Raw genomic sequence first — 57671 nt, forward strand, 5'->3', positions numbered from 1 at the left:
GCCCATAACTGAATCGGGGCGAAGCTGGCGCTACTTCAAAATCTGGATTTCCGATGGGCAAATGTGCAGTCATGTACAAGGTTCGCGGCGCATCCTCCAAGCCAGCCCATTGCTGCCGATAACCTATTTTGGCATCGGCATAGCTTTCAATGCCCGCCAAGGCTGGATTGAGCAAAAAATTATTTTGGAGGTATTGAGAATACTGCGGCAGTTGTTGCCCCCAAATAATGGTTGAACAACAAACCACGGAGAAACAGAGGTACACGGAGAGCATTTTTGTGTACCTCATCTCTCTTATTTTTTTGTGTAAAAAATCTTTTAAATGGTAACCTTGCCGCATTTATTTTAGTATCAAAACACCCCTCTGTGTCACTCCGTTTCTCTGTGGTTCATAGAAAATCACCCTTGCTTTCACTAACAAAAATCGCACCTAAAATAGATTAACTCTAAGAATCAACCAAATCAGTCGCAATCTTCGCCGATAGGATAGCCAGTGGAATGCCGCCACCGGGATGCACGCTGCCTCCGACAAAGTAAAGGTTTTTAAATTCCCGAGAAAAATTGGCATGACGCAAAAACGCCGCAAAGCGGTTGTTGGAACTGTTGCCATACAACGCTCCCTGCGAACTTGACGTTTTGGATTCAATGCTGCGCGGGTCTAGGATTTCTTCACATTCGATAAAATCTGCGATGTTTACACCTAAATTATGCGATACTTTCCGGAGTACATCTTGGCGACTTTGTGCAATCAGCGCTTCCCAGTCTTGTCCTTCATTGTTGGGCGCATTGACCAGAATAAACCAGTTTTCGCCGCCTTTAGGGGCATCATCGGGTTTGTGTTTTGATGTAATATTTATATAAACGGTCGGGTCAGAATACAGCGTTTTTTGTTGGAACAAATGCTCAAATTCGGCGCGGTAATCATTCGAAAAAAAGATATTATGCAAGCCCAATTCAGCAAAGCTTTTCTTAACGCCCCAATAAAAAATCAGCGCCGAACTTGACTTGGGTTGCCGCAAAATACGTTCGGGCTGTTTGGCTTCGGGGAGCAATTTTCGGAAGGTATTTACCACGTCCATGTTGGAAACAACAATATCGTAAGTGTCAGGTGCGGAAGTATTTGCGTCAAAAATCAGTTTCGTAACCCGATTTCCCGATGTTTCTATTTTTTCAACTTTGGTATTATAATAAAATTTTACGCCCAACTCTTCCGCCAACTTTACCAAGCTTTCTGTGATACTGACCATTCCCTTTTTTGGAAAAAACGCACCGATGTTGTATTCCAAATGCGGAATAATATTCATCGTGGCGGGTGTTTGGTAGGGATCTGAGCCGTTGTAAGTAGCATATCGGTTGAAAAGCTGCACCACGCGCGGATTTTGGAAACGCCGTTCGTTGGCGCTGTTCATGGTCGTAAAGGCATCCAAGCGGTGCATATTGGCGTAGCCTTTGAAAGCATCGCGGTTGAAATAGGTGCTAATTTTGTGTAACGAACGGTGCAAAAACAGTTTTTCGGTGACGTTGTATTTGACGGCACTATCTTTTAAATGGGCCAAAACATGCACCGACGGTTCGCTCAATTTTTCTTCTATCTCTTGCGCAAACGCCCGTTGATTGGCGTGGGCGGTAAGGCGCACACCATCGTCCCAGAAATAGCGACAGGCTTCGTCTAAGCGAATATAGTCAAAATACGCTTTTGGATTTTTGCCCGAAATCTCAAACAACTCTTCCACCAAATGAGGTAATGTAAACAATGATGGCCCTGCGTCGAATCGGTAGCCTTTTACGTCAAAACTCGACAATTTTCCACCAGGATAGCTGTTGGCTTCAAAAACATGAACGTCGTAGCCTTTGTTGGCCAAACGAATGGCGGAGGCGATGCCTGCAATGCCCGCCCCTATGATGGCTGCTGTTTTTTTCATACTTTTCGTTACATGGGGTTTTGAGAAACCCCTCAGTCGGTTTTGAGAAACCGACTACACTTTTGCTGCAAAACCTTCAACCTTTTTTTATTCACTCATCGTTTGCCGTGATTTGCGGCTCACTACTTGTATCTCGTCGCCAATCTTTAAAACTCCACTCTGATTGGTCATTACATTTTGTCCAAAGAAAATCTTGTTGTTACGTTTGCGGTACATCGACAGCGTTTTGAGCGGTTCTTTCCCCACAATTTCACCTTTTTCAGGGTCAACGGTGGTCAGAATACAACGTGCGCAGGGTTTTACCCCATAAAATGCCAATTTACCAATCGTAAATTCGTACCATTGGTCTTCGTCATAAGGTATTCCACCTTCAAAAACCAGATTGGGGCGAAACCGTATCATAGAAACTGATTCGGGCAGGCGAGTGTTTAAATCATCTAAGGAAGATTGGCCAATTATCAAAAACGGAAACCCATCCGCAAAGCTCACATTGGCATCGAAAGGGGCATAATTGGAATCAGCAAGACGAGGCGAAGTATCGGGTAGATACACCAACCGCGCCGAAAAGCCGAGCGTTTCGCTCAACCAACGGTTTGAGGCATCATTGACGATGAAGGCCTCTATTTGGTCGTCCCACACGGTCACCGTTAACAAATCAAAAGTTTCAGGCTGAAAAGGAACAATGAGCGCGCTCAAATCCCGCGTGCGATGGCTCAGCTGCAAACCAATGTCCGTCAGGGTCACCTCAATCAGCGCCATGTTTGGGTAGCTGCGCTGGGTTACAAAACGGTTGTTATCGTCAATAATCAACCAGCGGCGGTCGTAGCGCAGGCCGCGCTCTTCCACCTGAGCGTGCGTGAGGCGAATCGCCCCCAACGATTTTACGGGATAAATGAAGATTTCGGAGAGGATGAGAGCAGACGTCATTCTTGTTTGTAGATTTGCACAAAACTCGTTATTCAATGCCAAAATACAAACACCTATTTTTTGATCTTGACCACACGCTGTGGGATTTTGAGCGTAATTCGTCCGAATCATTGACCGATATTTACCACGGCTTTGAACTCATCAATCACGGGGTTATGTCGCTGGGTGATTTTGTGCGGGCATTCCTCGAAATCAACACAAAACTGTGGGACGATTTTGATCATGGTCGTATTGCCCATAGTTATATTCGTGAGCACCGTTTCCGACTGGTTTTTGAAGCCCTGAACGTTAAAAATGTGGCTTTTGGCAGCGCTTTGGGCGAGGAATATTTAAAATTACTTCCACAAAAATCGCACTTGCTCGACGGAGCCGTTGAGCTGTTGGAGTATTGTGCAAGCAAAGATTACCAACTCCACATCGTTACCAATGGTTTTGATTCCATTCAGGCGTCTAAAATGCAAAGTTCTGGGATTCATCATTATTTTCAACAGGTGGTGACCAATGAAAAAGCGGGAGCAAAAAAACCCGACGCACAGATTTTTGCGTATGCCTTACAAGCCGCCGACGCACAACCCCATGAAAGTCTGATGATTGGTGACAATTGGCAGGCAGACATTCTTGGTGCATTACGTTTTGGGATGGATGCCGCCTTTTATAACCCCAAGAAATTGGTTTTTGACCAACAACCTACCTACGACGTACAGCACCTAGACGAGTTGAAATCAGTTTTGTGAAACGACGGTCGAAGGAGCGCAAAAATCACCAACGCATTTTTTGCCGCTCCCAATCAACACATTTTTCTCGGCCTCTGATAGCTTTCGCACTTTAGCCCCAATGTTCTGAAAATCAATCGAAATGGTCCGTTTTAAATCTTCGGGGCGGAAATTGTAGCGGTTGGCCGCCTCAGACACCAAAGTATAAAAAGCGCCCATGTACGTTTTGAAACTGCGAATGGGATAAGACGCCAACTCAAAACCTTGGGTATCCGCTTTGATTTGCTCGGCACTTTCAAGCCTCAACCCCAAGGTTTCGGCGTTGAAAACGGGCGTTTCGGGCGGCAGATTAGGCTGCGGGGTGCTTAAATAACGATTTTGGTCAAAAAGCCCAATGGGATAATTCATCAACAAGCCGCCATCGACCAACACATCTGCAGGAATCGTGCGCGGCGGCCGCTGGTGAAATCGACCCGTACTATCCATAAACACGGCACAATAATACAACGGAATCGACATCGAAGCCCGCACGGCGTCGGCAATGACCAAGTCGGGAAACTTCTCATACGAAAGCACCATCGACTTTTGTTTGGTCAGGTTCGTAACCGTCACATACAAGTCTTTGTAGCAACTATCTCGTTGGGTAAGCGCGTGCAATTGACCAAAAGTCAAATGGGTAACACCCGTTTTTTGTTCTATCTTCTGGGCTATCCACTTACGAAAAGCGTCTCCCTTATACCAACCAAAACGCTCAATCAAACGCTGTGTGCCACCCACAAAAATGTATTGCCCATCGTTGAAGGATTGAATTTTCATTTCCGAAACCAACTCGGTCAGCTCTGCCGCTGAATAGCCCACCGCCAGCAACGACGCCTGAATGGCTCCTGCCGACGTGCCCCCCACACGCCAAATATCTTTCAAAAAGCCGCGTTGCTCCAATTCTTGAATCGCTCCGCAGTAGGCAATTCCGCGAATACCGCCGCCTTCCAAGACCAGATTATGGTATTTTTGTTGCGCAACAGAAGAATATGAAAGGAGAAAAAATACGCAAACAAGCCCAGTTTTGGCCCACAGGACGAACACTTTTTGGAACATAAAAACGTTTTTTGTTTAGAACGGTTTATTATAGAAAAAATTGAATGAGAATGAGGCAGATTATACATTCTAAGATGATTTTACGTGGTTTTCTGCGCTGGTCTGTGCCGCTGAGCCTTTGCTTCATTTGCGTGGTTATGGGGTTTAAATCGTTTGGTCAAACGTTTTCATTTCGTTGGGATAACTCCGCAAAAGTTCTCAAAAACAACGCCCCCATCCTCAACCCTTGGGCGGGCGGCCTCAACAGCGCCCAATTCTCAAAAATGCACCTCAACGACGACGGCACGGAAGATTTGGTCATCTTCGACCGTAGCAGTCAGCAGGTGTCTACTTTTTTGGCCGTTCACCAAGCCAACGTAATCACTTGGCAACATGCTCCCCAATACGAAGTAAAATTCCCGTCCAACCTGCTGTATTGGATGTTGCTGGTCGATTATGACCGCGATGGCCGCAAAGATTTGTTTACCAGTACCGTAGCAGGCATTCGTGTTTTCCGCAACATTCCCGCCACTGATGGTTTTTCTTGGTCGCTTGTGGCCGACCCTCTTCTGACGCAGGGTTTTTCTGGAAACATAAATCTGTACGTTCCGTCCACCGATTTACCTGCTATTACCGACGTCGACGATGATGGCGATATCGACATTCTTACCTTCGATTTTACGGGTGCTTCTTTGGAACTACACCAAAATTTAAGCAAAGAGCAAAACAGCACACAGCCGTTTGTCTTCCGAAAAGTAACCACCAATTGGGGCCGTTTTACGGCCACCTCTTCGTGCGACAAATATGAACTCAATCTGGAGCCCGCCGGCACAGAAGTGCAAGCTCCTGAACAAGTACGCACAAACGCTGCAACCCTCAGCGAAGCATTGGGCGGGCCCCTGTCAAACGCTAAAATTCAGCACGCTGGCAATACGCTTTGGGTCGGCGATATAGACGGCGATGGCCGCAAAGACATTTTACACGGCCACGTGGCCTGCAACAACGTGACGTTGCTCAAAAACGTAGGCGGCAACGGCATGGCGGCGCTGATCGGCAGTGTACAATCAAATTTCCCCGCCCAAGCCCCCATTAACTACCCCTTTTTTCCTTCGGCATATATCGAAGATTTGGACGGCGACGGGATTCAGGATTTGGTAGCCTCGCCGAGTAGCACGGATATTGCGAGCAACTCACTGATTAATTTACGGCAATCCAATTGGTTTTACCGAAACGAAGGCACGGCGCTCAAGCCCAACTTTGTGTATCGTCAGCCTGATTTTTTGCAGGACGGGATGATTGATTTAGGAGAAAACGCCACACCCGCCCTTGCCGATATTGACGGCGACGGCGACTTGGATTTAGTGGTAGGCTACGGAGGGCTTCGCACGCAAACTGGCTATCGGTCAAGTCTTCAATTGTATCGAAATACGGGAACGGCCACGCAAGCTCAGTTTGAGTTGGTCAGCACCGATTTTCAGAACTTGGGCAATCAACTCTTCAGCAAAGAAAACCTCATGCCAGTCAATACCAAACCGTTTTTTGCCGACCTCAACGGCGACGGAACGCTTGATTTGGGTTTTTGGGCCAATACGTTTAAAGGCATGGACATTCGATTTGTGCCTAACACCTCCCCCCGAGGAGCGGCAATGCAGCTGGACACCACCCGTTTGACCAAACTCCCCAATCCAGTCAACTTCTCCAACGGCGAAAATTTGCTTTACTACGACATTGACCAAGACGGAAAATTGGATGTGCTGGTCAGTAAAAACTCGGGGAATGTAGAGTTTCATCGAAACACGGGCAGTACCCTTGCGCCAGTGTATGAACTCAAAACGAATGTGTTTGGTGGTTTGGATGTCGATTTCAACAAACGTTCGCAAGGGATGGCCGTAGCCGACCTCAACGGCGACCGAAAGCCCGAACTTATTCTGGGAGATTTGTTGGGACGATTGCGAGTATACCAAAATTTCACCACGCCCGACGCAACTTTAAAGAGTGATACCAATTTGATTTTTAACGAATTTGCAGGAAAAACAGCATTTTTGAGAATAGGAGCAGGACTCTTTCCTGCCGTCGGAGATTTGGATGGCGACCAACTTCCCGAATTACTCATCGGTAGCAACACAGGCGGCATCAAGTACTTAAAAAACACTTCGCCCAAAGTCAACCCTCCTGTTGAAACACTGGAATTAATCGTTTATCCCAATCCGACCTCAAATTTCCTCTACGCACTAGTTCCTGTAACGGGGCAATTAGAAATAATCACCATCAACGGTCAAGTCATTAAAAGTCAATCAGTTACTCAAGTTATAGCAGAAGCTTCTTTCGATGTAAGTAGGTTAGCGCAAGGCATTTACTTCGTTCGACTCATCGGAACCGATGGCTCCCAAACGACGCGAAAGGTAGTAATAGCCCGCTAAAACAGCGACGGCATACACCCAATATCCCCAACTTTCGCGTAACGTCCAGCATTCAACACACCATTGCGGCATCTCGTTTGGGTAGCGCCCCAAATCGGGTTCTAATTGGGATAGTCTCATCAATGGCAACGACGTAAGTAGTACATACCCACCCATCCAGATAGGGAGTTGGTTCAGTCTCAGCACCAAAAAAGTTAAGACAAAAGGCATTCCGTTATACAAAATTCGCGTCGTATCGCCTCCACCAAAAACGCTGAGAAACAACCAAAGGAAGAAGTGAGGAATGAGGAGCGAGAAACGAGAAGTAGAGTCGTCTGCTGCTTTTAAAAATCTGAAAGGAAGTAACGCCAACCAAAATGTTCCGTACGCCAAAAACCAACTGACGGGTACGCTTAAAAATAAATCGGGATGCTCTGCATAACGCTTCATCCCTCGTAAAACACTGACAATGGAGTTGTTACGCCAATCGGTAGAGGCCGCAGGAAAGTAGAAAGCAACAAGGCAGTAAACAGCAATGGACAGGCAAAAAGATAAAAGCAGCGGCTTTATGATGCCAGCGGTATCTGAATTCTTCCCAGTAAGCAAGACCGTCATTCCCAAAACGGCGATAAAAGCCTCCTTTTGAAGTGTACCCAAAACAGCGATTAAAACAAACAAGCAATTGAGCCAAGCCTTCGAAAACTTCTTTTCTTCAATAAGTAAAAGGGCTAAAAAAGAAGTTAGCAAAAAATACCCACCCACATCCGCCGTCACGGGGTCGGGCAAATACATTCGCACCAAGCCTTTCCAATGAAATAAAATCCAGAAAAGGGCAATTGCAATCCAAAAAAGCCTAATGTTGAGTTTTAACCAAATCCAAGTCAACAGCCCAATGGTCGCCAAGATAAAGACCCCATTGAGCCAAACAAAATCCGTAACGAGCTCATTAAAAGGCAAATATGCAGCCAGCCATGGCATCAAAATACGCGTATTGAACGGAAAGGCTACTTCATAATTTGCGGTAAAGCCTTTGAAATAATTATAGGCCTTGGCGTATTGATGCGCATCATAGCGCCCGTCGAGCAAGGCGTAAGTATAAGTAGGTTGGAAGAACGCATACAATAAATACACCGCCAAAGCAGACAACACGGCTGCCATTCCAATCCAACCTTTTTCTTTCACAATTTTAGACGGTTTTCATTTCTGAAACATTCAGGAGACACCCTTTTAGGCCATCCTCCAGCGTCTTCCACGGCAATGGATTAGCCGAAATACACTCTACACGGCTGTCGCGGCGGTAAGCTAAATATTCGATTGAAAATTCTCCGCGTACGGCATTGATCAACACCCAATCTACGCCAGTCCTGAAAGCGCCTTTTACGCGCTCTACGTTTTGTAGGGAAGCAATCCATGCTTTCAGTTTGGGCAATTCAAAAACTTCATCGGGCGAGAATACCCATCCGCAACTATACCGTCCCAACCCGTGACTTTCACGCATAAGCGGCTTGCCCACTTCAGGAATTGGCAATTCTTCCGAATGATGGTGGTGGTGATGCTCGTGTTCGTGCGCATGAGGATGCAGGGCTTTTCGATTTGGGAAAGGCTCAATGTTGAGCCAATCGGGGTCGATGTCACCGTGCTCTACGGCCCCGATTAAAATTTTAGGCGGAAAAAGCGCCTTGGCCCATTCTAGAAAATCCTGCGTTAGCGCCTCGCCAGCCAAATCAACCTTGTTGGCAATGAGCACATCTGCCAAGGTAATTTGGTCAATAAACGTTTCGTGTTCCCGATAATCTTCGTTATCCCACTGACGCGGGTCTACCAAGCAGACCGTAGCTCGAATGTCAAGCACATCTTTCAAAAATTTTCCACGCAACATATCCAAAATTGCCTCAGGATGCCCCATGCCCGTCGGTTCAATCAAAATACGGTGGGGTTTCACCTGACGCAGTACCAACGTCAGCGTCATCTGCATCGGCAAATTGGCCGTGCAACAAATACATCCACCCGCTACCTCTTTGACCACCAAACCATTTTCATCTGCTCCCGCAAATGTCGTATGGTCGATTGAAACCGCCCCAAATTCATTGATAATGACGGCCCAACGCTCGTCGGTAGGTTTGCGTTTAAGAATATTTTGCAGCGCCGTTGTTTTGCCTACGCCCAAAAAACCAGTGATAAGATTAACGGGAATTTTATTGAGAGCCATTGCTTAGTTATGATTGTCGATTTAAGACATGATATCCAGTAAACCAATGTTTACCCTCACAGATTCATTTCTCCTCCAAATTGGGTGAAAATACGCCTGATTTTGTTGATTGTGGTTCTGTTTTTACTTTTTACAACAATTCTGCCTTACCTTCGTTTTTCAGCAAATTCATTCTGTAGAAGTTTCGATGACTCATTTTCTATCGGGTATTTTCAGGATAGAAAAAACAACCCATCGGCCAATGCACATCATAAATTCATTTATAATGTTTCGTCAAATTAGTTTTTTATTTCTGGTAAGTCTTGCGGCGTTGGCACAAGTTCAAAATCCAACGACCAAATACGACGCGCACGTATTATTCAACCCCTTGTTTAATTACCAACCTGCCAACGAGTCCCGTACGGGTAGCGGCGCCCCAGGCCCTCGCTATTGGCAAAACCGCGCCGATTATAAAATCGCCGTTACCCTCGACGAAGCCGCCAACACCATTGCGGGTGAAGTAGAAATCACTTATACCAACAACAGCCCCGAAGCGCTGCCTTTTGTATGGCTACAACTTGACCAAAATGCTTTCAACGACAATTCTCGCAGCGGTAAAACCACCCCCCTCAACGGCGGTCGCTACGGCAATATGGGCTTTGAAGGTGGCTATACCATCAGTTCGGTGAGCATTCAGCAAGGAAAGGGCAAATATGCCCCTGCCGATTTTATCATTGAAGATACCCGTATGCAAATCCGCCTCTCTGACGCGGTAAAGCCCACGGGCGATGTGCTGAAAATAAAAGTGGGTTATTCCTTCAAAATACCCACGTATGCCTCCGACCGCATGGGAAAACTGGACACCAAAAACGGCACGATTTACGAAATCGCCCAGTGGTACCCCCGCATGTGCGTATTTGACGACATCGAAGGCTGGAATGTACTTCCGTACATTGGCGCGGGTGAGTTTTATCTCAATTACGGCGACTATGAATACAGCGTCACGGTGCCTTGGGACCACATTGTGGGCGGCTCAGGAGAACTGCTCAACCCGTCGGACGTAATGACCTCCGAGCAAATCAAACGCATGGAAGAAGCCCGCAAAAGCGACAAAACCGTGATGATTCGCAGCGCGAAAGAAATAAAAGAGAAAAAATCACGCCCCAAAGATTCGGGCATGATTACGTGGAAATTCCGTTGCCAAAACGCCCGCGACGTAGCCTGGGCCACTTCCCGCGCCTTTGTGTGGGATGCCGCCAAAATGAACTTACCAAGCGGTAAACCCGCTATCGCACAATCATTGTACACCGCCGAAAATGACGGTAACGATGGTTGGGGCCGCTCGACAGAATACGTGAAAGGTTGTCTGGAATTTTATTCCAAATACCTCATGGAATTTCCGTATCCCGTAGCCACCAACGTGGCGGGCATCGTGGGCGGGATGGAATACCCCGGCATCGTTTTTTGCGCACACAACGACAAAAAAGAATCACTTTGGGGCGTAACAGACCATGAATTCGGACATACTTGGTTTCCAATGATTGTGGGCAACAACGAGCGCAAATTTGCGTGGATGGATGAGGGTTTTAACACATTCATCAATATGCTTTCGACCGAGGCTTTCAACGATGGTGAATACAACCGCGACCGTCTGGACGATATGCAAAACCTCGCTCCTACGCTGTTCCGCGACGGTGCCGACCCTATCCTGACCGTGCCAGATGTCATCAAAGCCACCAATTTGGGTTGGGACGCCTATTACAAACCCGCCATCGGACTTAAGCTCCTGCGTGAAGTAGTACTGGGTCGCGACCGATTTGATTATGCTTTCAAACAATACGTAAAACGCTGGGCTTTCAAACACCCAACACCTTATGACTTCTTCCGAACCATCGAAGATGCCGCTGGCGAAGACCTAGGCTGGTACTGGAAAGGCTGGTTTTACGAAAATTATAAACTGGACCAAGGCGTAAAAGAAGTTCAATACGTGGAACAAACGCCCTCCAAAGGCTCGGTCATCACCATCGAAAACCTTGAGCAATGGGCCATGCCCACCATCGTAGAACTAGAAGAAGCCGGTGGCAAAAAGACCCGCATTACGCTTCCCGTAGAAGTTTGGCAACGCGGCAGCACTTGGACCTTCAAAGCAGCTACCAAAAACCCCTTGAAATCCGTCACCATCGACCCCGACGCCCAACTACCCGACATCAACCCCCGCAACAATACCTGGCATCCAGTACGGTATATGTCGCCAGACGAGAATTAATACTCGTCAGAACACACATACATAGCCGAGGCACTGCGCAGTGTCTCGGCTATTTTTTGGCGTAACTCTTTTGGTTCAAGCACTTCTATATCCATCCCAAATTCTAAGATTTTAGACATCAGTTCGCGGTTGGTGTAAACCCGAATGGAAATCATCCGCTCTCCCACAAGTTGCTGACTATGATGGAGTTTCTTAGTCATTACATACGGAAAACGATTATCGCTGAATCGCAATGTGAGTGTTTCCAATGTACCTTCGAGCGTAGTTCCAATCATGTTGTTGAATCGTTCGCGCCAATCGAAAAACTTATCATAGCTAAAATTTTCTTGGGTTTCGTGGAAATTCTCAATACGGTCGAGCGGCAAATTTTGGATGTCGTTTTTTCCATTTTCCCACCCAATCAAAAACCACCGATTGTTGTATTCTTTGAGCAGCAACGGAAAAATATGCCTTTGGTAATTCGTTTTGCCAAAAGGCTCATAATTTACACGTACAAAGCACCGATTCTGAATCGCCTGATATAATTTGGGCAAATGCTCTTTCCCTTTCAACGCCACTTCTTCAAACGCAATGGCCGTATTTTTCTCCGCCTCGGTGAGCGAAAGGCGTTGTTCTAAACGCAACAAAATATCTTCCAATCCCAAAAATTCTTTGGTCTTAGAAACTTGTCGCAGCAATGCCACTGCTTCATTGAGCGAACCGTAGTAGCTGTCATCCAATTTTTCCAGAAACGAAAAAGGATGGACATATCGGTAGCTTTTTTTCCCTTTGGGTATTTCGGCCCCCATATCGCGCAAATCCTGAATGTCATCGCGAAGCGTTCGGTCCGAAATATGTTGTTCTACTTTTTCGGCAATGGCCCCAATCAGCGTTTGGGCGTTATATGCCTGCATGGTTCGCAGTTTTTGATGAATGGCAAACAGCCGCTCTAAGCGTTTTTTATCCATGAGATATTTTTAGCAACTTTTGATGACGGAACTAACTCTGCCGCCAAAGGTAAGACTTTTGTAGCGGCTTCTAAAACCAAAAGCCGTTCATACTTATGGCTACTACATCTCTTCTTTCATTTTTGGGTTTTTCCGCAACCACGGAGCAAGCAAACACTTTGGCGACCATTGAGCGTTTCTTGGCAGGCAATGACCATTTTTTGATTGTGAGAGGTGCAGCGGGTACGGGAAAAACCAGCATTATGAGCGCCGTCACGCGGTATCTGACTGCAAACTCCATCATTCCAGTGCCGCTTGGCCCCACGGGACGTGCCGCCAAAAACATCGGTCGCAAAACAGGGACGCCCGCCAAAACCATGCACAGCTGTTTTTATACTCCCAAAACCGACGTGGAGGAGGCCGTTGTCCGCTTGGAACGCCGCACCAACGATTGCCCCACGCAGCAGGTGTTTATTGCCGACGAAAGTTCCATGGTCAGCGACCGATTGGACAACAGCGGGGATTTTGTGGCTTCTCGTTCGTTATTGGCCGATTTTGTGGATTTTGTCCGACAGGGTCACGTCCTAAACAAAATCATTTTTGTGGGCGATGCCTGTCAGCTGCCGCCCGTAGGCTATGAATCCAGAGAAGCTTCGCCAGCACTCATGGCCGAGCACCTGCGCCAACATTATGGCCTGCGCGGCGATACCATCGAACTCACGCAGGTGATGCGCCAAGGCGAAGGCTCGCCTATTTTGGCCGTGGCTGACGTGCTCCGCCAAAACATGGCTACAAAGCGTTTGTCGGTTCCTTATTCGATGGGGCAGGCATATTACAAACCCGCTCATGCCATCCAGCTGTATCTGGAACGCTTTACGCAAGGCCAACACGACCGCGTAGCGATTTTGTCGTTGTCCAACAAATACCGCACCGAGTGTAACACCCAAATCAGAACGGCATTGGGGCTAACGGGGAGTTTGGCCGTAAATGACACCGTGACGCTTACGCAAACGCATATTGGGCAAAAGTACGTAGCCAATGGCGAAGTGGGCATTGTCAAAGCCCTCGATTCGCGCATTCATCGCGTGGCAGATTTGGAGTTTGCGGAAGCCGAAATCTCCTTCAAAGATGAGCATGACACCGAGTTCAGTATTGTATCTTTAGTGCTGTTGGACGCACTCAAAGGTGCTTTAGACCGTGAGCAGCGCAAAGCTCTTTTTGCCGCCGAAATGCGCAACAATCGTGCTTTCCAAAAAAGCCAAGACCTTCGAGACAGCCTGTATCTGAGCGCCTTACAACTCAACTACGGCCACGCGCTTACCGTACACAAAGCCCAAGGCAGCGAATGGGATACCGTGATCATGAATACGTGGATGCACAAAATGGACTTACGTTTCCTGTACACGGGCATCACACGGGCGCGCTCCGAACTCTTCACCAACGGCGCGCACCGCTACGTGGCATAGACAAAATCTGTATATTTGAGTAAAAATAAAAAGCGATGACTACTGTAACATTCAAAATAAAGGTAGACGATCAAGTCGGCGCTGATTTACGTCGTGATAAACAAAAACGTAAAAAGCTCAACTTTCTGATTACGAATCTGTTAAAAACATCTTCCGAGTCTAATCCCAAAAAACGACTGCTGACAGCCATGGATAAACTGTCAGACGAAGCCGAAAAAAGTGGCTTAACTGAGGAAAAATTGGCTTCGCTTTTGGCTGAAATAGACAAAGAGCGTGATTAGGATTGTTCTTGACACCAATACCTTGGTTAGTGCAGCACTAATCAAAAAATCAATTAGCCGAGACGCTTTTGACAAAGCACTTCAAATTGGACAATTGCTGGCTTCCGAAAAAACACTCAATGAGTTGGCAGACGTTCTTGCCCGTGAGAAATTTGACAAATATGTCAGTCTAAAGGAGCGACAGGAGTTTTATGTCAGCTACTTAGAAATAGTGAACATGAAGGATATTGTGGAAGTCATTACTGATTGCCGCGATTCCAAAGACAATAAATTTTTAGAAATAGCCGTATCGGGGAAAGCCAACATCATTGTATCGGGCGATGCCGATTTACTTGTATTGCACCCTTATCGGAACATTGAAATCCTAACACCTCGCCAGTTTTTAGAATGGCAGCCCAAACCATAACACCCATGAACACCCACCTTAAAGGATTTGGATTAGAAAACTTCCGCGTATTTAAAGATTATACGTGGTTTGACTTTGCACCGATAACGGTGCTGACGGGCACGAATAGCTCGGGAAAAAGCTCATTAATCAAGGCATTATTACTGCTTGAAAACAGCATTTCAAAACCCGGGCAACTCAAACTTGAATTTTCTAATGACAATGTATATCAGTTAGGTAATTTTGAGCGCATTATAAACAATAAATCTTCCGATAACACAGTATCATTTCACTTCCCTTATCAATTACAGCATTTTCCTACGTTGGGAGATTCCTACGAATGCCAAGTTTCAGTAACGTTTAGAAAAGAGGATGATTCAGATGCTGCTACTGTAGCCAATTTTTCTATTTTAGTTAAAAATACCCCCCTTTTAATATACGGAGATAATAAATTATGGTTTTATTTTGATATTTTTTTAAGCGAGGTATTTCTTAAACTAAATGAGTTCAAGATAAATGAATACAAAAAAATGAGAGTTCCTCTTCTCGACCCTTTCAAGGACAGTAACGAGCTTAAAAAGAAGGACATTGTCGATTCAATTACCTTTCTGTTATTAAAAAAATTAGACAATTTTTCAGCAAAGACAAAAGAGCAATCGTTTAAAGATTTTGCTGCGTCGCTTCGAGGTGTTGATAAAGGATATTCTGAGATTATTGAAAAAAAAACAAAACAAGAATTGGAAGAAATTTTAGACCTCTATCAGAAAAAAATACAACTAAAAAAAGGAAGTCCAGACACAGAATTGACGACTAAAATTTACTCAACCACCTATAATCCAGAATTAGAAGAAGAAGTAGTTGAATTTATGGATGTCCATGAAGATGACAACCCACTTCGTACTATTCTTAGAACGTATGGACTCAGCGATAGCTTGATTGAGTTCATAGATTTAGAAGTATTAGGATTTAGTAATCGGTTTTTAAAGGGAGAGTGGCTAAATGAGTTGCAAAAAATTCAGTACCAACCGGCTGTGAGAGGAAAGGTGAACAGAATATATAGAAAAGAAGAAAAAGACGTTTTGAATGAGTTAATAACTGCTTTTTTTGAAAAGAAAGTGCCTGAGAAAAACATTGATTTTCTGCAAAAATGGTCTGCAAGATTTAATTTATTGGGGGAAATAAAACCGTTTTTAGATTCCAAATACAACGTACAAAGTATTGAAATCGGAGATTCTCCACTCGTAGAGCAGGGTTTAGGAATTTCGCAGTTAGTTGCACTTCTTCTTACCATAATCACCAAAGAAGACAATAAAAAAGTATTTATTTTTGAGGAACCTGAAGCTAACTTACATCCTAAGTTTCAAAGCCAGTTAGCAGATATGTTTATAGATGCGGCAAAAACATTCAATATCCAATTTATCATCGAAACACATAGTGAATATTTGATTCGAAAGTTGCAATATCTTATCGCTAAATCAGCAGCATTACCTGAGCCTCAGGTAAAAGATGACGATAGAGATAAAATAACGCCAGACGATATATTTATGGGTAAAAAGGAATTGAAACGATTTAAACGAGCGGAACCAAAGATGAAAAAAGAAGACCTCAACATCTACTACTTCCATGACCCTAACAACGTCCCCGCAGGCGAACCACAGGTGAAGAAAATCGAAATCTTAGAAGACGGCAGTTTGTCAAGTGATTTTGGCACGGGCTTTTTTGACGAGGCTACTAATTGGAAATTTGAGTTAATGCGTCTAAAAAATGCCCAAAAGAACTAAGCCTGTATGGAAATCTACATAGACAGTGCTTTTATGGAACGTTTTGCCGAGCAAACCTCCCACCCGCTACATGATGAACTCCGTCTTTTTCTGAAAAAACCCCAAACTGGACAGAAAATCCTAAATTTTAAGTCGCAGGAAGCATTTGAAAAAGCAGCTCTTGAAAACCCGTTATTGGAAATGTTGTTGGAATCAAGTGTCCCTATACTTAATCCCAACTTTCAGCAAGAAATGCAGGAGGAGACATTTTATGAGAATGGGGATTCTAAACTTTTTTTCAATGAAGATGGCCAAAACGACCAATGGGAGGCTGATTTTGGGTGCATTTTTATCAATAGCCAACAGTTGCACAAAGTCCATTTTTTATTCAATTGGCATTTGATACCTTTTACAAAATCACGCCCGCGCTTCAATAGTTGGAGCTTTATGGTACAGCTAAAGCACCCCTGCAATTCTCTTGTGATTACGGACAATTATCTTTTTGCCAAAGAAGATTTATTACAAAACCACAGGCAGTTAGATGAAAATTTATTGTCGTTGTTGGCAGAACTGCTACCTTCTGCTCTTAAGATCCCTTTCCATTTGACTATCATTGGTTCTCCTATTGACAAAAGAGGTACTTATCAGAATTATCTCAAAAGCAACATTACGAAATTGCACAATTACATTTTAGAGAAATTGGCACATCGCTTCACTTACCCTATACACCTAAATATCCTCATTGCCCCGTTTCATGACCGAAACATTCTAACAAACTACGCGTGGATAAGTTCAGGGAATAGTTTTACCTATTTTGAAAATCGCAGATTGCACTCCAATACAAACCTAACATTTCAGCCTGTCACGCAACTTAACAGTACCTATAATCCATTCTATCATACATCGGAGCAAACAGAAAAATCGGTTTCGGTCAAAGAGGTGTGGAAAAGTCTTAAAAGCAACTGCAGCTATTATCAAAAGTTAAATCCCGACGAAAGTAAGCCTTATAAATATCGCTCAAGCAACTATTTAAATCGCCTATTATCTTAGCCCCCATGACCTCCTACCTCTCCCACACCAACCGCCAAGGCGATACCGCTTACATCAGGGCCGTGCCTACGGCCAAGGGCGGTACGCGCTACTACATCACCAAAGACCCAAAAGCGGCTGATTTGTTGGAAGAAATGCCAAGCGGGTTTGAGTTTTATGAATATCCGTCGGATGCACGTATTGTATTTCGTAAAAGAGTGACTTGCAAAATTACTGCCTCCGAGCGGCAAGTGGTTGAAGATGCGATGCACAACCTGTCGGATGTCAAGGATTTTATCGTAGCCGCTGAGGGAAATACCCTTACCATTTATATTTCTCAGTTTAGTTCCATATCGGGCGAACACGAAAACCCCACCACCGAAGAAACCCGATTGAATTGGGGCGGCGAACACGTAGATAGATTTAAGCAATACGACGATTATGTAAGGTTTGTGCTTGTCAGTGAAGCCAACCGTACTTTCCGACTCGAACGAATTGTCTTCTTAGGTTTTTTCAACCGTGACTATGCCGAGTTAGAAACCTCCGATGATTTGGAGTCGTTGGCCGAAATGGTTTGTCAGCACATCGGTTATCCTACGTATTTTGATTTGGCTCCCAAAGGTTGGGAAGAGTAACCTTTCTACATGGTTTCCCTCAATTACTCCAACCTCAGCAACATAGAAGCTGACGAAGCAACCCTCGAAATGTTCTAAATTTGGGGCTTTTGGACGAATGAATACTGATTTTAAGCCCTCTCTACAACTACCTCCGGCACTGTATTTGTAACTTTGATTCAGCAGTCAAGTACAATTTTTGGAATATTGACGTTACTTTTGTGCGTGTATTTCATTACGTTGTTTTACAACTCCGCTTTGTATTGGGGGTTGATTGATTTTCAATTGTGGATAAAGGAACAATGCCCTTGAAAAATCTTCTATTTCTTCTTTTGGTTAGCTTTTCTCTTTTCGCACAGCCCAAGCGTGAATTTAGGGGGGTGTGGATTGCCAATGTCGGGAATGTGGACTGGCCTTCTACCAAAGGACTTTCTGCCGCCCGGCAGCAACAAGAATTGATTGATTTGCTGGATATGATTCAACGACGCGGACTCAACGCCGTGTTTTTTCAGATACGCAATGCCTGTGATGCGGTTTATGAAAGCAAGCTAGAACCTTGGTCCGAATGGCTTACGGGACAGCAGGGGCAATCGCCCGGCTACGATCCACTGGCGTTTATGATACAAGAATGCCGCAAACGTAATCTCGAAATCCACGCGTGGATGAACCCCTACCGTGCCGTGACGGATATTCGTACGGCTTCGCTCGCTTCCAATCACGTTGCCAAAGTCCGCCCTGATGTACTGCTATCTTACGGCCCGTTACGGATTCTGGATCCAGGCCGCCCCGAAGTACGCTCGTTTGTGACCCGCGTGGTCATGGATGTGGTACGCCGCTACGATGTAGACGGCATTCATTTCGATGATTATTTTTACCCTTATCCCCAAACGGGCGTCACGCTCAACGACAACGCTACTTTTGCGGAGCACAATCGCGGGTTTACCAACCGCGCCGACTGGCGTCGCGACAATGTTAACTTACTCATTGAATCCGTCGCCGACAGCCTGAGAAGAGTAAAACCTTGGGTCAAATTTGGGGTATCTCCTTTTGGTATTTGGAAAAACCGCAGCAGCTCGGCAGAAGGCTCAAACTCTCGCGGTTTTGAAGCTTATTCTGGAAATTTTGCCGATGCCCGCAAATGGATACAAGAAGGCTGGGTAGACTATATTGCTCCGCAGGTGTATTGGAGCATGGGCAACGGGTCTGCCAATTATACGCATTTGGTACCTTGGTGGAGCGAAAACGTATCGGAGCAACACCTTTACATTGGCCACGGAGTGTACAAAGTCAACAGCGATGCCAACTGGCGTAGACCCATGGAGGTTTCCAATCAAATACGCTATAACCGAACCTTTGCCAATGTGCACGGAAGTATTCTTTTCAGCGCCAAAACGCTTCGCAACAACCCAAATCAGTTGTGCGATATTCTCTGTCAAGAAGTGTATCAATCTCCTGCGCTCGTTCCAGCCATGCCTTGGAAAAGCACAACTCCTCCACCTGTACCTACTGACCTCGAAACAGAACTTAACGATAACAACACCATTACCTTAACGTGGTCTTATCCTTATACGCCCACTTCTGAGCGCGACAAAGCCCGGTATTTCGTTGTCTATAGAAGCATCAACAAAGCCTCCATCGACCTTCGCACGGGGTTATCCATTCGTGCCATTGTCGTAAACGAAGCAGGAAAAAACACGTTTACCTTTACAGATTTGCAAGTCACCCCCGGCACCAAATACAACTACACCATCAGTGCGTTCAACCGACTTCATAATGAAAGTAAACCAACCGATGTGGTTAGTATCTCCACCACGCAACGGGCGGTAGAAGTGGTGGAAGAAGCCCCCAAGCCGATTTTACCTTTGGCTTCACAATTACAGGCACCGATTACTCCCCACGAAGAACCTACGGAAGCCATTGCGGCTGCCGAAGAAGAAAAAGAAGAGGCCGAGCCTGAAACTACGGAAACACCCGCCACTGAATCAGAGGAGCTGTTAGAAGTTTTCCCCAATCCATTCAACCAGCAGATAGACATTCGGTACCGACTTACCGAAGCCACCGAGGTGTCGCTTTATGTGTACGATTCGCACGGCACACGCGTGGGGGCGTTGGTGGTGAACAAACCTCAGGAAGTAGGCACGTATTCTGTTAAATTTAATGGGCAATTCCTGAGCGAAGGCGCGTATTACGCCCGTTTGATGGCGGGTCCCGTACAAAAAACCGTTAAGATGGTTTTGAAACGTTAGGAAGTATTAACAAAAATCAGGGCACGAATCTAACTCCATTCTTCGTTGATAGCCCACAAACAAATTATAATTACACCCATGAAACGATTCGTATTAAGTGCCTTGTTGCTTGCTACAAGTGCCGTTACTTTTGCCCAAACTACAACAGCCGTGGAAAAAGACCCCATCAAAAAAATCGAAGTTACGGGCACCGCCGAATTGGAGGTCGTTCCCGACGAACTGTATTTTACCATTTCGTTGAAAGAATATTTCAAAGACGAAAAAAATCAAAAAGACAAAATTGGTCTTGAAACCCTTGAAAAACAACTCATTGAGGCCGTAAAAAGTGCTGGTTTGCCCAAAGAAAACCTTAGCATCAGCGGCGTAACGGGCTACCGTGAATGGACTGGCAAGAAAAAACCTCAACATTTTCTGGCAGGGAAGCAGTTTCAACTCAAACTTTCAAATGCCAATAACATCAATGAACTAATGTCAAAAGTGGACGACAGGGGCGTAGAGTACGTCAACATGAGCCGCGTGGAGCATTCCAAAAAAGAGGAATTTCGTCGGCAAGTCAAAGTCAATGCGCTCAAAGCAGCCAAAGAAAAAGCGGGTTATTTGCTAGAATCCATCGGTGAGAAATTGGGCGAAGTGCTCGAAATTCACGAAGTGGAAGAAGGCAGCGTATATCCAATGTACAAACAGGCGCAATACAACGTGCGCATGATGGCCGCCGATGCTGCGCCCGAAGGAGGCGAAGCCATTGAATACCAAAAGATTAAATACAGCTACCGCATGAACGCCACGTTCAGAATCAAATAGTCATTTTCAATTCACCCAAAGACACAAAGAAAGTCTGTCTTTGGGTGACTATTTTATTTTTTTCTTCTCACATCCAGTCCATACCCTTTCAAAATACTCCGCGCTAGGGCCGATTTATGTACTTCGTCGGCACCGTCGTAAATACGGGCGGCCCGCTCGTGGGCGTACCAATACGAGAGTAAAATATCGCTGGTCATGCCCAGCCCGCCGTGGGTTTGAATGGAGCGGTCTATGACGCGCAACATCATATTGGCCGTAAAAAACTTAATCATCGAAATCTCATCCCGCACCGATGCTGCGCCAAATTGGTCGATATTGTGCGCTGTGCGCAAAACCAGCAATCGAGCCGCATCTATTTCGGCCCGACTTTCGGCAATGAATCCCTGAATAAACTGGGTATCGCCCAGCACTTTCCCTTCTTCCAACTCCCGACTCACGGCGTAACGGCACATCAGGTCAAAGCTACGCTCGGCAATACCAATAAACCGCATACAGTGGTGAATTCGCCCCGGGCCGAGGCGTTCTTGCGCCAATAAAAATCCTGCTCCTTCAGCACCAATCAAGTTGGCCTGTGGTACGCGCACGTTTTCGTACAGCATCTCCGCATGACTCGCCCAACTATCGCCCGCGTGGCCCATAATGGGAATATTCCGTACCAATTTTACGCCTGGGGTTTCCATCGGCACCAAAATCTGGCTGGCGCGTTTGTGCGGGGCTGCTTCTGGATTGGTCACGGCCATGACCACGGCAAACGCCGCGCCGTCGGCCGAACTGGTAAACCATTTATGGCCGTTGATGACATAATCGTCACCGTCTTTCACCGCCGTTGTTCCCATCCGAGTAGGGTTAGAACCCGCAAATTCTGGCTCGGTCATGCTGAAACAGCTCCGAATTTCGCCGTTCATTAGTGGCTTTAAATAACGCTCTTTGAGGTGTTGGGGCGCGTACTTGTGCATGAGTTCGGTATTTCCGATGTCGGGAGCTTGCGTGTTAAATACAAAATGCCCAAACGGCGAACTTGCCAACACTTCGCTAATTTGTCCAAATTCGCACAATGTCAGGTTCAGGCCACCGTCTTCTTCGGGCAAATGTAGTCCCCAAAGCCCTGCTTGTTTGACAAGTTGACGTTTCTGCTGCAAAATAGGCTCTACGTGCGAAAAATCATGGGCGAGGTATTCCGGGGTTTCGAGCGGATACAGCTCTTTTTCAATAAATACTTTGATTTTTGGCAATAACTCCCGAGTACGGTCGGTGGCAAAGATTGGTTCCATTGAGTTGGTTAAGGTTTGTTATGCACGCAGAATGACTCCCCAAATATAAAAAATAAAGCTTTACGGAAGTGGGGTTATTTGTCAGCCCAATAATTCAATTCCTGCAAAATTATTGGCAACAAAATCAACTATTTGCCCTAATTTTGACCACGAATTATTGTTTCTCCTCATGCTTATTTCTCTTCAAAACGCCTTTGTACGTCGTTACGACACCGTGATACTTTCTGAGCTAGATTTTCAAATTCTCCCCGGCGAGCAATGGGCGATTGTGGGCGAAAACGGCAGTGGAAAAACTACTTTATTGGAAGTTTTGGCGGGGAAATGGCCCGTTTGGCGGGGAAAACTTGCTCATTCGTACGGCGAAGTACTGCTTTCAAAAGTTGCCGAGCTGGTCCCTTCTGATTATTCATTCAATCGAATTGTAGCTTCGGCCGCCCAATATTATCAACAGCGTTTCCACAGCTTTGAAGCTGAAATAGCACCTACGGTGCGGGAAGTATTGACCAATCAACTCAAACCCGTCGGCACAGTAGATGCGCATTCGGTACAATTACCAGAATCCACTATTTCAGAAGAAGATTTACTAAAAACCGCCCAGCTGCTTTCCATTGAGCATCTGCTCGACCGCCCTTTTGTCACGCTTTCCAACGGCGAAACCCGTCGGATGATGCTGACACGATCGTTGCTCAAAAAACCCAAACTGCTATTGTTAGATAATCCCTTTGCGGGCTTGGACGTCCACTCACGTGATGTCTTGCGCGAAGCATTAAAGCAATTAAAAGGCGAAGGGATATTGGTAATTCTCGTAACCTCTTCGGTCGAAATTCCCGAAAGCGTGACGAATGTATTGAAATTGAAAGAAGGAAAAATCGTGGGTGTGACTTCGGGCGGTGCGTCTACTGATGAAGCATCCAGTAAGATGTTAGGTACGGATTTACAGGCAAAATATAGACCCTTGCAGGGTGACAAAAATCCAGAATCGGTCCGTCAGGATTTTAAATTGGCCGTTAATCTGCGAAATATCAACGTGACTTATGGTAGTAAGAAAGTTTTGATAAACGTAGATTGGAAAATCAAAAACGGAGAAAAATGGGCTTTGGTCGGGCCAAACGGTTCAGGAAAATCAACGCTCCTGAGCCTCCTTACCGCCGACAATCCTCAGCGTTTTGCCAATGACTATGATCTTTTTGACGTCAAACGTGGTGGCGCTTCGATGTGGGACGTAAAAAGTAAAATAGGCCATGTTTCGCCCGAATTACATTTGTATTTTCCGCAAGAAACCACCGTTTTTAAGGCCATTGCCTCTGGATTTTTTGATGCTACGGGGGTTTATTTCAGGAAGTTGACCGAGGAGCAGATTCAGCGCACGCACGTGGTGGCCGAATGGCTCAATGTAACCGCATTTATTGAAAAACCCTTTAAAAATATTTCGAAAGGACAACAACGATTGGTGCTTTTGGCCCGTGCCTTGGTCAAAAACCCGCCGCTTTTAATTTTGGACGAACCTTGTCAGGGATTGGATTTTGCGGCAGTCGAACATTTCAAAGAAGTCGTTGACGTCATTTGTGATACGCCCGAGCGCACGCTCATTTACGTATCGCATTACGCCCACGAAATCCCGAGTTGCGTTACCCAAACGTTGCGTTTGGAAGAGGGAAAAGTTATCTAACCAGAACATTATTGACCGCTTTCTACCAAGCGATTGGTCCAAAATACCCGTGGCGTTTGTCCTCTTCGTGCATTTACCAAAAAGAGTTGGTAAGTTCCAGGTTCAAGAAAACAGGCGGCAATCTCCCCCGCAAAACCCGGTCGAAAATACTCCTGTTTGGTCAAGAACTGAATCGGATTGGTTTTGGTGGCCGTGGCCGAAATAAAGTAGAAGCGTCGGTCATTTTTCAACATCCACAACCAAGCCTCTCCTTGGTTCAGTTGAAACCTGAGCGTGTCGGTTTTTACGGTAGCTACGCGTCTACACCGGGCGGTATCTTCCGAAACAGTTTCCCATTCTAGCGTGGTTGGAATAAAAGGCTGCAACGAATCTGTTTTCAGCATCGCAACATCCACCAAAGGAGAATCCGTTTGGCAAACTATATTTTGGGACTGAGAAGTTTGATAGATTTCGGGCAAACCGTTTTGTGCTTTCCAGTTCAAGTACAGCAGGTTATTGTGTTGCATGTTGTAAGTATCTGCCCAAAATTTCTGATACTCCATGTAGCGGTAGCCCCAATCACGGTAATACGATAATCCCCAAATACCCATGCTGACTCCTAAAAACATAAGAAAGAGTCGGTGAAGAATGACTTTATTATTTTGTAATTGAATAAGTAAAATAAGGTACCCAATCCCTACCAGCAAGGCAGAATAATGCCGATAACGCCCCAGCAACGCAGCATCAGCGCCCACTGGCTCAGTACGCAAAAGGGCCACTGCCGCCGCCGTCAGCAAGGCAAACAACGCATAAGCCGTTAACTTAAAGGTCGGTGAAGTCCAATAACGTGTTTGTTGAATAGCTTTGAAATTGGTTAAAAACAAAACCATCACCATCGCAGCCCCCAAGCTCGCCGCTACCCATTTAAAACTTCCCGAAATAAAATCTCCGTAGCCACCGATAAATAGACAAACCCCCAACAGCCACTGCACAGGATTGGTTTGAATGCCGTATGCATCATCGGGCACCCCAAACGATTTTGCCCACCAGTAGCCTCCTAAAAAAATACCCCCCAAAAGTGACCACAGCGCCATTCGCGCCAGAGATGCCCGTTGCACAATTAAAATTACTAGGCCAATAAATATACTTAACAGCCCATTTCCATTGGAAAATGTCGCCCCTGCGGCGCAAAGAAAGGCCAAGGTAAAGCGCCAACGACTTAGCTTTTGCTCATTATTTATCAACAGATGAATAGATTCAAAGGCGAGCCAAATCACTACCATGTTTGACCAGACGGCCATTGGCCACAATGCCGTTTCGGTAAATTGAAGCTGAAACAGGATAAAAAGAACTGGCAAAAAATACAGTGTAGGCATTTTGGCCTCTTTCAAACTACTATGAAGCAACCACGCCACCCGAACCCAACAAAGATTGCCGACCACAACCATGGTTTTCAGATTAACACAACCACTGATTATAACCTGTAAATAGGCAATTATTTTAGCCGGCAATATGACATGCTCACGAAAAGGCGTAAAAAAGAGCCTCAAGGATTGTTCATCAAAGGGGAAGGCATGATTGATAAACGCAACAATCACGGGAAGGTCATCCTCGTTGGGAAATGGAATACTGAAGCGAATTAAATATAGAAAATAGGCAAAAATGGGGATTGCAGCGGCAAGTGCTAAAATAATTCGTTTGGGCATACGCTTACGCTATAATGTGAAAAACCTGACAGATTTGCAGGAAAGAAATAGTCATGCAAATCCATCAGGTTTTTGTAAGTCACCGCCCACCACAAGTTTGGGATGGTTTTGCACGGAACAAATATACAAAACCAACGAAATTCATCGCGTAATTTTATCCATTCTTAGGCTTGGCCTTTTTGGCATCAATCACTGTTTGAAAAGTACTGACCCCCGATGCTCCAAAAAAGCCCAGCGCCTTGCGTCCATTCGGGTTGACATTGGTAACGTTAGTAAAAATATTGGAAGGTGGCGTGGCAAAAAGCCCGCCATTGGTAGACTCGATACGTACTTGGTTGAGAAAGTAATACGCTTCTAGCGACACACTTAGCAGCTCTACTTTCATCGTATCTTTCTCAAGCGCAAACTCTATCTGAGGCACCACCGATTGCCGAATCGGAAGAATAAAAATCAAGCCGTCGCTGTTGGCACCAGGACTAAACGCCGCATCAAAAGCCGTTGAGATGTTGCTTGCGCTATTGTAGTACTTGCCGTTTCGGTATGATTTTATCCAATAACAATCCCCCGCGCCAGCAGGGTCACGCGCAAAAAATTCGGGCTTATAGCCTTCTTGGGGCGAGCCATCGGTGGGTGCAACGGGAAGTTTATCAAAAAAATACGTCATTGAATCAATCTTGGGTACGCGATTGAGTTTGGTTGTAGCCCGATATTCTTCCGTACCAAATTTAACATTAAGCGTATACGTGCCCCCAATGCGCCCTAGCGAATCGCTTGCCGAAGCGGGTTTCCAGACATAGTACCCGTTGTTTTTGAGGTCTTTAAATGTAAAAACTTTGCCTTTGTCGTCGGTAACAATAACGGTAGCATTCAGCAAGGGCTTGGCGGGCCTATTGTCAAAATAAGGGGCCGATTCTGTCAGGCGAATGGTATGCTCGGTGGCTTGATTAGTTACCCAGCCGTCTACAACCAACTGAGGGTCTCCTGAAGGAATGTCTAAATCTACTACATCTTCACAACTTGTTAGAGCGCTAAGAGTCAGCGTCAAAATGAATAATTGAGCGAATATTTTTTTCATGGCATGTATCTATTGTCAAAATTCAATGATCAGAATTTAAAATTATAAGTAACCGCAGGAATCACACTGCCAATGATAGAATAACGTACGGCCTCGGTTTGGAGGTTATTATCTTCATTTTGCTGTACATAAGTTGAAAACGGATTCCGGCGATTGTACGCGTTATACACGCTGAAAACCCATTCCCCCTGCCCTTTGCCAAACAGCTTTTTCTTGGATTTAAGCGTAGCACCAAAATCCAAACGGTGATAGGAAGGAATCCGCGAAGCATTGCGCGAATCATTTACATTTTGCGGCAATGCCCATCCTCCCCATTCAAAGCGGTTGGTAGGAAAGGAGGCTGGCGTACCCGTGTTGAAGGCAAAATTGGTCGAGAAACTCCAACGCTCATTCAGTTGGTATAAACCTACCACCGAAAGATTGTGGGTTTTATCAAAACGGGCGGGAAACCAGCCGTTGTTATTGATTCCTTCTATTTTTCGTTCTGTACGCGCCAAGGTGTAGCTCAGCCACCCCGTTAGTTTGCCACGATTTTTCTTTACGTAAAATTCTGCTCCATAGGCCCGACCATTGCCAAAGAGCAAATCACCTTCGAGGTATTTATTGAGCAACAAATCAGAATTACGAACATAATCAATTTGGTTTTGGAGGTCTTTATAATACACCTCTACGGAAGCTTCGTAGGTATTGTCCTGAAAATTTTGGAACCATCCCAACGCTACTTGGTCGGCAATTTGAGGCTTAATGATTTTTGAGCTCAACGTCCACACATCCAACGGCGAGCTTGCGGCGGTGTTGGACAATAAATGCAAATATTGCACAGTGCGGTTATAACTGGCTTTGATAGAAGTCGAGGGCGAAAGTTCAATTTTTGTCGAAAACCGCGGCTCCCAATTTCCGTATTCATTGATTACGCCTGTTTCATATTTGGTTTCTGAAACGGGAATTTTACGTTCTCCTTTGACGATTTCCTGAAATTCAAAGTTAGTGCCCGGGCCCAGATTTCTAAAATGCGAATAGCGAATTCCGTACTGAAACGACAACCAATCGTTTACTTTTTGTTCATTGCCAATGTACAACGCCGATTCATCTGCGTAGCGCGCGTCGATGCTGATATTGCGTGACTCCCCGCTCGAAATCGCTAATGCCGTTCCGGGTTTTGAAGTATAGTTGATGTATTGTCCCCCAAACGTAACCGTATTGTTTGGCGTCAGATAATACGTAAAATCAGGCTTGAGGCTCCACGTCTGAATGTTTGAATTCCACTTGAATTTATCGCCAGTTTTGCTCGTATTGTTGCGGTCTGATTCCAATCCGTAGTCATAATTGGAATAAAACGTGGTAAAATTCATGAAAAGTTTGTTGTTGAAAACGTGGTTCCAACGCGCCGTGGCGGTTTGGTTTCCCCAATCAAATCCAAAATCAGCACCAAACACATCGCGGCCAAAATAACCAGAAGCATAAACAGTATTTTTGTCGTCAATCCGATAATTGGCTTTGGCCGTAAAGTCATAGAAATAAAAGCGCGAACCTTTCAAATCTCCGCTCAAAAATGGCTTGGCCAGCACATCAATGTACGACCGCCGCCCCGCCACAATAAACGAGCCTTTTCCTTTGGCAAGGGGCCGTTCATAACTCAACCGAGAGAAGATTGTGCCCACGCCTCCGTTAATTTCCGTCTTTTTTGAATTCCCTTCTTTGAGCCTCACGTCCAGAATGGAGGAAATACGTCCACCGTATTGCGCCGGAATCCCTCCTTTGACCAACTTAACGTCTTTGATGGCATCTGGATTAAAAACCGAGAAAAAGCCAAACAAATGCGAAGAATTAAAGACGGGAGCTTCGTCCAAAAGAACCAAATTCTGGTCAATATTGCCCCCGCGAACGTTAAAACCGCTTGCCCCCTCTCCTACACTCGTCACCCCTGGCAACAACTGAATACTGCGCACTAAATCTACCTCACCCAACAAAGCCGGCATTTGGCGGATGGTCTTCATTTCCACCTTATTGACCGACATTTCAATGTTTTTGACGTTCTCGTCTTCTTTTGTGGCCTTGACAACTACTTCCTGAAGTTTAAGACTTTCATCTTTGAGTTCAAGATTCAGTTTTAAGTCGGCGGTAAGCTCAATTTTCTTTTCGATTTTTTCGTAACCGATGTAATTGAAAACCAAGGTGTAAGTTCCAGTTGGCAGATTGAGCGCATAGTAGCCGTAATCGTTGGTGACTGTTCCGTTGCCAATTTCGCGCACGTATACCGATACGCCAATCAGGGTTTCACCGTCAGAAGCATCTTTGATGTACCCGCTTACAGTCTTTCGCTCTTGGCCGTATGCGTAGGTAAGCGTTAAAAGAAAGACCAGACTCGTTAAGATTTGTTTCATAGCTGATGATGGGTTATTGATTGTTTTTAAAATGACAATCTGCGGGGAAGGTTCCCCTATCTATATGTTTGTACTTTTCTGATATAGAAACGTTGCAAACCTACTTCATTGTTCAAAAAAATAAGATAAAATTGGGATGAACTGCCTGAAAAACGGCGTAAACGGGAAGAATGGAGGTATTAAAAATGCAAAAGCACCGCCAAGGCAGTGCTTTTGAGGTATCTTTAAAAAATTGTTAATCTACCACAACTTCATCCATTGCAATCGTTGTAGGTCGCCCTGCTGCGGGATGTCCTGCGGGAGCTGGACCAGCGTTTTTAGCACGAATTCGAATATAACGGGCACGGGCCGTTTTGAAATCTGCCACTACTGGCATAATCTGCCACGGCCCTTCCAGTTCGTACTTTACAGGCTGAGCCAATGCATCTTTAAAACTTTCACCATCGCGCGAAAGGCCGATTTCAACCGATGTCGGCGGAAATATGTTGTTCATGATTACTTTGAGAAAGTTAGCTGAGACTTTGGTAACGGGTTTTACTTCTCCTAAATCAATCGTAATTTCAAAATCTTTACCCGACATACGCACCCATTCAGCGTTGTTTCGGGGGCTTTGCGCTACTTGGCCGTCCGTGAGTTTCTTTTTGTCTGTATCTACGCCTTCAGCTGGTCCGTTGGCATAAGTGTAGGGTTTTCCTTTGGCGCGGTGAATAAAAAATTTCTCTTCAAACGTGGCTCCTGCCGTAGTGATAGCTTTAATTGTTGTAATTTTATCCAATGTAATGGGCATTAAATATTCGGTCGAGCTTGTCGACGGTTCTTTGCCGTCCGTGGTATAATATATTTTACTATCGGAGTCCAATTTTTCCAACCGAACCTGCAATTGCCCTTGATTATTAAATTGCGTCACCGCCCGTACGTCCAGAATTCGTTTTGAATAATTGACTTTCAGATAATCTAACCGTTTTAGATGCTCTTTCAGGCGCGTTGCAAAATCTTCAAAATTCTTACCGCCCGAAGGTACCCAAGCCACTTCGGCAATGGCCGTGGCGCGTGGGAACGTCATGTATTCTACCTGTGCAGGGCTTGGCATGTATTCGGTCCAAACATTGCCTTGCACCCCCAAAATATATTTTTGTTCTTGGGGAGAAAATCCTGCTCCGGGATCATATTCGTATACTTTTTCAATGGGTAAATACCCTCCGATAGCCAAGGGTTCTTTGGCAGGATTGGCCTGATAATAGTCCAGATAGTAATAAGTATTGGGCGTCATGATGACATTATGCTTTTGCTTGGCGGCTTCAATGCCTCCTTTGGTGCCACGCCAGCTCATCACCGTTGCATTGGGTGCTACGCCGCCTTCCAAAATCTCGTCCCAACCGATAATGGCTCGCCCTTTCGAATTAACAAACTTTTCGATGCGCTTAATGAAATAGCTTTGGAGTTCATGTTCATCCTTGAGTTTCAGTTTTTTTATTAGCTCCTGACAAAAAACACTCTGCTTCCAAGCATCTTTGGGGGCTTCATCCCCACCGATATGAACGTATTTCCCAGGAAACAAGGTGAATACTTCTGTCAACACATCCTGCAAAAACGTAAAAGTTTTCTCATTTGGGCAATAAATATCGTTCATCACGCCCCATTTGGTGGCCACCTCGTATTTTTTAGAGGGCTCACAACCCAACTCAGGATACGCCGCCAACGCCGCCGATGAGTGCCCTGGCAGTTCGATTTCGGGAATAATGGTCACGTATTTTGATTGGGCATACTTCACCACCTCTTTGATTTCGGCTTGGGTATAAAAACCATCGATTTCTTTTCCATCAAACTTTTGCGGATAGTTTTCTGAATACTGGCCAACAAGCGTTTCTTTGCGTTTTGCCCCTATTTGAGTCAGTTTTGGATATTTCTTTATCTCAATGCGCCATCCCTGATCGTCTGTTAAGTGCCAATGAAAAATGTTCATTTTGTGCAATGCCAACAAATCAATGTATTTTTTAACAAACGAAATGGGCATAAAATGCCGACTGACATCCAGCATAAGGCCACGATGAACAAAACGGGGCTTGTCCTGAATCTGACACACGGGCATCGACCATGCCACATTTTCAACGGATACGGGACTAAAAACAGCCGTCGGCAATAGTTGCAGAATGGTTTGCAACCCGTAGAAAGCACCTTGCGGTGTTGCCGCTTCCAACGTAACTCGGTCAGTGCTTACGCTAAGCTTATAGCCTTCTGTACCAAGTCCTAATGCTTTATTTAGGCGAATATAAATTATGTTTTTGGCCGTTGGGGCTGCTGTTGCGGCAATGGCCAAAGGTAGTTTTGAAGCCGTTTTCAACGTCGTTGCCAAACTTTGCGCAACTACTTTCAACGGTGCATCTTTGGCCGTGACAATAATTTTAGTTTGCGCATTTAATACAAACGTCCCCTCACCGCCATTGAACTGCGCAGGAAAAGGAATCAGATTGTAGTTATTTTCTTGGGCTTGAAGAAGTGTAAAGCGTAAGATGCAAAGTGTAAAGAAGAAAATTAGTTTTTTCATGCTCATTATAAATCGTTTAAAAAAACAAAGGAACTAAAAAACGGCTGGAATTGGAAAAAAGTATTCTGTCATCAAAAGCAAAAAAAACGCCCCAACCTATGTCGGGGCGTTTTACGATATAAACTAATTGGAAACCTATTAATTCGCCAATTCGCGTTTGCCACGGCGTGAACCACTGCGCTCGCGTGACTCTGTCACCGTTTCGAGGTCTTCTTTCGACCCAATGATAAGTTTTTGGTAACGACGAGCACCTGTACCAGCAGGAATTAAGTGACCTACGATCACGTTTTCTTTCAAGCCTTCGAGGGTATCGCGTTTTCCGCGTACGGCCGCTTCGCTCAATACTTTGGTCGTTTCCTGGAACGACGCCGCAGAGATAAAGCTTTCAGTACCCAAAGACGCTTGCGTAATACCCATCAGGGTTGGCTGAGCAACCGCAGGTTTGGCATCACGGGCAGTCACCAAACGTTGGTCACGGCGCTTGAGCGTTGAGTTTTCGTCACGCAAACGGCGTGCAGAAATCAACATACCCGGTTTGAGAGATTCTGAATCACCAGCATCTTCTACCACTTTCATGTCGAGTACACGGTCGTTTTCTTCGCGGAATGTCCACTTATCAACGGCCTGCATTTCGAGGAAGTTAGTATCACCTGGATCCATAATTTCAACTTTCTGCATCATTTGGCGTACGATACACTCGATATGCTTATCGTTGATTTTTACCCCTTGTAAGCGGTAAACCTCTTGGATTTCGTTTACGAGGTACTCCTGTACAGCGGTTGGCCCTTTGATGGAAAGAATATCACTCGGCGTGATGGCTCCGTCAGAAAGCGGCTCACCAGCTTTTACGTAGTCACCGTCCTGTACCAGAATGTGTTTCGACAATGGCACAAGGTATTTTTTACGGGTACCGTCTTTTGACTCGATATTGATTTCACGGTTACCACGTTTGATAATACCGTAAATAACCACACCGTCGATTTCCGATACTACCGCAGGGTTAGACGGGTTACGAGCTTCGAACAATTCTGTTACCCGTGGCAAACCTCCCGTAATATCGCGGGTTTTACCCAACGTACGAGGAATTTTCGCCAACGCCTGACCTGTTCTCACCACAGCACCATCTTTGATTACTAGACGTGCGCCTACAGGTAGGTTATAGATTTTCTCTTCAATGTCAGTCAAAAGCGGGCTTTTCCCTTTCGCCAAAATACCTGGGTTCTTGGTACGGTCACGACTTTCGATGATTACCATTTCCTGGAAGCCCGACTGCTCGTCGATTTCTTCACGGAAAGTAATACCTTCTTCAATCGCTTCGTATTCGATTACCCCGTTAAATTCTGATAAGATAACGGCGTTGTACGGATCCCAGTTACAAAGTTCTTGTCCTTTGGTTACCTTCTGTCCTTCTTTTACCAACAATGTAGCCCCGTAAGGTACGTTGTTTGCAATCAGTACTTGTCCGTTGGCTTCGCTGATGATACGAATTTCACCCGAGCGTCCCATTACGATGGTAGCAGGGTTTCCTTCATTATCAGTAGAATCTACCGTACGCATGTCTTCAAATTCCACTTTACCATCAAACTTGGTTTTGATGGAGGCTTCCTGCGCAATGTTTTGCGCAACCCCACCCACGTGGAATGTACGAAGGGTCAGCTGGGTACCTGGCTCACCGATTGACTGTGAGGCAATTACCCCAACAGCTTCGCCGTTTTCTGCCATGCGTCCCGAAGCCAAGTTACGTCCGTAGCATTTCGAGCAAACCCCGTTACGGGTTTCGCAAGTTAATACCGAACGGATTTCAACGGCTTCAATGCTGGTTTCGTCGATGCGAGATGCAATTTCTTCTGTGATTTCGCTTCCAGAAGCAATGATTAGCTCACCAGTAAGCGGATCTAAAATATCGTGAACCGATACACGACCCAAGATACGTTCTGCCAATGGCTCAACGATGTCTTCGTTGTCTTTCAAAGCTGATATTTCAATACCGCGCAGGGTACCGCAATCTTCTTCGTTTACGACTACATCTTGCGCCACATCGTGCAAACGACGAGTCAGGTAACCTGCATCGGCCGTTTTCAAAGCGGTATCCGCCAAACCTTTACGTGCACCGTGGGTAGAAATGAAGTACTCCAATACGTCAAGACCTTCTTTAAAGTTTGACAAAATTGGGTTTTCAATGATTTCACCTACGCCACCTGCCAAGTTTTTCTGAGGCTTAGCCATCAGACCGCGCATACCACCCAACTGACGTACCTGCTCCCGAGAACCACGCGCTCCCGAGTGCATCATCATATATACTGAGTTGAATCCTTGCTGATCGTTTTCCAATTGCGTCAGGAGCGTGTTGGCCAACTTGGTGTTGGTACGCGTCCAAACGTCGATGATTTGGTTATAACGCTCGTTTTCAGTGATTAGACCCATCATGAAGTTATCCATCACACCTTGAACTTCACCCTTGGCTCCGTCGATAAGCTGCCATTTTTCGTCAGGGATTTTGATATCACCCAAACCGATTGATAACCCACCTTTGAATGCCGTCTGGAAGCCTAAGTGTTTGATTTCATCCAAGAACTGAGCACAACGTGCGTTACCCGCAATTTTGAATACGTGACCGATGATTTGTTGCAATTTTTTCTTTGTCAACAATTCATTGATGTATCCTACTGATTCAGGAACAAACTGGTTGAAAAGGATTCGACCGGCTACGGTATCAATCAATTTCTTCTCCAGCGTACCATCCTCGTTACGAACCGTCACGCGGCATTTGATATGCGCATGTTTCGACAACTTGCCTTCGTTGATGGCAATGATGACCTCATCTGCTCCATAAAATATACCACCCTCTCCAATGATTGGAATCTCAGGCGTTGATTTACGTCCTTTTGTTACGTAATACAAGCCCAAAACCATGTCTTGTGAAGGTACCGTGATTGGCGCACCGTTGGCTGGGTTCAAGATGTTATGTGACGAAAGCATCAACATGGATGCCTCCAAAACTGCTTCTTGTCCTAGTGGTACGTGAACCGCCATCTGGTCACCGTCAAAGTCAGCGTTGAACGCCGTACAAACGAGTGGGTGCAGCTGAATGGCTTTTCCTTCAATCAACTTAGGTTGGAACGCCTGAATACCCAAACGGTGAAGCGTTGGAGCACGGTTGAGCAACACTGGGTGTCCTTTCAACACGTTTTCCAAAATATCCCAAACTACAGGGTCTTTGCGGTCAACGATTTTCTTCGCAGATTTTACCGTTTTTACGATTCCGCGTTCAATTAGTTTACGGATAATAAACGGTTTGAATAACTCAGCCGCCATGTCTTTAGGAAGTCCGCACTCGTGCAATTTGAGCTCAGGACCTACCACGATTACCGAACGACCAGAATAGTCAACACGCTTACCCAATAAGTTTTGACGGAAACGGCCCTGCTTACCTTTCAACATATCGGAAAGGGATTTCAGCGCGCGGTTACCTTCTGAACGAACGGCGTTTACTTTACGGCTGTTATCAAACAATGAGTCAACCGCTTCTTGCAACATCCGTTTTTCGTTACGCAAAATCACCTCAGGAGCTTTGATTTCGATCAAACGCTTCAATCGGTTGTTACGAATAATCACACGGCGGTACAAGTCATTTAAGTCCGACGTGGCAAAACGACCACCATCCAAAGGCACCAATGGCCGCAATTCTGGTGGAATCACAGGCACCATACGAATCACCATCCACTCGGGACGGTTTTCGATACGGGTGTTGGCGTCGCGGAGGGCTTCCACTACTTTCAGGCGTTTTAGCGCTTCCGCTTTACGCTGTTGTGAGGTATCATTGGCTGCGTTGTGACGCAGTTCGTAAGACAATTCGTCCAATTGTGTCCGTGACAACAACATTTCCAACCCGTCGGCACCCATCTTAGCGATGAATTTGTTGGGGTCAGTGTCAGGCAACATTTGGTTTTCGCGTGGCAGTTTGTCCACAATGTCCAAGTATTCATCTTCGGTCAGGAAGTCCATTTTATTGACTCCGTCTTCCGCTTTGATACCTGGCTGAACAACTACATAACGCTCGTAATAAATGATTTGGTCCAATTTCTTGGTAGAAAGGCCCAAGAGATAACCGATTTTGTTTGGCAAGCTACGGAAATACCAGATATGAGCTACGGGCACAACCAACTCGATGTGTCCCATCCGTTCGCGGCGTACTTTTTTCTCCGTTACTTCAACTCCGCAACGGTCGCAAATAATACCCTTATAACGAATGCGCTTATATTTACCACAGTGACATTCCCAGTCTTTTACCGGTCCGAAGATGCGCTCGCAGAAAAGTCCGCCCATTTCAGGTTTGTAAGTCCGATAATTGATTGTCTCCGGCTGGGTTACCTCGCCATAAGAGCTCTCCAAGATAGACTCTGGCGATGCCAAGCTGATGGTAATCCGCGAAAAGTCACTATTGATTTTCTTGTTTTTCTTGAATGACATTTCGGATATTGTTTTTGTGAAAATGATTTTTGAAAGCTTCTGACAGAAGTTTTTTTAATTTCCCGAAGGTTTAAAACCTTCGGGAAATCACCTCTGAAAAAAGGAAATTTAATCCATTGTGATTTCGAGAGCGAGACCTCGTAACTCGTGAATCAATACGTTGAATGATTCAGGAATATTTGGTTTCGGAAGGTTTTCACCTTTCACAATCGCTTCGTACGCTTTTGCACGTCCGATAACGTCATCCGATTTCACGGTCAAAATCTCTTGCAGAATGTGCGACGCTCCAAACGCTTCGAGTGCCCACACTTCCATTTCTCCAAAACGCTGACCCCCAAACTGGGCTTTACCACCCAATGGTTGCTGCGTAATGAGTGAGTATGGCCCAATCGAACGGGCGTGCATTTTATCATCCACTAAGTGACCTAATTTCAGCATGTACATGATACCTACTGTTACGTTTTGGTCAAACATATCTCCTGATTGACCATCGTAAAGCGGTGTACGTCCGAATTCAGGAATTCCCGCTTCGTTCAATTCAGCAACAACTTGATCCTCAGTAGCTCCGTCAAAAATTGGTGTCGCATATTTGCGGCCCAATCTTCTGCCAGCCCAAGCCAAAATGGTTTCATAAATCTGACCGATGTTCATACGTGAAGGTACCCCAAGTGGGTTCAACACGATGTCCATCGGTGTTCCATCGGCAAGGAAAGGCATATCTTCATCGCGAACGATTTTGGCCACAACCCCTTTGTTTCCGTGGCGACCGGCCATTTTATCACCCACTTTCAGCTTGCGCTTCTTAGCGATATATACTTTGGCCAACTTCACGATACCCGCAGGGAGTTCGTCTCCAACTTCCAACGTAAAGCGGTCGCGTTTGAAGCGTCCAGCAATTTCGTTGCGACGTTTTTGATAGTTTTTCACCATTTCAAACAACATCTTGTTGGTAGTAGGATCTTCTGTCCAGCCTTCGATAATTAAATCGCCCAACAAGTTTACTTCTTCCGCAACAACATAACCTGCCTCATCCCGGTAAGGGTTTTTGTCAGGGAACACGTTATTGATGATGTTAACACGGCTGAATTTCACCCCTTTGCTGATGATATCTTCGCCGAATTTATGTTTTACTCCCGCACTTGTTTTACCATCGAGAAGTTCCACCATTTTATCAATGATTACTTCACGAAGTTTGGTCAAATCGCGGCTGTAGGCTTTCATTAACACTTTCAACTCGTCCTTCTGCTTAACGCGCTCATCACGGCCTGGGCGAGAGAACAGCTTGGTATCAACGACCACACCTTTCATGGATGGAGGTGCTTTACGAGAAGCATCTTTTACATCACCCGCTTTGTCACCAAAGATGGCACGCAATAGTTTCTCTTCTGGCGTTGGGTCAGACTCTCCTTTTGGAGTAATCTTACCAATCAAAATATCTCCTTCTTTTACTTCTGTTCCGATACGAACGATACCGTTTTCGTCAAGATTCTTAACCGCTTCCTCACTTACGTTCGGAATTTCTGCCGTCAATTCTTCTTCTCCGCGCTTGGTATCTCGTACTTCCAAATCAAATTCTTCGATGTGGATTGAAGTAAAGATGTCATCACGAACAACTCTCTCTGAGATTACGATAGCATCCTCAAAGTTGTATCCTTGCCAAGGCATGAAGGCTACAAGTAAGTTACGTCCGAGAGCCAATTCTCCGGCTTCTGTAGCATAACCTTCGCTCAAGATATCACCTTTCTCCACTTTTTGGCCTTTCAGCACCATTGGACGAAGGTTGATACAAGTGTCTTGGTTGGTACGACGGAATTTAACCAAGTTGTAAGTAACAACATCACTGTCAAAACTTACAAGGCGTTCTTCATGGGTGCGCTCATAGCGAACAACAATTTTGGTTGCGTCCACAAATTCAATCACTCCATTTCCAGTTGCGACAACCAATGCACGCGAGTCACGGGCAACACGTCCTTCCAAACCAGTACCTACGATAGGTGCCTGAGGGCGGAGAAGAGGCACTGCCTGACGTTGCATGTTTGAGCCCATCAAAGCACGGTTGGCATCATCGTGTTCCAAGAATGGAATCATAGAAGCGGCCACCGATACAATCTGGTTAGCGGCAATATCCATCAACGACGCCTGCGAAGGATCCACCATTGGGAAGTCACCTTCAAAACGCGTCTTGATTTTATCAATCAGGAAGTTTCCTTTATCATCGACAAACGCATTGGCCTGCGCGATATAACGTGAATCTTCTTCTTCGGCCGTCAGATAAACCAGTTCATTGGTCAATTTACCATTATCAATCACGCGGTAAGGCGTTTCGATAAAGCCCATGCTGTTTGTTTTGGCATACACGCAAAGGGAAGAAATCAAACCGATGTTTGGACCTTCAGGAGTTTCAATCGTACAAAGACGTCCGTAGTGCGTATAGTGAACGTCACGAACCTCAAAACCAGCGCGCTCGCGGCTCAAACCACCTGGCCCTAGTGCAGACATACGACGCTTGTGCGTAATTTCTGCCAGAGGGTTGGTCTGGTCCATAAACTGCGACAACTGGTTTGTACCAAAGAATGAGTTAATAACCGACGATAATGTACGGGCATTAATCAAATCAATCGGTTTAAAGTCCTCGTTATCCCGAACGTTCATACGCTCTTTGATGGTACGAGACATACGCGCCAAACCTACCCCAAACTGGGCCCATAGCTGCTCTCCCACGGTACGAACACGACGGTTCGACAAGTGGTCAATATCATCCACAACGGCTTTGGCATTGATAAGGCCGATTAAGTATTTTACAATGGAAACAATGTCTTGGGTGGTTAACACCTTGGTTGACATTGAAATATCCAATTGTAATTTTTTATTTACTCGGTAGCGTCCTACATCTCCTAGGTCATAACGCTTATCTGAGAAGAACAGGCTTTGAATTACTTCGCGGGCCGTTTGTTCGTCAGGAGCTTCTGCGTTACGCAATTGGCGATAAATCTGCTCAACCGCTTCTTTTTCTGAGTTAGAACTATCTTTTTGCAGCGTATTATAGATGATATTGTAATCCGCCATGTTCATATCCTCACGGTGCAGAATGATAGATTTCTGTCCTGAGTCAAGGATTACGTCCAAGTCATCGGCTGATACAATAGAATCACGCTCCAGCAAAACTTCGTTACGGCTGATAGATACCACTTCACCAGTATCTTCATCTACGAAGTCTTCCGTCCATGTGCGCAAAACCCGCGCCGCCAAACGACGACCAACGGCTTTTTTCAAGCTTGCTTGAGTCGCTGGAATTTCTTCCGAAAGTTCAAACAAATCAAGGATTTCTTTGTCTGAACCAAAGCCAATCGCGCGCAAAAGGGTAGTAACGGGGAATTTCTTTTTCCGGTCAATGTACGCATACATTACGTTGTTGACGTCGGTTGAGAATTCAATCCATGACCCTTTGAATGGAATAATACGGGCAGAATATAGTTTTGTTCCGTTGGTGTGTTTGCTCATTGAGAAAAACACGCCCGGTGAACGGTGCAATTGTGAAACAATAACACGCTCGGCGCCATTGATAACAAAAGAACCTTTGACGGTCATGTAAGGGATTGCTCCCAAAAACACTTCCTGCTCAATGGTTTCAAAATCTTCGTTGTCGGCATCATTACACTTAAGGCGCAATTTTGCTTTCAACGGCACAGAATACGTTAATCCGCGAGAGATACACTCATCTACCGAATATTTTGGTGGATCAAGTGCATAATCGACAAATTCAAGTACGAAGTTTTCGCGGGAATCTGAAATAGGAAAGTTTTCCTGAAATACTTTATACAAGCCTTCTTTGTGGCGCTCTTCAGATGCAGTATCTAAATTAACGAATTCACGATAAGAACGAACTTGTACATCCAGGAAGTCCGGATAGTCAATAACAGGCTTGATCCGGGCGAAATTTTTACGTGGAGGTTGTTTGGTTACCAAGGCTTTATAAGTTTTTTTGGTGGATAGAGCCCAACGTCAGTGTGACAATGTATAACGCTGGAAATCAATGATTAGTTTACAAAAAACTTAGCACGCCTCGTAGTTTTCAAAAAGTTTTCATCCCTCTGCATCGCTCCTACGAGTGGCGAAGTGTTTCAGATGAAACTCAACTCTCATCCCCAACGGAGAGTTTTAAAGGAGTCCCCTTTGGGGTAAGGGGCTTAAAACAGGAAAAGACCTGACGCAAGGTCAGGCCTATCCCTAAGGAATTTGGATGTTGAAAATAGAAATTACTTAACTTCTACTTCAGCACCAGCTTCTTCCAATTGTTTTTTCAAAGCTTCTGCTTCGTCTTTAGAAACACCTTCTTTCAAAGGTTTCGGAGCTCCGTCAACGAGTTCTTTCGCTTCTTTCAAGCCAAGGCCTGTCAAATCTTTAACAAGTTTCACAACTTGAAGCTTAGCGGCTCCTGCTGCTTTCAAGATTACGTCAAAAGAAGTTTTTTCTTCTACTACAGGAGCTGCATCACCACCACCTGCGGCTGCTACCATTACAGGAGCTGCTGCTGCGGGTTCGATACCATACTCATCTTTCAAGATTGCTGCAAGTTCGTTTACTTCTTTTACAGTAAGATTAACAAGTTGCTCAGCGAATGCTTTCAAATCTGCCATTTTATTGAAAGTTAAAATTGTTTCTGTTTATGTTTTGATTGATTAATATTTGCTGCTGTTGTCAGTCGTAAAAAATACGTTCCAAAAGCAACGTCTTGGTCAAAGACGATGGATTATCCTTCGCGTTCTGACAAAGTTTTGAGGATACCAGCCAATTTTCCTCCGCTGCTTTGCAATGCCGATACGACATTTTTGGCAGGTGATTGCAATAGACCAATAATTTCCCCGATTAATTCCTGTTTTGACTTCAGGGTCAAGAGCGTGTCAAGTTGATCAGCACCGATGAAAAGGCTATATTCAACTGAAGCACCTTTAAGCTTCAATTTGTCATTGCCTGATTCTTTACGGAATTCTTTGATCAATTTTGCCGCAGCTTTACCTGACTCCGGATGGAACATGATTCCTGAAAAACCCTTCAAAACGGTATCGTTAAAAGAAGTATAATCAGTATCTAATGTTTCCAATGCTTTTGCAATCAGCGTATTTTTAAAGACACGATACTCCACGCCTTGTGTAAAACACTTACGGCGCAGATTGTTTGTTTCACCCACTGTCATGCCGGTAGCATCAACAATATAGAAATAAGGTATCGCCTTGAACTTCTCGCTGAGTTCGTCTATGATAACGGCTTTTTCTTCGCGTGTCATAATTATATTCCTGCAATCGTGCTTTTATCAATCACTACACCCGGACTCATTGTACTCGATAGGTGTACGGTTTTTACATAGGTACCTTTAGCCGAAGATGGTTTGAGCTTCATCAAAGTAGCAATCAATTCTTGGGCGTTTTGGGCAATTTTATCAGAACCAAAAGACACACGGCCAATGCTGGTATGGATAATACCGAACTTATCAACCTTGAAGTCAATTTTACCCGCTTTTACCTCTTTTACAGCCTTACCGACTTCAAGGGTTACAGTTCCTGATTTAGGGTTTGGCATCAAACCGCGAGGTCCTAAGATTTTACCTAATTTACCGATTTTAGCCATTACAGTAGGCATCGTGATAATCACGTCCACGTCTGTCCAGCCTTGTTCGATTTTTTTTACGTATTCATCCAAACCTACATAATCAGCACCTGCCTCTTTGGCTTCGGCTTCTTTATCAGGAGAGCAAAGTACCAAAACGCGTACTTCACGACCTGTACCGTGCGGTAAGGCCACCACACCGCGAACCATCTGGTCTGCTTTGCGGGGGTCAACACCCAAGCGAACATCAATATCTACTGAAGCATCAAACTTAGTATACGAGATGTCTTTCAGAATTTCTGCTGCTTTTTCGAACGAATACTCCTGGCTGGAGTCATATTTCGCTAAAGCATCTTTTCTTTTTTTAGTCAATTTTGCCATTGTTCAAAATGTCTTTACGTCCGCTTGTGATTAGTTATCCCAAGGAGCTTGCCCTGATACTGTAATACCCATACTACGCGCCGTTCCCGCAATCATTTTCATTGCAGACTCAATTGTGAAGCAGTTCAAATCTGGCATTTTGGTTTCAGCGATTACTTTCACTTGATCCCAACTTACCGATCCTACTTTTTTACGGTTTGGCTCAGCCGAACCGAGTTTCACTTTTGCAGCCTCCATAAGCATAATGGGAGCCGGTGGAGTTTTGATGACAAATTCAAATGATTTGTCTTTGTAGTATGTAATTACTACGGGCAATACCATTCCCATTTTGTCCTGCGTACGACCGTTAAATTGCTTGCAGAACTCCATGATGTTCAAACCTTTCGAACCTAATGCGGGTCCGATTGGGGGAGAAGGATTGGCCTGGCCACCTTTCACTTGCAGTTTGACGTAACCTGCTACTTCTTTCGCCATCGTTATTAAACGTTTAAGTTGGCGTTACCGGTTCAAGCGTACGGCTGACAGACGAAAGTGGAAGCTTTTCGTCTCGTACTCCCGGCAACATTCTGATAAATCAGCTTTCTTTTTCTACTTGTGCGTAACTCAGCTCCACGGGCGTACTACGCCCGAATATTTTTACAACGACATTTAGCTTCTTCTTGTCGTCAAAAATTTCTTCAACTGTACCGATAAATCCGCTGAAAGGCCCGTCTATAATTTTGACGCTTTCGCCTTTCATGAAACTTACTTTCGGTGCTTCAACTTCTTCTACTGCGTCTTCTACTTTACCCAGAATCCGATTAATCTCGGCTTGCCGCAACGGCACTGGCACTTTAGAATTCCCAGTAGTATTACCCAGAAAACCTAAAACACCTGGCATAGTAGTAATCAAGTGATAAGCATCACCCTTAGACAAATCAGCAGAAATGATGATGTAACCTGGGAAAAAATTCTTTTCACGTATCCGTTTTTTACCGTTACGCATTTCAACAATTTTCTCGGTTGGAATCAGGATTTCAGGAATTGACTCTTGAATACCTTGTCTGGTGATTTCGTTTTCGAGATAAGTTTTAATCTTTTTCTCCTGACCAGACACTGCCCGGATAACATACCAATTCAGATTGCTCATACCTGCTCAATGTTTGGGTGACAGGGACAAATACCCTTAAAATGACTGATAAATAAAAGAGAGGGCATTCTCGAAGATGAAGTCCATAAGACCTACCACGGCAGCGAAGATTAACGACCCCAACAGTACCAAAGTAGTGCTAGACTGTAAATCTGTAAGTTTGGGCCATGTGACATTATGTCTTACCTCGTCCCAGGAGGCGGTTACGAATTCTATAAATGAGTTCATTTTGCGCAAAAAATAGCACGGGCACCAGGACTCGAACCCAGACCGACGGTTTTGGAGACCGTAGTTCTACCTTTAAACTATGCCCGTGTAAAGATGTCTTTTCAAATCGGACTGCAAAAGTAGAGATTTATTTTTTCAACTGCAAGACTTTCAGAAGATTTTCAATTTTTTGTTAATAATTTCTTTACTAAGACCAAACTAAAAACGGTCAGTACCGCTCCCATCATAAAAGGAGCCCCTGCAAACTGAAATGGAGCGGAAGGAGACGTAAAATAAGCAAAGAGAGAAGTCATCATAATTGGCCCAAAAATCGCCGTTAAACTCATCAAACCCGTAAGAGCTCCCCGAAGCTCACCCTGTTCATTGGGAGGTACTTCATTGGACATAATCGCTTGTAGGGCAGGCGTAGCAATTCCTCCCAGTGCCGACATGACGGTGATGGCAAACATCATCCAACCTTTATCGGCAAAAGCATACAACAGGAAACTTAGGGCATAGAGGGAAAGCCCCCAATAGATAGATTTTGTATTTCCTAACCTTGGAATAACCGTTCGCGTTAAACCGCCCTGTACAATGGCGGCCATCAAACCCACAAAAGCCAAAGAGTAGCCAACCCATTTTTCATCCCAACCAAATTTTTCCATGGTAAAATAAGTCCAGGTACTTTGAGTAGCATACCCAGCAATATATGTCAAAACCAATGGAATAACCAGTCCGAAAATAACTGGATATTTTTGTAAATGCCGCAATGCGCCTACAGGATTTGCACGTTTCCAATCAAATGGACGGCGATTTTTTACATCAAGTGATTCAGGCAACACAAAATAGCCGTAAATACAATTCAATAAACTTAACCCTGCCGACACAAAAAAAGGCACGCGTGGCCCGTATTGACCCAGTAACCCTCCAATCATTGGACCAAGAATGAATCCTAATCCAAAAGCAGCGCCAATCAGCCCAAAATTCTGAGCCCGTTTTTCAGGAGGGCTGACATCTGCAATGTAGGCCCCAGCGGTTGAAAAACTTGCCCCAAATATTCCAGCTATGACCCGGGCCAAAAATAACCAACCTATGCTTGAAGCAAAAGCGCTGAAAATATAATCTAATCCAAACCCAAACAAAGAACCCAGTAATATAGGCCTGCGACCGTATTGGTCGCTCAAACCGCCCAAAATCGGCGAAAAAATAAATTGCGCAACAGAATATACAAACATTAGCCAACCTCCATAGAGGGCAGCGTCTGAAAGGCCTTCACTCGTCAATTCTTGTATAAGTCTTGGTATAACCGGTACAATGATTCCAATACCAGTTATGTCAATTAATAAAGTGATGAAGATAAAAATGAGTGCAGAGTTACGTTTTTTGGCCATGGGCACAGTTTATAAGAGCGCACAAAAGTATAAAAATTTTAAGTCAAAGGTACATGAGCCAATACACTTGTGCCTTTCGTGGTAGATTCAATCTGCCATGTCCCTCCCAATGAAGCAATTCTATCCTGAATATTATACAAACCCTTTCCGCGCTTACTTTCACCATTGATTCCTTTTCCATTGTCAAAAACTTCCAGATGAACATACCCATCGAGGTTCTCTAATGAGATATAGGCTTCTGTGGCATTAGCATGCTTCAATACATTATTAATCAGTTCAAGGAAAATATTATAAAGTTCAAATTCCGTTTTTTTATTCAATCTCTTATCTAGATGTATATTTAATTCAAATTTAGTTTTGTTGCTCCGATTAAGTTTTTCAATCAGTTTTTCAATGCTTACTTGTAATCCATCTTCTTCTAAATCTTCTGGCAGCAAGTTATGACTCAAAAAACGAACCCGTTGGTGTGCATCATTGGTCATTTCAACCAGGCTATCATACACTTGTTTTTCTTGAGCAGACAGATGTTTCGTGTTAAATGACGTCAATGTCCAACGCATAGCAGATAACGTACCGCCTAGCGAATCGTGCAAATCAGCCGCAACACGCTTACGTTCAAGCGTTTGACCACGTAGTAATGCTTCGGAAATCTCTTTGTTTTGTGATTGTAAAGCGGTAATCAGCTCCCTTTGCGTATCCTCTCTTTCTTCTCTTGTGCGGCGATAATCCCGCGCCAGCGCCCATGTAAAAAATATCATTTCAAGCATACTTCCAATATGCATCGAATTGACCACAACCAGCGATGGATAGAGGTAACCAAGTGTCCAGATTATTTGCACTAAAATACCAATAAAATAGGCAATCGTGCCAAACAAATAATACAAAGCAGAGATATTACCCCGTCTATAACTAACGATACAAGATACAGAAACCAGACTAAAAAACACAAAAATTAGGGCACTTGAGTACACATTTACACTGATGCCAAAAGGAATAATAAATATCCAGCTGCTTAATACAACAGACAGGATCATGTCTCCCAGTAAAAATTTGTAAAGCAGGGGAGATGTCTTTTTAAGACGAAGCGCATGAGTATAAAATAAAACGCCCAATACATTGCTCAGTACTACCGCAAATACAATTCCAAACCTTTTAAGCCAAATATTCTCGGGCCATGCAATACTGTCAATAATACCATAACCACCAATTATGGCAATGGATAAGTACCCCAGTAGAAAGAGCACATACAACAAAAAGTTTCGCTCTTTAGTAACCAACAAAAACACCACCTGAACTATAATCATACAAAGTGCAAACCCCAAGTGCGCACTCCAAAACCAAAGCTCGTCTAAATAACTACTGTAAAAATAGTGGGTTTCCGAAAGTTTGAGTTTTATCAGTTTCGCATCTGTCCCAACCAATTGAACGTAGATTGTATAATTTTGATTGGGAAGAATATCAATCGGAATGGCGCATTGATGAACGCTAATCTCACGTTGGTAAGTGGGGAATGCATCTCTAACCGTTTTTTTAATAATTTCTCCAGATGCCTCATTGATTAAAAACACATTCAATTCATCAATCATAGGGTAGTCATTTCTCAAAACCCAATTAATGGGCTTATCGGTTTGTTTTCGCACCCGAAAACGAACCCAATGATATGCCTCTTCAATAAATCCAAAATCTGGCAAATGGCTTTGCGTACTTTTAAAGGAGAGTGAGGAATCTCTAAGCAGCTCCTCCATTATTAGATGGCGAGTAGTATCTTCAAAATATTCAATACTATTTTTCCCCCATAAATTTACCTCTATGGATTTTTCATTAAGGATTGTTACTGGTAACTGAGCTTTTACAAGCTGACTCAGCAAACAGAAAATCAAAATCCCTGCAATACAACTATAAAACTTTAATCCCGGCATTTCTTTTTGAAAAAGAGAACGCCAAATTAGCGAGTTAATCGTAAATAAAAAAGGGCACTCAATTGAGTGCCCTTTTTGTATATCTTAAAATATACCAATTAGTCAACGATTTCGGTTACTTTACCAGCACCTACAGTACGTCCACCTTCGCGGATAGCGAAACGAAGACCTTTCTCCATAGCGATTTGGTTGATAAGAACGACATCAATCGTCAAGTTATCACCAGGCATAACCATTTCAACACCAGCAGGTAAAGTAATGATACCTGTTACGTCAGTGGTACGGAAATAGAACTGTGGACGGTAGTTGTTAAAGAATGGAGTGTGACGACCACCTTCTTCTTTTGACAAGATGTAAACCTCCGCTTTAAATTTAGCGTGTGGTTTTACTGAACCTGGCTTACAAATAACCATACCACGACGGATATCAGATTTTTCAATACCACGGAGGAGCAAACCCACGTTGTCACCTGCTTCACCACGGTCAAGGATTTTGCGGAACATCTCAACCCCTGTTACGGTAGATTTGAGGTTTTCTGCACCCATACCAAGGATTTCAACAGGATCACCAGAGTTGATCACACCACGCTCGATACGACCAGTAGCAACCGTACCACGACCAGTGATCGTAAATACGTCTTCAACTGGCATCAAGAATGGCTTGTCCATATCGCGAGCAGGAGTTGGAATCCAGCTATCTACGGCATCCATCAAATCTTCGATGGTTTTAACCCATTTTGCATCGCCGTTCAAACCACCAAGAGCTGAACCTTGAATTACAGGGATATTATCACCGTCGAATTCATAGAAAGACAACAGTTCGCGAATTTCCATTTCAACAAGTTCCAATAACTCGGGATCGTCTACCATGTCCACTTTGTTCATGAAAACAACCAATTGAGGTACACCTACCTGACGAGCAAGAAGGATGTGCTCACGAGTTTGTGGCATTGGACCGTCAGTAGCAGCTACCACAATGATAGCACCATCCATCTGAGCAGCACCCGTTACCATGTTTTTTACGTAGTCAGCGTGACCTGGACAGTCAACGTGAGCATAGTGACGATTAACGGTCTGGTATTCTACGTGAGCCGTGTTGATTGTAATACCGCGTTCTTTTTCTTCCGGCGCATTATCAATTGATGAGAAATCACGCTTTTCTGCCAAGCCTTTTTCTGCGAGTACTTTAGTGATAGCAGCAGTCAAAGTAGTTTTACCGTGGTCAACGTGACCGATAGTACCTACGTTTACGTGGGGTTTGCTACGGTCGAATTGTGCTTTTGCCATTGTTGTATTAACTAAAAGTTGATTTTGAATTTATTATGGATTTACAGAGAAAACTTGCATTCCAGAGTTTTACGAAGGCAAAAAGACGAGCCATGAAGTACTGAATCTCACGCTCGCATGATTATACAAATAATTACCTTCACCTCGAGCCGTTACGGGGATTTGAACCCCGGACCTCTTCCTTACCAAGGAAGTGCTCTACCACTGAGCTATAACGGCTTTCAATAAAAAAGTTAACCGTTATTCGTTAAAAGTTATTAGTTAAGTATTAGTCTCTAAATAACGATTAACAAGTAACAATTAACTTGAAAAATGAGCGGGAGACGGGGCTCGAACCCGCCACCTGAAGCTTGGAAGGCTACCGCTCTACCAAATGAGCTACTCCCGCGTTTTCTAGTTGTCAGTTTTCGGACAAGTGTTGACAGTGTGAAAACGAACAGCCGAAAACCTGTTTACTAAAAGTGGGGGCGGATGGATTCGAACCACCGAAGGTATGAACCAGCAGATTTACAGTCTGCCCCATTTGGCCACTCTGGTACACCCCCTTGTTACTCTCAAAAAACGCCCAAAAGCTGTTTGATTTTCTTTTGGAGTCGCAAATGTATAAGGTTTTGCTTTTAATTCAAACCTTTACTTAAAAAAATATTTTACTAAAGTATTTTCGAAACCACAAATAATGCGGTTAAAAGCCCGAATAGAATCATCGAAAAGCTTTTAACCGCCTAACTATGAATATTATAGACGAATCCCGAAACTAATCATCCGTACCGCAGGCCCTTTATTTGTTTGGTATAATTCTCCTAAATCATACTGCATAAATAAATCTGGAAAATGACGAATTCCTAATTCAGCCCCGATTCCATAACGAAAATCATTTAAATGAAAGTTGGCATGCGTACGTTCTGAGCGTCCCTTACGTTCTTCCTGAACCTTTGTATAACTATCCAATCGGTACCCTCCGTACATCCCTACACTTAAGTAGGAAATTGGGCCATGATGAATAGCTAACGTAGGCATCAGCGAAAGATTCAAATAAGCCGACGTTAGCTTAGACTTATGAACATCACCAGAGGTATTTGCCACTGGAAATGAAATAGCACGCGTATCTTTCTGAACAGTATTGTTTCCGTCAAACATCATGTTGTACCACGAAACGTCGATTCCTAAATCCAATCCCAATGAAGCATCTTTCCCCCTGCTTATAGCTGCTCCCCGAACCCATGTAAGACTGACAAAACGCGACCCCCACGGCAATAAATCATAATCTGATTCCTGATAGCTAAGCGGCGTATTTTGGGCATACGTGTTCAGACCAACAAGTACATCAAATCCATTTCGTGGACTTTTATATCGCCGTGTTACACTGCGCGTAACGGTTCCGTCGTCTTTATTGTTTTCAGAACGTTTTACATCCTCATCCTTAGAATCTGACGATTTCTGGCTGGGCTCATTAATCGTAATTTTAACTTCTCCGTCTTTACGACTGATAACTAAAACTGTGTCTTTTAAGTATTTACGACCGTTTTGTTCGTTGATGTAGATGTAGGTTTCTTTGCTGCTAGAATCCAGCGCGGCGCCCATATCCCGAACAATTTTATTGAGGTCATATTGACGAAGGCTTTGAATACCTTCTTTATCCTTGGCCTGAATAATCAGGCGGGTATTGTTACCGAACTGTACAATCAAAGAATCTCCTTTTTGAGTGTATTTTTCGGCTTGCGCAACAAAAGCGATAAACGCTAAAACAAAGGTTACAATTGACTTTTTCATGGCTGTATTGATGTTAAATTTGATACTTAGTAGTTTCATGGTTGATTTAATTACGTTCCTTGCCAGTGGCTTTAGCCAGCATTTTATTTGGATTGAATCCTACTTCGTCCCAGTCTACGCGTTCGCCATTTTTAGCATTTTTCAATTGCTTCCATACTTTGGCCATACGAGTGGATTTACGGGGTTTATTGAGAATATCGTCTTCCAGTTCATCCGACATAGATTTAGTTTCGTCCAATTTTATTCTGGGTTCAACAATGGTTTCTTTCGCATTGGCAGCGACTAACGTTTCTTTTAATTCGGGCAACTGCAACACCACAGTCTTTGCTCCAGGTGTAATTTCTGGGTGAGTCGACGTCTGAGCAATTATCCGAGGACTTTCGACTATAGGCTCTGGCGCGTTTTCGGGTTTAGCCTGATTATCTGCTTTTTGTACATCTGGCAAAGTCGCCACCATTGGTTGAGGACTAACAGGCGCTGATTTCAATTCAGGTGCAGTGTTGGGGGTATTTTTCCGAACCATTTGTTTGATAGACTCAGACTTGTTTAACGCAGCGGCTACTTGGTCTTGTTCGGCAAGTGGTGCATCCACCTCCATTTTTATTTCGTCTTTGGGGGCAACTTGTTTTTCTATTGCTTTCGCTTTGGTGCTGTGGGTGTGTTGAGCCAAGTGGGTTTCATTTGACGAATTTGCGCGCCAAGTCAACCAGCCTGCTACCAGAAGTAAACACACACCTGCCGCCGCCAACCAAGGCCCTTGCTGCCACCAACCACCGATTCGGCGTTTTTTATTTTGCTGCATCCGTAGTTGCAGCTTATCCCAGGCTTCGTCGCGTGGTTTGATTTCAGCTTCTTTGAGCTTTTGGGCAAAGAGTTTGTCAATAGGGTGCTTTTTCATCGTTATTTCCCTTTTAAACTTTTCACCGCTTCAGCGGTTTGATTTAAATCTTCTATTTCTTTTATCATGTCTTGCAGCAAAGCACGTGCCCGATGCAGTTGCGACTTTGAGGTGCTTTCCGTAATCCCTAATTGCTCGGCAATCTCGGCATGTGAGTATCCCTCAATGGCATACAGGTTAAACACTGTACGGTAACCTGTCGGTAACTTGGCGATAACTGCCATTAAATCATCCACTTCGAGGGTGGCATCAGCCCATTCATAATTAGGAAGATGTTGTGCTTCTGGCGCATCAAGGTCTACTTCAATATGGCGCTTAGTGCGCAAATACATCAACGCTTCATTGGTCATTAATCGACGCATCCAGCCCTCAAAACTACCTTCTCCTTTGAATTGGTCGATCCGGTCAAAAATCTTCATAAATCCCTCAATCAACACATCTTCCGCTTCCATTTTATCGTTTATATACCGCACACACACCGCCAGCAACCGCCCCGAGTACTTTTCGTACAGGTGACGCTGTGCCTTGGCATCTCCCTTCTGTAAGGATTTTACCAATTGGGCTTCGCTCGTGAACAGTTGTAAAATTTTGACCATAATCAGGCTGTTTCAAAAGGTAGATGCAAATGCTTGGCACAAAGGTTGCATGAGTTTAAAAAAATTTATTCAAGTTCCAACCGTTATACAACCATCAACGTCATAGCATCAGTTTCCAACCAAAAAATTTGACAGCTATGACAACTATTCCTAGAACAGCTTTAACCATGAGAACTTCTTCATTTTTTCAGTGTGTACTGGTCATTGCCGCTACCCTGATGTTGCTTTGGGTGGCCTTGGGATGCAGCTCCACCAGCCCTTCGCCCGTAGGCGAAGAGGTAAAAATCTCCGAAAACTTTGCCAGTCGTACCGACGACTTTGCCTTTGATTTTTTCAAAAGGCTTAATGACGAAGAGCCGTCCGACAAAAACGTATTTGTATCACCTTTGAGCTTGCACATGGCGCTGGGTATGTTGCTCAACGGTGCCAACGGACAAACTGCCGACGAGATTCAAAAAACCCTCAAATTGAACGGAATCTCGTTGGCAGACGCCAACGCAACTTATTTAAAACTCATAGAAGGGCTACCCAAAACAGACCCTAAAGTTACGCTTAGTTTAGCCAATTCAGTATGGAATCGAAATACGTTTCAGCCCGAAACCGACTTTGTTAACATCTTAAAAAATTCTTTTAAGGCAGACGCGTCCCAATTTAGTGGCTCGGATGCAACGCCCCTAAATACGTGGGCAAGCGATAAAACTAACGGCAAAATCAAAAAAGTACTTGATAAAATAGAGCCGCAAATGGTGTTGTTTTTGATGAATGCCCTCTATTTTAAGGGTGATTGGACGACAAGTTTTGACGAGCAAAAAACCACTGATTACCCATTTCAACTGGCTGAAAGCAAAACAAAAAATGTCAAAATGATGCAAATGAAAAGCAAAATTTCGTTTGCCAATCGTGATGGATATTTTGCGTATGAACTTCCCTACGGCAATGGCCGCTATGCCATGACTGTATTGGTACCAATCGGCACACAAGGAGTCAATGATTTAGTAACCAAACTTACCGCTACCGAATGGAATCAATTGCAGGCAGGATTGAAAGAAGTGGATAATCTTTCGATTGGATTACCTCGCTTTACCCTTGAATACGAAGTGTATTTGAATGAGGTGTTGAAAAAAATGGGTATGCCATCCGCGTTTATTCCTAACGTAGCAGACCTAACTAAAATTAGTAAAACAGGCAATCTAAATGTAGGGTTTGTCAAGCAAAATACATTTGTAGCCGTGGATGAAAAAGGGACCGAAGCGGCGGCTGTTACTACCATCGGAGTAGAGCTAACTTCGCTTCCTCAAACATATTATGCAGACCGTCCGTTTGTGTTTATCATCAGCGAGAAAACATCTGATACCGTTTTGTTTATGGGTAAAATGGTTAATCCTTCTTAAATCAAAGCGCCTGTTATATACCAAAAAAGGAGCTTAGGTTCCTTTTTTGGTATATAACAGGCAAAAATCTACTTGCTTGGCACAAACAAAACAGCATCTGCCACCACAACACCGTTCGCATTTTGATTGGTAATCTCTACAAAGTTTTCATTTCCTTTGGCAAAGGGATATGTACCCAATTTAATCCAATCATTTACTTGTGTTTGCGACTCAACCACCACTTCTTTGATTTCAGTAGCGGTCTTTACTCTGACCATAGTTCGGCTCGCTTTAGCCTCGTCGGCAGCTTCTCCCAGATTTCCCCCACCACCCGTTGGGCTTGGGTTGTAGACATACACTGTATACACCCCCATTTTGGGAACATCTGGCGTAAAGAGTACGCTATTTCTATCATTGCCTTTCGAATTGTTTACCAACTGAGTCGCAGCATATTTTCCGCCCGTTTTAACAGTTTTCCAGTTACCAATTACAGTTATTTTTGTTGGAGTAACATCATTGTCCAATAAAATTTCTGCTTGGCTTCCATCCATCAAAGGGTTGGAAAGTAACGCATTCTGAAGATTTGTTACGTTTATTTCATGCACTGGCTTTTGGGTATCAATGGCCATCGCTGCCGCCACGGCCGAGGCTTGAGCCAACGCCATGAAAACGGGCTCCATGCGAATGGAACCGTACGCAATGTGCGTGGCAGAAAGACAAACAGGAACAAAAAGATTCTCACAATCAGCCTTTTTAGGAATCAATGAACGATAACTGATAGGATAGGGGGGGAATCCTCCTACTTGCACATCTCCTTCGTTGCGAACTTCCATTTTGCCAGTTTTAGGGTTCTTGAACAAAATACGCTGGCAATTGTGCGAATCCATGGTATAAGCCGCTAATCCAATACCATCTTTGACCAGTTCGCGCCCCTCGCAATTGTGTTGAGTCATCATGTATTCACCCACCAAACGGCGAGCTTCGCGGACGTAAAGTTGTGGACTGAAATGGTCATTGTCGATGTATTCATCCTTGGGATAACCCCATTCCAACATTTGTTTACGGAGATGCTCGGGCATTCGTGGGTCATGCCCTACAAAATAGAGGAACCCTTTGGTGTAGTCTTCGTGGTCTTTGATGATTTTCTTACGGGTTTCATAATTGGCTTCCGCATAATCATGATTCATGCCAATCATATCGGTCGAAAACCCACCTTTGTTATTGATATCGGTTTTTGAATTGGGCATATCCGCAATGTGCATCACGCCCCAATTGATGTGCGGTGGTTTTTCAATGGCCACTTGCCGCAATAAGAGTTCATACCTAGTTGAGTCATAGCGTTCAGGACGCGTGATCGGAATCCGATTGGCTGGGTCTTTGGTAAGGCACAGTCGAAAATTATAGGTTTGTAAAAGCTTATCGCCCGAACCGTTTGGGGCCAATGCCGCCGTTGATATTCCCCACAACAAACCGCTCGAAGGATCTCCGGGGGTTTTGTAAGGGTCCACGCCCTCAGGAAATTGGTGTTTATCCAATAGCTGCACGCCATTCCACGTCTCATTGTACTGGCTATTTGCCTCGCGCCCCACGATGTAACTCACACCTGCTTTGGCCATCAAATCTCCTTCGTAAGTACAATCAATAAACATTTTTGCTTTTACCGTTCGCAGCCCCTGACCTGGCTGATTAGACGGCTCAACGGTGATTTCTTGAATCTTGCCTTCTTTTTTAGAAGCAGACACCAAACGATACTCAAACCAAACTGGAAAATTACCTTTTTTTACATATTCTTTGAACAGGTTTTCTGCCACATGCGGCTCAAAAGTCCATTGCTCAAACTTCCCGTAGTGTTGACCTATTTGGCGGTAAAAATCCCTTGCAATGCCCGTAATCGCATATTTATTCCCGATATCGGTTTGGCCTAAGCCGCCCGAACTTAATCCCCCCAAATGCTTTCCTGACTCAATAAGCAACACTGTTTTTCCCGCTTTTTTAGCGGTATAGGCAGCAATGACTCCCGCCGAAGAACCCCCATACACACAAATATCATAGGTTTGGGCAACTGCTGGCGCAAGAATTGAAACGATTAAAGTGAACAGAAGAGCAATGCGTTTTTTCATAGATATTGGATTTATAAGAAAAAGATACAGACCTTTGAAACTTACTTTTATGCATTAAGTGGCCAAATCATTCGGTAAAACGGCACTATTTTCTTTGAATCTTTCGTTAGAAACATAAACAACCTTGAACACCATAAATATAGTATATGAAAAAGTTTTCGACTTCTTTGTTTATTCTCCTTTTCGCGGCGGTCTCTTCGGTATATGCTCAGGGCGTGGAGTGGGGATTAAAAGCAGGCATACAAATGACCCAGTTTATGGGCCGTGACTTTGAAGGGGTGTTAGCTACCTCAAGTTCACAGATACCCGAAAAAATTTCTTCAAAAGGAGGCTCAACCTTTGGTTATACCTTGGGAGGATATGTGCGTTCGACTGAAAATGTATTTTTACAAGGAGAATTACTAGTTTCTATCAAAGGAGCTCAACTAGAACGGCTGAGTACATCGACCAAAACGAGTGTGCAGTACGGACAGTTGGATATTCCGTTTTCGATTGGCTATAAACACAATCAATTTGAAATCAGCGGAGGACCTTTGTTATCCCTTCAGTTGTTTGAAAACGGGACATTGAAAGAATTTTTATCCCAATATTCAAATACGCCGCTTTCTTTTTCACCGTACAAATCATACGCATTTGGGTATCATGCAGGCATTGGAGCGCACTTCAACAAGTTGGGAATCAATCTTCGTTATTTGGCCAGCATTCAGCCAGTTAGCGATATGTATATTTCGTACACAACGGCAGGCAGTGATCCACAATTGCGAGAGAGTCTCTTTCAACAAAATTTCGGGTCGTTACAGTTAGCGATTTCTTATCGGTTAAGTAAATAATCGGACAATAAAAAAGAGCCATCCTGACATTACATCAGAATGGCTCTCTAGAGGGGCGGGGTTAACCTTCGCCCTTTTTTTATGCCTATGCAATTAAGCCCTACTTTTGTTAATTCTTTGCACCGCCTTGTTGACCTGCTTTGGGCTGCTGGCTTTGCTGAGCTTCGCGCATTGGATTAGGCCCGCGCTGGAATCCCTGCGATTTAAACAATTGGAATTTGGTCGGTTGAGCCGGCTGGCGTGGGAAGCTGTTGCTCTCTTCGTCAATATCGGCAATTTCACGATATGGGTCCAACGTCCATTGAACTACCTTCTTTTTACTGGTAATAACTTTAGAAACATTTTGGTCGTTCAATCTCCAGATTTCAGCTGGGAATCTTGCTACAGAATCGGTTCCGTCCTCAAATTGCATCTTCACGATTACTGGCATAGGCAGACCTCCTTTGTTTTTTACTTTCAATGTATAGAAGTTCACTCCTGATTCGACCAACTTACGCTCATCTGGATTTAAGCTTGCCAAATAGGTATCGTATTTTTTCTTGTCAGCTTCCGTCACTTTGTAAGGGTCATACGTGTTGTAAAAATCTTTCATATCGGGATTTTTATCAACAACTGACTCTTTGATGTAGTCTTTGTCGCGTTGGCGAGCCACGGTGTTGCGTTTGGCTTCAGCTTGTTTTTTTGCTTCTGCTTTGTTGATTTCGGGATTTTGGGTATCCAACGCAAACCATTCCACTTCGACTAAGTCTTGGTCAACAGCCTCTGTGCCATAAAACCAACCTTTCCAAAACCAATCCAAATCCACTCCTGAGGCATCTTCCATAGTGCGGAAGAAATCAGCCGGAGTAGGATTTTTAAACGCCCAACGGCGTGCATATTCTTTGAAAGCATAGTCAAACAACTCACGACCCATGACTGTCTCACGCAAAATATTGAGCGCCGTAGCCGGCTTGGCATAGGCATTGGGGCCATAAAGCATGATATTATCAGAACTCGTCATGATAGGGACCAGATTTTTGGCATCCTGTTTCATATAATCTACGATGAACTGAGGTTCTCCCCGCCGAGTTGGATAATCTTTATCCCATTCTTTTTCGGCAAGGTACTGTACAAAGGTGTTCAAACCCTCGTCCATCCATCCCCATTGGCGTTCGTCAGAATTGACAATCATCGGGAAGAAATTATGGCCTACTTCGTGAATAATCACGCCAATCATCCCGTATTTGGTACCTTCTGAGTAAGTTCCGTCCGCTTCAGGACGTCCACCGTTAAACGAAATCATTGGATATTCCATTCCACCGCCACTGGCATGGCACGAATAAGCCACTGGATAAGGGTAATCGACAGAATACTTTGAATAAGAGCGTATAGTATGCGCTACCACCATTGTAGAGTACTGTCCCCAAAGCGGATTCCCTTCTTTTGAATAAAGCGACATACACATCACTTTTTTGCCCGCTTGGTCTATCTGCATGGCATCCCAGATAAACTTACGGCTTGTGGCAAAGGCAAAGTCGCGCACGTTTTCAGCCTTATAAATCCACGTTTTCTTACCTGTTGGTTTGTTTTTTTCGGCTTTTTCAGCTTCTTCTTGGCTCACAATCAACACAGGACGCGTAGCCGTTTTGGCTTTTTCCATGCGTTTTTGCTGCTCTGATGTAAGTACTTGTGCGGCATTTTGTAATTCACCTGTTGCTCCTACAATATGATCATTGGGCACCGTTAAGGCTACTTTATAGTTACCAAAAGTCAACGTAAACTCTCCTTGGCCTAAGAATTGTTTGTGCTGCCAACCATTCACATCATCATAAACGCACATTCTTGGAAACCAGTGCGCAATAAAATAATTGGTGTTACCATCTTTCGGGAAAAACTCATAACCCGCCCGTCCGTAGTACTCATTGATAAAGTAGTTCCAGTCCACCGAAAAAGCATACGATTGGCCCGTTTTGATACCTACTGGCAGCTCTATGCGCATCATCGTACCATTGATGGTGTGTTTGAGCGGTTGACCCGTTTTGGGGTCTTTGACTGAAGTAATTTTGAAGCTAAAATCACCAGCAACACTACCTCT

At 44.4% G+C, this 57671-nt stretch carries 42 protein-coding genes and 4 tRNA genes (2 of these 46 cut by a window edge); 14 read left to right on the forward strand and 32 right to left on the reverse strand.

Going from position 1 to position 57671, the window contains the following annotated elements; translation table 11 throughout:
• The 3 genes from DVG78_RS20220 to DVG78_RS20230 all read right to left on the reverse strand — a co-directional run.
• Positions 1-289, reverse strand: the start of a protein-coding gene (locus tag DVG78_RS20220) for a PorP/SprF family type IX secretion system membrane protein (RefSeq protein ID WP_158550060.1). The gene continues 719 nt to the left of window position 1, outside the view; 289 of the gene's 1008 nt are visible here — the first part of the coding sequence; it begins with the start codon at positions 287-289; its stop codon lies beyond the left edge, outside the window.
• Positions 290-446: 157 nt separating this feature from the next.
• Complete coding sequence (gene crtD / locus DVG78_RS20225) at positions 447-1922, reverse strand: 1-hydroxycarotenoid 3,4-desaturase CrtD (protein WP_114462862.1); 1476 nt, start codon at positions 1920-1922, stop codon at positions 447-449.
• A gap of 87 nt (positions 1923-2009) precedes the next feature.
• Positions 2010-2849, reverse strand: coding sequence for an MOSC domain-containing protein (locus DVG78_RS20230; RefSeq protein ID WP_114462863.1), 840 nt, complete (start codon positions 2847-2849; stop codon positions 2010-2012).
• Positions 2850-2884: 35 nt separating this feature from the next.
• Here DVG78_RS20230 and DVG78_RS20235 point away from each other — a divergent pair, with 35 nt between their 5' ends.
• Complete coding sequence (locus DVG78_RS20235) at positions 2885-3583, forward strand: YjjG family noncanonical pyrimidine nucleotidase (protein ID WP_114462864.1); 699 nt, start codon at positions 2885-2887, stop codon at positions 3581-3583.
• Here the strand turns inward: DVG78_RS20235 and DVG78_RS20240 are convergent.
• Entirely contained in the window at positions 3572-4657 is a 1086-nt protein-coding gene (locus DVG78_RS20240) for a patatin-like phospholipase family protein (RefSeq protein ID WP_114462865.1), read from the reverse strand. The genes DVG78_RS20235 and DVG78_RS20240 overlap by 12 nt on opposite strands.
• A 50-nt stretch (positions 4658-4707) precedes the next feature.
• Here DVG78_RS20240 and DVG78_RS20245 point away from each other — a divergent pair, with 50 nt between their 5' ends.
• Positions 4708-7056 (forward strand): T9SS type A sorting domain-containing protein, encoded by a 2349-nt coding sequence (locus DVG78_RS20245; RefSeq protein WP_158550061.1) that lies wholly within the window; start codon positions 4708-4710, stop codon positions 7054-7056.
• Here the strand turns inward: DVG78_RS20245 and DVG78_RS20250 are convergent.
• Entirely contained in the window at positions 6976-8217 is a 1242-nt protein-coding gene (locus DVG78_RS20250; protein ID WP_114462867.1) for a hypothetical protein, read from the reverse strand. The two genes, DVG78_RS20245 and DVG78_RS20250, sit on opposite strands and share 81 nt — an antisense overlap.
• A gap of 4 nt (positions 8218-8221) precedes the next feature.
• Complete coding sequence (locus DVG78_RS20255) at positions 8222-9244, reverse strand: CobW family GTP-binding protein (protein WP_114462868.1); 1023 nt, start codon at positions 9242-9244, stop codon at positions 8222-8224.
• A gap of 265 nt (positions 9245-9509) precedes the next feature.
• On the opposite strand from DVG78_RS20255, the gene DVG78_RS20260 reads away from it, so the two are divergent.
• Positions 9510-11489: a M1 family metallopeptidase gene (locus DVG78_RS20260; RefSeq protein ID WP_114462869.1), complete on the forward strand. Its 1980-nt coding sequence runs from the start codon at positions 9510-9512 to the stop codon at positions 11487-11489.
• Here DVG78_RS20260 and DVG78_RS20265 read toward each other — a convergent pair.
• A complete protein-coding gene (locus DVG78_RS20265; RefSeq protein WP_114462870.1) occupies positions 11486-12436 on the reverse strand; it encodes a helix-turn-helix transcriptional regulator in 951 nt (316 codons plus the stop codon). The genes DVG78_RS20260 and DVG78_RS20265 overlap by 4 nt on opposite strands.
• 95 nt (positions 12437-12531) lie before the next feature.
• Between DVG78_RS20265 and DVG78_RS20270 the strand changes: the two genes are divergently transcribed.
• The 8 genes from DVG78_RS20270 to DVG78_RS20305 all read left to right on the forward strand — a co-directional run bounded on the left by DVG78_RS20270 (position 12532) and on the right by DVG78_RS20305 (position 20997).
• Positions 12532-13881 (forward strand): ATP-dependent DNA helicase, encoded by a 1350-nt coding sequence (locus tag DVG78_RS20270; protein ID WP_114462871.1) that lies wholly within the window; start codon positions 12532-12534, stop codon positions 13879-13881.
• 35 nt (positions 13882-13916) lie between these two features.
• Positions 13917-14162: a hypothetical protein gene (locus DVG78_RS20275; RefSeq protein WP_114462872.1), complete on the forward strand. Its 246-nt coding sequence runs from the start codon at positions 13917-13919 to the stop codon at positions 14160-14162.
• A complete protein-coding gene (locus DVG78_RS20280; protein ID WP_229598283.1) occupies positions 14155-14568 on the forward strand; it encodes a putative toxin-antitoxin system toxin component, PIN family in 414 nt (137 codons plus the stop codon). The genes DVG78_RS20275 and DVG78_RS20280 overlap by 8 nt, the downstream gene beginning before the upstream one ends.
• A gap of 5 nt (positions 14569-14573) precedes the next feature.
• Positions 14574-16328, forward strand: a complete 1755-nt coding sequence (locus DVG78_RS20285; protein WP_158550062.1) for a DUF3696 domain-containing protein — start codon at positions 14574-14576, stop codon at positions 16326-16328.
• 6 nt (positions 16329-16334) lie between these two features.
• A complete protein-coding gene (locus tag DVG78_RS20290) occupies positions 16335-17357 on the forward strand; it encodes a hypothetical protein (protein ID WP_114462874.1) in 1023 nt (340 codons plus the stop codon).
• 5 nt (positions 17358-17362) lie between these two features.
• Positions 17363-17971: a hypothetical protein gene (locus DVG78_RS20295; protein ID WP_114462875.1), complete on the forward strand. Its 609-nt coding sequence runs from the start codon at positions 17363-17365 to the stop codon at positions 17969-17971.
• Positions 17972-18258: 287 nt separating this feature from the next.
• Complete coding sequence (locus DVG78_RS20300) at positions 18259-20196, forward strand: family 10 glycosylhydrolase (protein ID WP_158550063.1); 1938 nt, start codon at positions 18259-18261, stop codon at positions 20194-20196.
• Positions 20197-20274: 78 nt separating this feature from the next.
• The gene (locus tag DVG78_RS20305) at positions 20275-20997 is read left to right on the forward strand and encodes an SIMPL domain-containing protein (protein WP_114462877.1); all 723 of its coding nucleotides are present in this window, start codon (positions 20275-20277) and stop codon (positions 20995-20997) included.
• Between the two features lie 53 nt (positions 20998-21050).
• Here the strand turns inward: DVG78_RS20305 and DVG78_RS20310 are convergent, their stop codons facing one another.
• Positions 21051-22268 (reverse strand): acyl-CoA dehydrogenase family protein, encoded by a 1218-nt coding sequence (locus DVG78_RS20310; protein WP_114462878.1) that lies wholly within the window; start codon positions 22266-22268, stop codon positions 21051-21053.
• Between the two features lie 169 nt (positions 22269-22437).
• On the opposite strand from DVG78_RS20310, the gene DVG78_RS20315 reads away from it, so the two are divergent.
• Positions 22438-23937: an ATP-binding cassette domain-containing protein gene (locus tag DVG78_RS20315; protein ID WP_114462879.1), complete on the forward strand. Its 1500-nt coding sequence runs from the start codon at positions 22438-22440 to the stop codon at positions 23935-23937.
• A gap of 8 nt (positions 23938-23945) precedes the next feature.
• On the opposite strand, the gene DVG78_RS20320 is transcribed toward DVG78_RS20315, so the two are convergent.
• From DVG78_RS20320 to DVG78_RS20425, 22 genes are all read right to left on the reverse strand, one after another.
• Positions 23946-25622, reverse strand: coding sequence for a hypothetical protein (locus tag DVG78_RS20320; RefSeq protein ID WP_114462880.1), 1677 nt, complete (start codon positions 25620-25622; stop codon positions 23946-23948).
• 154 nt (positions 25623-25776) lie between these two features.
• Positions 25777-26697 (reverse strand): DUF4249 domain-containing protein, encoded by a 921-nt coding sequence (locus DVG78_RS20325; RefSeq protein ID WP_114462881.1) that lies wholly within the window; start codon positions 26695-26697, stop codon positions 25777-25779.
• Between the two features lie 29 nt (positions 26698-26726).
• On the reverse strand, positions 26727-29081 hold the full coding sequence (locus tag DVG78_RS20330) for a TonB-dependent receptor (protein WP_114462882.1): 2355 nt from the start codon (positions 29079-29081) through the stop codon (positions 26727-26729).
• A 235-nt stretch (positions 29082-29316) separates the two neighbouring features.
• Positions 29317-31626, reverse strand: coding sequence for a glycoside hydrolase family 20 protein (locus tag DVG78_RS20335; protein ID WP_114462883.1), 2310 nt, complete (start codon positions 31624-31626; stop codon positions 29317-29319).
• Between the two features lie 138 nt (positions 31627-31764).
• Positions 31765-36096 carry a DNA-directed RNA polymerase subunit beta' gene (rpoC, locus tag DVG78_RS20340; RefSeq protein WP_114462884.1) on the reverse strand — a complete coding sequence of 1444 codons (4332 nt, stop codon included), beginning with the start codon at positions 36094-36096 and terminating at the stop codon, positions 31765-31767.
• A 108-nt stretch (positions 36097-36204) separates the two neighbouring features.
• Complete coding sequence (gene rpoB / locus DVG78_RS20345) at positions 36205-40062, reverse strand: DNA-directed RNA polymerase subunit beta (protein WP_114068271.1); 3858 nt, start codon at positions 40060-40062, stop codon at positions 36205-36207.
• 290 nt (positions 40063-40352) lie between these two features.
• Positions 40353-40733 (reverse strand): 50S ribosomal protein L7/L12, encoded by a 381-nt coding sequence (gene rplL / locus DVG78_RS20350; RefSeq protein ID WP_013927556.1) that lies wholly within the window; start codon positions 40731-40733, stop codon positions 40353-40355.
• A gap of 113 nt (positions 40734-40846) precedes the next feature.
• Complete coding sequence (gene rplJ / locus DVG78_RS20355; RefSeq protein WP_114462885.1) at positions 40847-41380, reverse strand: 50S ribosomal protein L10; 534 nt, start codon at positions 41378-41380, stop codon at positions 40847-40849.
• A 2-nt stretch (positions 41381-41382) separates the two neighbouring features.
• Positions 41383-42081 carry a 50S ribosomal protein L1 gene (gene rplA, locus DVG78_RS20360; RefSeq protein ID WP_114068269.1) on the reverse strand — a complete coding sequence of 233 codons (699 nt, stop codon included), beginning with the start codon at positions 42079-42081 and terminating at the stop codon, positions 41383-41385.
• Positions 42082-42111: 30 nt separating this feature from the next.
• A complete protein-coding gene (gene rplK, locus DVG78_RS20365) occupies positions 42112-42555 on the reverse strand; it encodes a 50S ribosomal protein L11 (protein ID WP_114068268.1) in 444 nt (147 codons plus the stop codon).
• Between the two features lie 100 nt (positions 42556-42655).
• Positions 42656-43210: a transcription termination/antitermination protein NusG gene (nusG, locus tag DVG78_RS20370; protein WP_114068267.1), complete on the reverse strand. Its 555-nt coding sequence runs from the start codon at positions 43208-43210 to the stop codon at positions 42656-42658.
• 36 nt (positions 43211-43246) lie between these two features.
• Positions 43247-43438, reverse strand: coding sequence for a preprotein translocase subunit SecE (gene secE, locus DVG78_RS20375; protein WP_114068266.1), 192 nt, complete (start codon positions 43436-43438; stop codon positions 43247-43249).
• Positions 43439-43454: 16 nt separating this feature from the next.
• A tRNA-Trp gene (locus DVG78_RS20380) sits at positions 43455-43525 on the reverse strand.
• 74 nt (positions 43526-43599) lie between these two features.
• Positions 43600-44808, reverse strand: coding sequence for a TCR/Tet family MFS transporter (locus DVG78_RS20385; RefSeq protein ID WP_114462886.1), 1209 nt, complete (start codon positions 44806-44808; stop codon positions 43600-43602).
• A 38-nt stretch (positions 44809-44846) separates the two neighbouring features.
• Positions 44847-46727: a sensor histidine kinase gene (locus DVG78_RS20390; RefSeq protein ID WP_114462887.1), complete on the reverse strand. Its 1881-nt coding sequence runs from the start codon at positions 46725-46727 to the stop codon at positions 44847-44849.
• Between the two features lie 98 nt (positions 46728-46825).
• Positions 46826-48013, reverse strand: coding sequence for an elongation factor Tu (tuf, locus tag DVG78_RS20395; protein WP_114462888.1), 1188 nt, complete (start codon positions 48011-48013; stop codon positions 46826-46828).
• A gap of 147 nt (positions 48014-48160) precedes the next feature.
• A tRNA-Thr gene (locus DVG78_RS20400) sits at positions 48161-48232 on the reverse strand.
• Positions 48233-48328: 96 nt separating this feature from the next.
• Positions 48329-48401: transfer RNA gene (locus DVG78_RS20405), tRNA-Gly, on the reverse strand.
• 74 nt (positions 48402-48475) lie between these two features.
• A tRNA-Tyr gene (locus DVG78_RS20410) sits at positions 48476-48558 on the reverse strand.
• A 190-nt stretch (positions 48559-48748) separates the two neighbouring features.
• Positions 48749-49783: an outer membrane beta-barrel protein gene (locus DVG78_RS20415; RefSeq protein WP_158550064.1), complete on the reverse strand. Its 1035-nt coding sequence runs from the start codon at positions 49781-49783 to the stop codon at positions 48749-48751.
• A 46-nt stretch (positions 49784-49829) separates the two neighbouring features.
• The gene (locus DVG78_RS20420) at positions 49830-50681 is read right to left on the reverse strand and encodes a hypothetical protein (protein WP_114462890.1); all 852 of its coding nucleotides are present in this window, start codon (positions 50679-50681) and stop codon (positions 49830-49832) included.
• Positions 50682-50683: 2 nt separating this feature from the next.
• Entirely contained in the window at positions 50684-51277 is a 594-nt protein-coding gene (locus DVG78_RS20425) for an RNA polymerase sigma factor (RefSeq protein ID WP_114462891.1), read from the reverse strand.
• 167 nt (positions 51278-51444) lie between these two features.
• Here DVG78_RS20425 and DVG78_RS20430 point away from each other — a divergent pair, with 167 nt between their 5' ends.
• A complete protein-coding gene (locus tag DVG78_RS20430) occupies positions 51445-52668 on the forward strand; it encodes a serpin family protein (protein WP_229598284.1) in 1224 nt (407 codons plus the stop codon).
• Positions 52669-52736: 68 nt separating this feature from the next.
• On the opposite strand, the gene DVG78_RS20435 is transcribed toward DVG78_RS20430, so the two are convergent.
• Complete coding sequence (locus DVG78_RS20435; RefSeq protein WP_114462893.1) at positions 52737-54767, reverse strand: FAD-dependent oxidoreductase; 2031 nt, start codon at positions 54765-54767, stop codon at positions 52737-52739.
• Between the two features lie 146 nt (positions 54768-54913).
• On the opposite strand from DVG78_RS20435, the gene DVG78_RS20440 reads away from it, so the two are divergent.
• Positions 54914-55597: a PorT family protein gene (locus tag DVG78_RS20440; RefSeq protein WP_114462894.1), complete on the forward strand. Its 684-nt coding sequence runs from the start codon at positions 54914-54916 to the stop codon at positions 55595-55597.
• Positions 55598-55706: 109 nt separating this feature from the next.
• On the opposite strand, the gene DVG78_RS20445 is transcribed toward DVG78_RS20440, so the two are convergent.
• Positions 55707-57671, reverse strand: partial view of a M1 family metallopeptidase gene (locus DVG78_RS20445; protein WP_114462895.1) — the 3' portion only. 408 nt of this gene lie beyond the right edge of the window; the window shows 1965 of its 2373 coding nt (coding positions 409-2373); its start codon lies beyond the right edge, outside the window; its stop codon occupies positions 55707-55709.

This window comes from Runella aurantiaca (genome assembly GCF_003339505.1).
Classification (GTDB): Bacteria; Bacteroidota; Bacteroidia; order Cytophagales; family Spirosomataceae; genus Runella; species Runella aurantiaca.

Coding starts and splice junctions, on each gene's coding strand:
- DVG78_RS20415 (WP_158550064.1), bottom strand. CDS start 49,783: ATGAAAAAGTCAATTGTAACCTTTGTTTTAGCGTTTATCGCTTTTGTT.
- DVG78_RS20240 (WP_114462865.1), bottom strand. CDS start 4,657: ATGTTCCAAAAAGTGTTCGTCCTGTGGGCCAAAACTGGGCTTGTTTGC.
- DVG78_RS20335 (WP_114462883.1), bottom strand. CDS start 31,626: ATGAAAAAACTAATTTTCTTCTTTACACTTTGCATCTTACGCTTTACA.
- DVG78_RS20390 (WP_114462887.1), bottom strand. CDS start 46,727: ATGCCGGGATTAAAGTTTTATAGTTGTATTGCAGGGATTTTGATTTTC.
- DVG78_RS20310 (WP_114462878.1), bottom strand. CDS start 22,268: ATGGAACCAATCTTTGCCACCGACCGTACTCGGGAGTTATTGCCAAAA.
- DVG78_RS20325 (WP_114462881.1), bottom strand. CDS start 26,697: ATGAAAAAAATATTCGCTCAATTATTCATTTTGACGCTGACTCTTAGC.
- secE (WP_114068266.1), bottom strand. CDS start 43,438: ATGAACTCATTTATAGAATTCGTAACCGCCTCCTGGGACGAGGTAAGA.
- nusG (WP_114068267.1), bottom strand. CDS start 43,210: ATGAGCAATCTGAATTGGTATGTTATCCGGGCAGTGTCTGGTCAGGAG.
- tuf (WP_114462888.1), bottom strand. CDS start 48,013: ATGGCAAAAGCACAATTCGACCGTAGCAAACCCCACGTAAACGTAGGT.
- DVG78_RS20440 (WP_114462894.1), top strand. CDS start 54,914: ATGAAAAAGTTTTCGACTTCTTTGTTTATTCTCCTTTTCGCGGCGGTC.
- DVG78_RS20430 (WP_229598284.1), top strand. CDS start 51,445: ATGAGAACTTCTTCATTTTTTCAGTGTGTACTGGTCATTGCCGCTACC.
- DVG78_RS20320 (WP_114462880.1), bottom strand. CDS start 25,622: ATGCCCAAACGAATTATTTTAGCACTTGCCGCTGCAATCCCCATTTTT.
- DVG78_RS20230 (WP_114462863.1), bottom strand. CDS start 2,849: ATGACGTCTGCTCTCATCCTCTCCGAAATCTTCATTTATCCCGTAAAA.
- DVG78_RS20265 (WP_114462870.1), bottom strand. CDS start 12,436: ATGGATAAAAAACGCTTAGAGCGGCTGTTTGCCATTCATCAAAAACTG.
- DVG78_RS20385 (WP_114462886.1), bottom strand. CDS start 44,808: ATGGCCAAAAAACGTAACTCTGCACTCATTTTTATCTTCATCACTTTA.
- DVG78_RS20305 (WP_114462877.1), top strand. CDS start 20,275: ATGAAACGATTCGTATTAAGTGCCTTGTTGCTTGCTACAAGTGCCGTT.
- DVG78_RS20295 (WP_114462875.1), top strand. CDS start 17,363: ATGACCTCCTACCTCTCCCACACCAACCGCCAAGGCGATACCGCTTAC.
- rplL (WP_013927556.1), bottom strand. CDS start 40,733: ATGGCAGATTTGAAAGCATTCGCTGAGCAACTTGTTAATCTTACTGTA.
- DVG78_RS20260 (WP_114462869.1), top strand. CDS start 9,510: ATGTTTCGTCAAATTAGTTTTTTATTTCTGGTAAGTCTTGCGGCGTTG.
- DVG78_RS20245 (WP_158550061.1), top strand. CDS start 4,708: ATGAGGCAGATTATACATTCTAAGATGATTTTACGTGGTTTTCTGCGC.
- DVG78_RS20435 (WP_114462893.1), bottom strand. CDS start 54,767: ATGAAAAAACGCATTGCTCTTCTGTTCACTTTAATCGTTTCAATTCTT.
- rplA (WP_114068269.1), bottom strand. CDS start 42,081: ATGGCAAAATTGACTAAAAAAAGAAAAGATGCTTTAGCGAAATATGAC.
- DVG78_RS20270 (WP_114462871.1), top strand. CDS start 12,532: ATGGCTACTACATCTCTTCTTTCATTTTTGGGTTTTTCCGCAACCACG.
- DVG78_RS20420 (WP_114462890.1), bottom strand. CDS start 50,681: ATGAAAAAGCACCCTATTGACAAACTCTTTGCCCAAAAGCTCAAAGAA.
- DVG78_RS20235 (WP_114462864.1), top strand. CDS start 2,885: ATGCCAAAATACAAACACCTATTTTTTGATCTTGACCACACGCTGTGG.
- DVG78_RS20290 (WP_114462874.1), top strand. CDS start 16,335: ATGGAAATCTACATAGACAGTGCTTTTATGGAACGTTTTGCCGAGCAA.
- DVG78_RS20330 (WP_114462882.1), bottom strand. CDS start 29,081: ATGAAACAAATCTTAACGAGTCTGGTCTTTCTTTTAACGCTTACCTAC.
- rplK (WP_114068268.1), bottom strand. CDS start 42,555: ATGGCGAAAGAAGTAGCAGGTTACGTCAAACTGCAAGTGAAAGGTGGC.
- crtD (WP_114462862.1), bottom strand. CDS start 1,922: ATGAAAAAAACAGCAGCCATCATAGGGGCGGGCATTGCAGGCATCGCC.
- DVG78_RS20275 (WP_114462872.1), top strand. CDS start 13,917: ATGACTACTGTAACATTCAAAATAAAGGTAGACGATCAAGTCGGCGCT.
- DVG78_RS20285 (WP_158550062.1), top strand. CDS start 14,574: ATGAACACCCACCTTAAAGGATTTGGATTAGAAAACTTCCGCGTATTT.
- rpoC (WP_114462884.1), bottom strand. CDS start 36,096: ATGTCATTCAAGAAAAACAAGAAAATCAATAGTGACTTTTCGCGGATT.
- DVG78_RS20315 (WP_114462879.1), top strand. CDS start 22,438: ATGCTTATTTCTCTTCAAAACGCCTTTGTACGTCGTTACGACACCGTG.
- DVG78_RS20425 (WP_114462891.1), bottom strand. CDS start 51,277: ATGGTCAAAATTTTACAACTGTTCACGAGCGAAGCCCAATTGGTAAAA.
- DVG78_RS20255 (WP_114462868.1), bottom strand. CDS start 9,244: ATGGCTCTCAATAAAATTCCCGTTAATCTTATCACTGGTTTTTTGGGC.
- rplJ (WP_114462885.1), bottom strand. CDS start 41,380: ATGACACGCGAAGAAAAAGCCGTTATCATAGACGAACTCAGCGAGAAG.